Genomic DNA, 57,671 nt, shown 5'->3' with positions numbered 1-57,671 from the left:
ATGGACGAAGAAGAAGTCCCCGCAAGTAAAGGACGAGGGCAATTGCTGGAGGAAAGCCAAGTGCTCGGGCGGCAGCGCGCGCTGCAATCCTTCGATCAGCTCGACCTGCTGCTCCGCGGACGGATTCATGGTCGGCGTGATGCCGTAGGAGACCAGCGTCAGCAGGCCGCCATAGTGGCGCCACTCCTGCAGGCGGGCGGGGTCCTTGAGGACCTCGAGCAGGAAGATCTCGTGGTTGCCCTTGAGGCAAACCGTCTCGTGTGTTTTCGAGCGTTCGATCAACAGATCAAGCACGCCGCGCGAGTCCGGGCCGCGGTCGACATAGTCGCCGAGAAAGACCTGGATGGCCCGTTCGGGGGCCGAGCGGGCCAGATCGACGTCGATGACGGTTAACAGCGATTGAAGCAGATCGGCGCGGCCGTGCACGTCGCCGATGGCATAGACGCGAACGCCGTCGGGAAGCCGAGGCTTGGTCTTCTTTCGAAAGCGTGAGGAAAGGCCCATCAGGTCGGTCGAATCGCTTCCAGCGTCGCGAGCGGAACGTCGCGATGGCTCTTAGCAGAACAAGTCACACATCGGTATTCTTAATTGTTTCCGACCAGGGCCCCCGCATTTTGATTAAAGGATCGCGCGGCCTTTGAGCCGTATTTCAAGACATCTCGCGTAGCGTCTCCCCAACAAAAACGGGGAGCGCGACATGCGCAAAGTTGTAAAGTTCCTGACGGCCGTGGCCGCCATCGTCGTTGCTGCAGGGGTGCAGCAGCGCGCTGAAGCCGCATTCGTCGGTGCGCCCTTGGGGCTGCGCGGGGCCATCCAGTACATCAAGTTCGACCAGCCGACGCTGGCGCCAATGGCATTCACGCTGTTTTGCCTGAAGTACAAGGACGAGTGCAAGCCGCGGCCCCAGCACATCGTGTTCAGGGGCGGGCGCCTGAAGCTTACCGCGGAGCGGCTGGCGCAGATGCAAGAGGTCAACCAGCAGGTCAATACCGCCATCCGTCCCGAGGCCAATCTGGAAGGGCTGCGCGGCGAGAAGTGGCTGCTGCATCCGACCAGCGGCGACTGCAACGATTACGCTGTGACAAAACGCCACGAACTGATCGCCAAGGGCTTTCCGGCGCGCTCGGTGCTGCTCAGCGAGGTCGTGACCACCTGGGGCGAGCATCATCTCGTGGTTGTGGTGCGCACCTTCGCCGGCGATCTCGTGCTGGACAATCTCTCCGGCCACATTCTGCCGTGGTCGAAGAAGCCCTATCGCTGGGTCCGCATTCAGTCGCCCAAGAACCCGAACTACTGGGCCTCCCTCGGCGATCGCGCGGTCTGATCACCGGCGCTCTATCGTGATCCAGATTGGCTGATGCTCTGCGACAGCCCCAGTCCCACGATCACCGAAAGGCACAGGATGGCCGCCGGGCGCAGCAGCCCGGGCCCGGCCAAGCTCTGAATCAGCGCAAACAAAACACAGGCCGCGGCGGCCGCAGGGAAGAACGAGTCGCGTCCGCGCTGCAAGGCGCCGAAGAACAGGCGTACCAGAACGATCGAACTCACCGCCAGCGCGGCCGCCAGGCCAATCCATCCCATGCCCGCAAAGACCGCCGTCGCGGTCGACGGCGCCGTCAAAGCGGCTCCGACATCGCTCTGATAGATCCGGCCCACCGCAGCAAAGGTCCCGGCGCCCGCGCCGAACCAGCGCGTGTCGGTCAACATCCGCTCCAGCGCGGCCCGCGTTTCAGCCCCCATATCCGGGACGAGCCGCAAGAGGACCGGTCCGGTGCCTTTTTCGAACAGGAAGGACAGCACGATCGCCGCGCCGATCAAGGCGGCGGCCGACAAGGCGCCCGCTGCCAATGGCGATAGATCGAGCCTGCGAATGACGAGGATCAGCAGGATCAGCACAATGCCAAAGGCCGCGGCGATCGCGCTGTTCGTGCCCGACAGGCCGAACACCGCAAGCGCGCTTGCCAGCGCGCCCATGAGTCCGCAAAGACCGATCGCCACCGAGCGAAGCATCGAATGATGCGTCTCGGCCCGTTCGGCCGCGAACTGCATCACCGCCAGATTGAGCATGAGACCGAGGCCGGCCAAAGTCGTCGTGAAATCTGAGGGCGCGGCTCCAGCAAGCGCCGGCGACAGCCGATGCAGGTCCAGCATCAAGGCGGAGACCGCGGTTACGCCGCTCAGCACAAAGAGAACCAGCTCGGCCCGGCTGCGATTGCGGACCACCAGGATGGTGACGCCGAGCAACGAGATCGCCGCAAGCGCCAGCAGCAGCGCGCTGACGGTCAAGCCGATATCGGCCGTGATCGGTCCGAACGGCAGGCCACCTATGGCATCGCGCGTGCTGGCCCAGATCGGATGGGCAGCGCTTAGCGGAAGCGGGACGAGCTGAGCCGCGATGAACAGCGGAAGGGCGATCGGGATCCAGCGGCCCCAGGAGGTCGCGCGAACATAGTGGTCGTAATCGGCTTTTCGCGCGCTCGCGGTGGCCGCCAGCAGGCTAAGCGCGGCGGCCATCATCCCGAGCTGCGCACCGAACTTGGCGCCGGCGATTTCGAGAGTGGAAGCGGAGACGATGGAAACGATGAGGGCAAAATAAGCGAGGGACAAACGGCGCGCTCGAAGGGAATCCTGAAACGGTCAGGTCACCATACAAGCGGGCGGGTGGTTTTCAAACAGAGGCCTGCCTCGGTCCAACGTTTAAACCTCGGGCCGTTTGCGCGCGGGCTCGTCGCAGCGTTGATCGGCGCGCGATCAGCGGGTGGCCTTGATCGGACGGCCGAAGACGCGGGCGGCACGTGCGGCGGCAAGGCCAAATCGCGCGGCCGAGCCGAACAGATAGCCGCCCTGGAGGGCGATGGCCGCGAGTGCCACGCCTTTCAGGCTCTCGAGCACGGTGAGATCGAGCACCAAGCCGACCGGGATGGCGGCGAGCACCATGACGAAGGTCAACGGCAGCAGGACCAGGACGCGAAAGCGTTGGCCCAGCACGGCACCTACCAAAAAGCTGAAAATCAAAAACGCGGTCATCCGAAACACTCTCCGTGCTTCGGACCCTAGGTTCCCCACCCTAAAAAGACCCTTAATCTGTATGGCTAAATTTGGCCTATTGGCTGCAATTTGCCAGCAGCGAATGATAGGCCTCACGCAAGCCGTTCAGGGCCACCACGCCCTTGATCTCGCTGTCGCTTTCCCTGACCACCACCGACAGCGAGGCCGTTGACTGCCACTTGCCGGCGGCAAAGGCCGAGACCTCGTCGGGCAGCAGCACCGCGGCGCCTGCGGCCGCCATGCTGGCGTCAAAGGTCAGGGTGCCACCGCCGCTCGCGGCGATGGTGACCTTGGGGTGGCTCCGCGGCGGAAAGGGCCTGATCAGGGCCACCAGCACGTCAACCTTGCCCTTCGGCGCGCAGCGAACGATGAGGCCGGCAAAGTCCGGGTCGGATTGGGTGGTATCCGCGGTCTTCGTGATGGCCGCGAAGCTTTCGCCGTCCTTACCCCCTTGCGTGCGGCTGAACTTCCAGACGGAGGAGGGGGCGGGGTTGGCGGCTTCAACGATAGGCCTCCCGCGACACGTTGTGTTGTCCGGGCAGGGGCTCGTCCATTGCGAGGGGAGATCCACGCCGCCAAGGAGCGAACCTGCCAGCAGCGTGATCAAAAGGAGGCCAGACACGGGGAATCCTATCTTAATGGTTCCAGCCTTAGCAGAGGGCGGCGAGGTCAAGAAGCCTCACGCTCGACACACTGAGTCCTCGGCTTGGGCGGTTTGCGCGCCAACGGAGCACACGAAATACAACAAATAGTCACAAAGGGTTAAACCAAGCCCCAAAGAGTGGCCCGGGCGCCACAGTAGCCGACCGATCGCACCGTTAACCACCGGGAACACTTGTCGCACCACCCCCTAGGCCGTACCAATTTACGTCACTTGGGGAGCCTCGGGCGCGATTCATGTCATCTATTGCCAAGACCTATATGTTGAAGCCAGCGTTGCTGGCCGCCGCTTTGGCGCTCGGAGCGTGCTCGACCAATCCCGGCTCGGGACCGCTGACGGACGACGTCAACAACAAGATTCAGACTGAAAACGCTCCGGCCTACGAGCTGGTGCCACTCAATCCCGCGACGGTGAAGATCCTGCACACCCATGAGCCCAAAGGGCTCGCCGGCGTGTTCACTGATCGGCGGCCGCCGGCCAGCATCGTATTCGGCATCGGCGACGTCGTCAGCGTCACCATCTTCGAAGCCGCGGCAGGCGGTCTGTTCATCCCGGCGGAAGCCGGCGTCCGTCCGGGTAACTATGTGACGATCCCCGATCAGTCGGTCGACAATGACGGCTTCATCACCGTGCCCTATGCCGGCCAGATCAAGGCTGCGGGGCTTACGGCGGTCCAAATTCAGCGCGCGATCGTCGACAAGATCGGCAACCGCGCGATCGAGCCGCAGGCGGTCGTGGCGATGTCCTCGCAACGCACCCAGCTCATCAGCGTGCTCGGCGAGGTCAATTCGCCGGCGCGTTATCCCGCCAGCGCGGCGGGCGCCAAGGATCGCGTGCTCGATGCGATCACCCGCGCGGGCGGCATCAAGGGCCAGGGCTTCGAGACCTGGGTCATGCTGGAGCGTGGCGGACGGCGGGCCACCGTGCCGTTCGAAAATCTCGTGATGGCGCCCGAGAACAACGTCTATGTTCGCCCCGACGACAGCATCTACGTCTATCGCGAGCAGCAGAAGTTCCTGGCGTTCGGCGCCAGCGGCCAGAGCGGCGAGTTCAACTTCGATGCCTGGCGCATCAACCTCGGCGAAGCCATGGGCAAGGCCGGTGGTCTTCTCGATGGCCAAGCCGATCCGGCCGCCGTGTACATGTATCGCCGCGAGCCGCGCGAGGTTGCGGCCCAGCTCGGTATCGACGTGAGCAAGTACACTTCCGAGACCGTTCCGGTCATCTTCAACGTGAACCTCCGCGATCCCGGTGGCTTCTTCCTTACCACCAAGGTCATGATGAAGAACGGCGACGTGATCTACGTCTCGAACTCCCGCAACGTCGAAGTTACGAAATTCCTGCAGTTCCTGCGCGTGATCATGGCCACCGGCAGCGATGCCGTGAACCTCTCCAACGACGCCCTGATCTTCCGCAACAACGTCAAGCTGGCGCCGTAAGACACCAACTTGATCCAGCGAAACCGATGGCACCGGGGCTTTGTCCCGGTGCCATCTTCGTTTAGATCGAAGCGGTTCTGCTGCGGCTACGAGTTCGGGAAAGATCAAGGCGCCACTGGGCAGCGCGCCGGTCATCGGGCACCCCGCACTGTTGCAAGGGGCTTCATGCGCTTACGGACACTTTGCCGTCTTTTGGCTCTCGTCCCCGTCGGCTTCGGGCTTGCACCGCTCGGGCAGGCTCTCGGCGCTGCTGCAGAGCTAGGCGTTCGCCACCGCATCGACGTGATGGTCTCCGCGGAGCCCGACGCTCCTGTCTTGTCACGCCTCAAGGGCGCCAAGGGCGAGCTGTCGTTCACAGTCCGGCTTTCGGCGAACTCCAAGGAGAGCAAGTTCTTCGGAATGCTGCGCCCGTCCTTCCCGGATATCGTTGTCCCCGATGGTGCGGGAAAGCCGCTGGTCCAGCAGACCAAGCTATGGGAGGAGGAGGTCTGTCATCAGCGCCGCGGCCTGCCCAAAGTCACGGTGACGCAACTCGGCGGGCATTTCGGCGAGGGGGAGGGGCGGATCGAGATTTCGGCCATCAACCGGCACATCGGCGTTCTGGTCCCGCCCGATGAATTAACCCCTGGAATAAAACTCGATCCGGGCAGTGATAGCTTTGGAGTATTCTTGGCATTCCGGGCGCAAACCCGGAACAGCCGCCTCAACGTGGATCTGAAGATCTATCCGATCGATTGCTTCCTCTAAGCCTAAAGCAAAGCCTGCCTTAAGAAAGCACGATGCGCCTTTGGCCTCCCAATATCAGCTGGTTCAGGATTCGTTGGTCATGGAGCTTGCCCGCGACCTTCATCCTGTTCTTCGTGATGGCCGGCGCGCCGTTCCCGTTCGGCTCGACCAATGATCTGTCGATTGCGTTCTGGTGCCTGTGTCTCGGGGTAGCGGTGATCTTCGCGCCGACGCGCGATCTGCGGGCACCGCATCTGTGGCTGCTCGCCGGCATCGGCGTGATCGTCGCCGCTTACGCCTTCGTGCTGCATGAGCAGCTCTCCGACCATCCCTGGGTCGCGCCGTTCCAGCCGATCTGGAAGCAGGCCTCGGAGCTGCTGGGCGTGCCGATCGCTCCGTCTGCTTCCATCGTCAAGAACGAAGCGTTCTTCGCGCTCGGCGCGCCGCTCGCCAACATCCTCGCTATTATTCTCGGCATCAGCGTCGGCGCCGATCGCGAGCGGGCGCGGCGCATGCTGTGGGTGATCGCGATCTCGGGCGCGGCCTACGCGCTCTACGGCGTGCTTTCGTTCCTGATCGAGCCCACCATGATCCTGTGGCGGGACAAGACCGCCTATCTCGGCAGCGTCACCGGCACCTTCATCAACCGCAACACGGCGGCGGCCTATTTCGGCTCCTGCGCGGTGATCTGGATGCTGCTGATCCTGGAGGACGTCCGCCGCCGGCTTCCTGAGCGGCACATCGAGTGGCGACGCCTGTCGCTCGACGTGCGCACGATTCCGCCAAAAGAGATCCTGCCGCAGCTTGGCTGCCTGCTGATCTGCCTGATGGCGATGTTCATGACGACCTCGCGCGCCGGCGTCGGGCTGTCGCTGATCGCGATGATCGTCGCGTTCACGCTCTTTCTCAGGAAAGACCTGCCGCCGCGCACCGGCATCTGGATTTCGCTCGGCTCGGGCCTTGCTGTCGCGCTCGGCCTCTTGCAGCTGCTCGGCGGCCGCGTCTCCAGCCGCTTCGACAGTCAGGGCCTGGTCGACGAGGGCCGTATCGAGGCCTGGAAATCGACGCTGCGGATCATCTCCGATAATCCCTGGTTCGGCACCGGCATGGGCACCTTCCAATGGGCCTTCCCGCCGTATCGAAGTCCTAACATTTCGATTCGCGGAATCTGGGACGCCGCGCATTCGACGCCACTGGAGCTTGCCTCCGAGGTGGGCATTCCCATGGCGCTGCTGGTGGCGCTCGCCTGGGCCATCATGCTGCTCGTTTTGGCCAGGGGCGTGTTCACCCGCCGGCGCGATGCCATCATCCCGCTGGCGGCGGTGGCGACCGCGACGCTGTCGCTGCTGCATTCGTGCCTCGACTTCACGCTGCAGGTGCCAGGCTACAGCATTCCATTCTTTGCGCTTTTCGGCGCCGGCCTGGCGCAATCCTTCCGCACCAAGGAGGCTCGGCGGGAGGCGGAGACGGGCGCTACCAGGCGGCGAGCCGAGGGCGTCCGACAACTGCTGACGCGGCCCCGGACCGGGTGCCGCAGCTTCACAAAAGTATCTAGATTTGAAGCAGTTGCGCCGTTTACGAAGTCTTTAGAATAAATGGACAGCCCTTTTCACTTCGGATAGGTTCCTGCACTGCACAGCCATTTGCCCGGGCCGAGGAAGCACATCGGGGCAGCTGATTTTTTGGAGGTTGATTTATGAACGTTATCAGGATTGCGCTTCGCTTGGCTGCCGCCGCGGCCCTCGCCGCGACGATCTCGTCGGTTGCCAGCGCCGCCATTTACCCGCCGCAGCGCCAGCTGCCGGCCACCGTCATTTCCGAGTTCAAGGCGGCGCCCAACAGTCTGCTGCAGCAATACCCGACCGGCGGCCCGCAGCTGATCTCGCGCGTGCGCGATCTCGGCGCCTCCGACCCGACCACGCTTCCCGGCCTGATCGCGCTTCTAAAGGATCCCGCGACCACGAAGGACCAGATGCGCGCCATCGTCGCCGGCCTCGCCCAAGTCGCTCGCATGGCCGCGCAGCAGGATCAGGCCTATGGCAATGAGATCCAGAGCGCGATCGCCGGCACCGGCAATCCCGATGTGATCGTCGCCTATCAGGCCGCCACCGGCGACGTCGCAATCGCCGCGACCGGCGGCGGCGCGGGTGGCGGCGGCACCGGCGCAGGCGGGCCGACGAGTAATAGCGGCTTTGCCAACGGCGGCGGTGGCGGGGGGGTCGTCAGGTTCGGCAACAACACCACGAACAACAACGCGCCCAACGGCGGCAACGCCGGCGTCGGCAGCGCCGGCAACAGCGTCAGCGCGCGCTGACCGAAATCGGCCCTTCGGCCGGGCCCATGAGGCCTCACGGCAGCGGCGCCACCGGGCGCCGCTTTGCGTTTGCGCCGTTAAGCTTTCTGCAAAAAGTCGCGCAAGGCGCGCTGTGCACGGCATTCACTGCGTTCAATTGCAGGCGGGTTTGTGTTAGTTTTCAGGGCAGCGCGGGTTTTGGCATCGGGTTTGCTCCGGATGCCATTAGGCTTTTGGCCAGCATTGATCCCAAGAACACACATTCGATCCATTTTCAGGAATCTATAGATGTTACAGGTGAACAAGCCGGCCGCGGAGATCAATCGCGAATTCGTTGAGATGCAAGGTTCACAGTCCGAATCGCTCGCCTCGTATCTCAGCATTATCCGCCGGCAGTTCCCGACGATAATCGCAATCCTGTCGGCCTGCGTGATCGTTGCGCTGTTGTATCTCTTTACTGCTGCCCCGCAATACACCTCGACCGCGTCGATGGTGATCGACACGCGGAAGGTGCAGCTGTTCCAGCAGCAGTCGGTGCTTGGGGACGTCGCAGTCGATTCCGCGACCGTGGAAACGCAGGTCGAAATCCTGAAATCCGAAAACATCAGCCTTGCGGTCATCCGCGACCTTCACCTGATCGACGATCCCGAATTCACCGGTACTGGTGGCGCCCTGCTTGGCGCCCTTGCTAGGCTGGTTTCCTCGAGCAGCCCAGCTTCCGAATTCGAATTGACCCGAAAGGCACTGGAGGAGTTCGCTAGGAATCGAGTCATCAAGCGTCTTGGCACCACCTACGTGATGGAGATTGGCTTCACCTCGCGCGATCCAGCGAAAGCGGCGAGGATCGCCAATGCTATCGCGGACGCCTATATCGTGGACCAGCTCGAGGCGAAGTACCAGGCGACCCGCCGCGCCAGTGTCTGGCTGCAGGATCGCATAAAGGAGCTGCGTGCCCAGGCGACCGGTGCGCAGAAGGCGGTGGTCGATTTCAAGATTGCGAACCACATCGTCAATACCGGCGGACGACTGATGAACGAGCAGCAACTCGCCGAAGTGAACAGCCAGCTCGTGCTGGCGCATGCGGCGACCGCAGAAACTAAGGCGCGGCTTGACCGCATGACCAGCATCCTCAAGCAGGAGATCCCGGATGCCTCTGTTGCCGATGCGCTGAAGAACGAGACGATCGTAAAGTTGCGCGCTCAATATGTCGACATGGCCTCCAAAGAGGCCATTTGGGCGTCGAAGTATGGCTACGACCATCTCGCCGCTGTAAACCTTCGGCGGCAGATGGACGAGATCAGAAAGAACATCACCGACGAGCTCAAGCGCATCCAGGAATCGTACAAGAGCGACTATGATATCGCAGCCACCCGTGAGGAGAGCATCAAGACGAGCCTGAATGCGGCTGTCTCTGAATCACAGCTCACCAACCAGGCGCAGATCCAGTTGCGCGAGCTCGAGAGCACCGCCCAATCCTACCAAGCGATGTACGACAATTTTCTGCAGCGCTATATGGAAAGCGTGCAGCAGCAGTCCTTCCCGATCACTGAAGCGCGTGTTATCAGCGCGGCGACGATGCCGTTGAAGAAGAGTTATCCGAAGCCTCTGGTCGTTTTGGCGGTAGGACTCTTCAGTGGCCTCATGCTGAGCTTTGGCGTCGCCATGGCTCGCGAGCTCACCGACCGCGTCTTCCGTACGACCCAGCAAGTCGAAGAAATCCTGGGCACAAGCTGCCTCGCGATCCTCCCCACGGTGGGCAGCTCCGCCGCACGGCCGCTGTCGCTGCTTCCTGGCTCGCTTGCGGACAGGTTTACCGACAAGTCAGGCAGCCCCGATCCGGACCTCTTGCGCTATGTCGTCGAAAATCCTCTGTCCCGCTACTCCGAGGCCGTGCGAACCCTCAAGGTAGCCATGGATCTCAACTCAATGTTGCGAGAGAATCGGGTGCTGGCAGTCACCTCAACTCTTCCGAACGAGGGAAAGAGCACGCTTTCCGCGAACCTCGCCCAGCTCATGGCACACGGTGGCGCCCGAGTGATTCTGATCGATGCTGACCTGCGCAACCCCTCACTGTCGCGCGCGCTGGTGCCGGACGCGCGCGTCGGCTTGGTCGATGTTGTCGCGCAGAGTGCGCGGCTGGAGGATACGTTAGTAATCGATCCTGAGACCAAGCTCTCGATACTGCCGGCGGCTACGCCCTCGAAGCTCCTACACACAAACGAGATCCTCGCGTCTAAAGCGATGCACAATCTTGTCACGTTGTTGCGCTCGAAATTCGAGTACGTTGTGCTGGACATGCCGCCAATGGCGCCTGTGGTCGACGCGCGTGTCACCTCGACCTTCGTCGATTCTTACTTATATGTGGTAGAGTGGGGAAAGACGAATACAGACGTGGCGCGCCACAATCTGCGCGCGGCGCCGGAAATCCACGGCAAGCTGTTGGGAGCCGTCCTGAACAAGGCCGAGACAAGGCTACTTGCGCGCTACGAAGCCTATTATGGTCGCCAATACTACCAGAAATACTACGCAAGGTATGGGTACGTGGACTAACTGTCGCGCAGTGCCGAAGGCATTCGTGCGTGTGATGCTGCTGTTTGTGGCGCTTTTCGGTACGCTCTGGCCGATGGCAGCCGTTCCTTCCTTCTGGTTGACGGCACCTATCCGCGAGGCGTCGCTACAGATCATGGCCGACGGCCGGTTCAGGCCTGGTGTTTTGGCGGACATGCTGATCCGCTTGAATGCGAATTCCCGACCGGTTGTAGTGCAACCTGAGCTTCGATCTGCACTCGCACTGGTAACGCTGCGAACCGCCGAAGAAGCGATGCACCGAAAGAAAACTGACGAGGGCGATCGCGCAATGGAAGCGAGCGAGGGCGAATTGCGGTCGGCGCTACAGGTCACCCCAACTGACTCATTTCTTTGGCTGATGCTCTATTCGGTTGTGACGAGGCGCAGTGGATTCGACTTTGACAACATCAGGTATCTGGAACGGTCCTATGCGTCGGGACCGAACGAAGGCTGGGTCGTGCTCCGGCGCAATCAGTTGGCGCTTGCGGTCTTCTCGGTGCTAAGCAAATCTCGTCAACAAGAGGTCGTCGCTGAATTTGCAGCTCTCATCAATAGCGGTTTCATTGAGGAAGCCGCCATCAATTTGACCGGCGTAGGTTGGGTTGAACGCGAGCGCTTGTTGGAGAACCTGAAGAAATTGGATGTTGCGTCACGCGAAATCTTCGCCAAGAGATTGGCGCGCGACGGAGTGAGGGTGAGTATACCTGGGATTGAGCAGGACGAGAGATACTTGCGCTAAGGATCAGTACGTTGCGACATTCAGTCACGCGCACTTGCCGAATGGTCTGGTCCAGTGCGCCAGCATTAATGATTAAACGAATGCACCTAGGTCGACCTATGGACAACTACCGGCGAGGCGGGATAGGCAACGCGGCGAATACTGGAAGGTCAATTGATATCACATGCTTCGTGATCAGAGGGAAGTTCGGGTATTCTCGTCACCCTGAGCGCGTGCTCAACCGTCGGGTAGTGCTTGTAAAATCGTAATTGGCCAGCAGATAATTTGCCTAGCGGGCCCTCACGCCTACAGTTTACCGATTTTAACGGGGTCATATGAATAAGCTCCATCCTGAACTCGTTCGGCAAGATCGAAGAGACATCCCCGACGATAGAAGTGAAATCCGCCTCTTCGCGGTGCTGCGCGATGAAATGTTACGCCTGCCCTACTTTCTAAACTATTATCGCCAACTCGGGGTATCCCGATTCTTTGTAATCGACAATGGATCCAACGATGGGTCGGGGCAGTTTTTGCTCGATCAATCAGATTGTCACGTGTTTTTCACGGAAGGGTCGTACGGAAAGAGTCGCGCAGGTGTTAATTGGCTGAACTCGTTGCTGGATGCTTATGGCACATCACACTGGATTCTTCTCGCTGACGCCGACGAATTGTTTGTCTTTCCCGCTTGTGAAAATGTAGAACTGCCGAAATTTTGCAACTGGCTGGATCAGCTCGGTTATGAGGCGGTGTACGCACTTCTCCTCGACATGTACAGCTCGCTCCCTATCCGAGAGGTCAACTATCGGCAAGGCGAAGACTTTAGAGCGACATGCCCTTACCATGACAGCAGCTATGTTGTCGTGCGCCGATACGGCTTCCCGTCTGCTTTCCCGCCCTTCGAGCACATTGGTGGGCCGCGTCTGCGCCTTTGTTTTGGAGATCAGAATACGCCTGCGATCTGGCCTCGTCTGAAGCCAAAATTGGCGAGGCGAGCCTTAGCGATCGCGCACAAGGCTGGATTTTTCCGTCAAAAACGAGCTCAGGTCGTCGCAACGCAGGCATATAAGGTTCCGTTGGTCAAATGGCGAAGCGGAAACGCGTTTGTTAATAGCCATCGGCTTAACGCCGTTAAGCTTTCGCCCGTTACAGGCGCTCTGCTGCACTTCAAGTATTTTCAGGACTTCGGCAAACGCATCGAAGATTCTCTTGCACACGGAGAACACTACGGCGGCGCAATAGAATACCGCCGGTACGGTGAACTCCTGGCAGCAAATCCTAATTTGTCGCTCCTAGGCCCGGAAAGTGTTCGTTACACCTCAAGTCGCGAGTTGGTTGACAGCGGCTTGATCCGAACAGACAGTCGTTGGATGTCGATCGTTTGAGGTTGTCAGCATTCGTCGCTAGCCGAGCATCCGATAATGGTCGAAACTCCTCACAAAAGCCGCTTCGCCCCGCGCAAGAGGTTGTTGCGCAGAAGCAGATGGCTGCTGCAGCTTTTTCTGCTGCTCTTTCAGTTAGTGGCGTCGAATCGGGGTGTGATGGCCAATGGCCTTCCCTCAGGCTTGGGTGTTCACGTGCAGGTATGGCAGATTGACACTGCCGACTTGGAACGAATCCGAAATTTTGGTTTCAGCTTTGTACGATGGGGTATGTCGTGGGAAGCAATCGAGAAAGATCCAGGAGAGTTCGACTGGGCAACGACAGACGCATTTTTCAAGAAGGTCAGACACTCGGGTCTTTCCTCCATTGTGATTCTAGCGACTGGAAACCATTTTTATAGCCGCTGGCTAGAACTGCCGGCAGATCCGGGCGTGCGAGAGAGGAAAGTTGCGGCACCACCAGAGAGTGAGGCTGCGATGGCGGCCTTCAGCCGCTTCGCTGCCGCTGCCGCGAAGCGGTACGCTGACGAGTCGGTTACGTGGGAGGTCTGGAATGAGCCGGACTTGCCCATATTCTGGCCGCCCAAACCAAAGCCAGATGCCTACGCGGAACTCGCCGCAATGACTTGCAGCGCAATCAAGATGGCTGCTCCAAAGGCAATGGTGCTTGCGCCGGCAACTGCCAGCCTGCCGATCCGGGCGCCCGCACTCTATGGGACTCTGGCGAAGACCGAGGCGGCAGGGTGTCTCGATGGCTTGAGTATGCATAGTTATCGCATAAGCGGCGGGCGACGGCCGGATCCGGAGAGCGTGGAAGCTGAGAACCTGGCCAGTCGCGCACTACTTGAGCGCCTGTCCGGTCGATGGCGTGACGTGCCCATGCTGTGCACTGAATGGGGTTATCCCACTTCGGCCGTTGGCCGTGCAACCCAGCGAGCATATTTGGCTCGCGCCTATCTTGCGAACGTCGCCAGTGGCGTTCAGGCAACCGTATGGTACGAATGGAAGGACTCAAGGGACGAGCCTGCCAATCCCGAGTCTCATTTTGGACTTCAGACGGCGCAGGGTATTTTCAAGGTTGAGCTGGATGACGGATTAGTTCGGCGATTAACGAGTATGAGGTTCGTTCGCCGACTGCAAGCCGTGGACCCTCAGGTGCAGCTCCTTTTGTTCGAGGAAGGGAAAACAAGTCAGATCGTTGCCTGGCTAAGGTCCGACTCTGCTCGAACCGCCGTTGCCAAAATAGCCGGAAAGGCGGTCGTCCTAAGCAACTACCCTGTGATCGTCCCTGGCGACCGGGCCGAAGATGACGGACATGGTCATGCGCGTTAAACTGGCTGACTCGATATTCGCGTTGGCCGTGATCGCGATTCCCTTCGACGCGATCGCAGGATTTAAATCCTTCGGAGAACTCGGCAACGAGAGTTCTTTCTATTTCTTTGCGTTGGCCATGGGGCTGTATGGGATCAACGCTGCCGGCGCTAGCGTAGCTGGTGAGCTTGTCGAGCGGCTAGGCGGGCCCCTTTTCTGGCGAACCGGTGCCGCCATCGTAATCGTAATAGCGATTTCGGCCCTCTGGAATGCGACTGAAATCAGCGCGGCGAGGTTTCATGGTCGCGATGGGCTTGCGAAATTGGTCACCTCCGCGACCGTGGTAATCTACGGCTTAGCCCTCGCATTGTTGACTCGTGCAGTGGTTTTGGGGCGATGGTATGTGCGCCTGATACTGCCCATTTGTATCAGCGCGGCACTATGCGTCGGCTTCGGCTTGCTCGAGGCTCTCGATCGAGTTGGGATGAGTCTTCCACTCTATCAAACTGTGAACTCCTTGCTCCACGCGGGCTCGGATCATACTGTTCAATCGTGGGACGGCACCTTGAATTTGAGGCTTATCGAGGGATGGGATAAACGCCTTCGTACCGTTTCGTTCGAGCCTCCATCATTCGGGAACTTTTCCGGACTTGCATGGCCTTGGCTTTTCGCTGCAATATTCATAACTCGGGGCATTAGGAAGGCCCTCCATATTTTCTTGCTCTTGGCTTTCACAGCCTTGATTGTTGGTTCTCAGGCCCGGACGGGATGGTTGCTCTTGGCAACCAACGTTGTCGCTTTCGGTCTCCTGAAATTTCTGTTCCTGCCCCCGGATGGACGCGTACCGAAGTCGGCGACCTTCATTGGGGCACTACTGCTGTTTGCAGTGGTTGCAGTGATCATATTTTACGCGGCGAGCTTCGACGAGGTGATTCGCGAGGCCGTTGTGGGGACTTCTGTTTCCGATCTGTCGCGTTTGGCCTATCAAGTTACGTCGATTAGAATGTTTTCTGAGTACCCGATATTGGGGGTTGGGTTGGGTCAGTTCGCCTTCAAGGCTAGCTCGTATATGCCGGACTGGGGGTTCCTAAGTTCCGAGGTCAAGGCGTCCCTCCGATTTACCGACGCGCCCTGGCCTAACACGTACTCGCTTTACGCCAGGCTTGCCGCTGAACTCGGCTTGATCGGCCTTTTCGGATGGATCTCAATCTGGATCGCGCTTATCGTTTCGGTGCGCGGGGCGGGGTTGATCTACGCGAATTTGGGTCGGAATGTGCCGGTGGTTGCATACCCGATCATCATGAGCTGTGCCGATGTTATCGTAACCGGGCTCACCACTGATACCTTTCGAACCCCGATGATCTGGATCACCCTGGGCGCAGGCGCAGCCTTTAGTGCACGGGTGGGGCAACTTGCTGGCGCCCCCCTCCGACCATCCACACGTCCAATTCCGAGCCAGACCTATCTCACGTCCTCGCGCAGCTGATCGGGAAAATGGGATGGCACTAGCCTATCACAGTAACCGATTCCGTAGAGGATCTGAGACTCATTGGCTGACGCATGGTCTGAACCTGATGCGGGTAAGCTGGCTCAGGGCAGTAGTCGGATTATGCCTTGTATTCGGTTGCAACTCCCGTGAATGAGCGCGCGGAAGTTTGGAGCAGATTGCGATCGCATCCATTGTTTGGCGCCGCGGCTGGGTTGGCAGCGCGGGTCATTCAAATGGGATCCACGCTGGCTCTCGTGCCGATCCTGCTGAGTCACCTGGGCTCCGAGCAATTCGCCGTGTGGCTCGCCGCGAGTTCCTTGATGGGCGCTTTTTCCTTTATCGATTTGGGAATTGGATCGGGTCTAGTCAATCACATCGCAGTCTCGAAGGGAGCCTACAATACCGCGCGAACATACCTTTCAAATGCGCTTGTGGCTCTTACGTTGTTCTCAGTCGTCAGTACGACGGTGGTATGTCTGACGTTCTTTTCGAATCGGACGGGTAGTAGCTTCGTTCATGTTCAAGGTACTGGAGCTTGGGAAGCATTCTTTATGACGTGTCTGACACTTTGTATCGTGTCGCCGCTGAGCCTTGTTTGGAAAACCAGACTTGGTCTAGGTGAAACCGCAATTCAAAGCATTTGGGACGCATTTGCCTCCCTTGCCACGTTTTGCGCGATCGTTGTCAGCCTCCAGTTCAATGCAGGTATCGTCGCCGTAGTGGCTTCTTTCTGCGCGGTGCCTCTAGTCGTTCATTGCCTTAACGGCACTCTATTGCTTCGGCGGCGCCCCGACCTGAAGCCGCGTCTTTCGCTGGCAAGTGCGGGGAAGCTGGCAACAGTGCTGAAATCCGGCGCTCCGTTCCTGCTCGTAAACGCGATCAACGCCATCAGCTTTTCCTTCGATTCTGTCTTGGCACTACATCTCTTGGATGCCGAACAGGCGGCGCGATTCGGGGTTGCGCAGAAAATGGCGATCGCGGTCCAGACGTTGCTTTCGATTGGCCTGACTCCGTTTTGGCCTCAGTTCCGAGCTGCAACCGCGGAGCAAAATGCGCGCGGCGCGTGTGGACTTTTGGTCTCCGCTTTTTCATTGGCCTTGCTTATAGCGGGTTCTGTCTCGACGGTGACCCTCCTGTTTGGAGATGATGTCACGCGTTTTTGGACGCGTGGCAGGATATCGCTTCCAAATGACCTGATCATTGGTGTTGCGATCTGGATTCCGGTTTTCGCCGTTAACGCGGTGCTCACGTCACTCATGAGCGTGCCATCGCTGCTGCCTATGCAACTGAAACTGGCGAGTTTGTCTGGGATAAGCTGTTTTGTAGCTAAGGTCGCTTTGGCAAAAACGTTGGGGGGAGTTGGGCTGTTCTGGGGAAATAGCTTCGGCCTGTGTGCCTTCTTTATAGTTCCTGCTTCTTTTGTTATCGCGCGCGACCTTCTCAGGATGCAACGGCGTAAAGGCGGTTAAAGTGTCAAAATCAGACAATCTTAACTTGAAGGTCGCGCACTTCACCGAAGCGCCGTTGGGAGGGGTTCTTGCGCATTTGCAGGAATTGATTGCGGAGCAAATCAGAGATTCTGCAATTTCTCAAATTGTGGTCTTCGGTCCCGATATAAATGACGAGGCTCTATCAAAGCTGGCTCATCCAAAGCTTGTCATCAAGTCGTATCCATACGTTGGGCGATCGATACGGTCTCTGATCAGAGTCCCCTTTGCCGCCGGGGCGCTGATCCAACGCTTTAAGCCCGATGTCGTTCATGTCCACTCTACGTTTGCTGGACTTCTTGTGCGTCCAGTTGCTTTCCTGCCGAAGCGCCGTCCAATCATTGTGTATTGTCCTCATGGTTGGGCGTTCCTGCGGGACACAAAGGCGAACCGGCTATATGCGTGGCTTGAGGCGGCATTGTCGCGCTTGTGCGACGGTGTCGTATGCGTATCTTCCTCCGAGCGCGAAGCGGCTGCTTCAGCCGGCATTCCTGTTTCAAAATGTGTTGTGATTCTAAATGGCATCGCGGACGAGGCGATGCCGTCAGCGAACTCGGCGTCAGGCCTTGAGAGGCCGGTCAAAATTCTTTTCGTGGGTCGTTTCGATCGACAAAAGGGATTTGACGTGTTTCTCGACGTCATGTCCGAGCTTGGCAACTTGGCTCAGGGCTTTGCGATCGGTGACTTTGTTACCGATGCCACTACCGCTCTAGAAATTCCCGAGAATGTCGAACTCCTCGGTTGGAGAACTCGGTCACAGGTCGAGGAGAGTTTGGCAACGGCTGACCTGCTCCTGATGCCTTCTCGCTGGGAGGGATTGCCCATGATCGCGATCGAAGCGATGCGAGCGGGCCTTCCGATATTCTCCTCCTCAGTAGGAGGACTTCCGGAGCTTGTTGAGGATGGAGCGACCGGACGGCTCCTGAAGAGCTTGCGACCGCTGGATATCGCGAATGCGATACGTGCCACTAGCGCTGAGGAATTGCGAAGCTTCGCTCAAAACGCTCATCATCGGTTTAGAATGCACTACACGGCCAGATCAATGGCTGACCGGACAAAGCAACTCTATTTGGATCTCCTGGGAACTCGTGATTTTTACTCGCAAGAAGCCGTGACTACATCTCGAAGTAAGGCAGAAGGCTCGGGAAGCATCCTGCATCGCTCCCTCGATGGGACGGACCGCAGCCCGTAGAAAGCTCAAGCTCGCGCGCGCCCACGCCGCGCTACTCGTCCGACGCAGACCGAACCTCAAACTGGATTAAGCCCAGAGCAAGGTTAACGAAAAAACTCCGGGCCCTTGCGAGCGCGCAATGCCTTCTGATTTCATTAAGGAGCGAGCCGGCGCGCGCGAGCAGAGCAAATCGAGAAGCCGCGGGCGAATGATTGCGAAACGTCCATTAAGCACATCAGTTAAAGAGCGCTCGGTTTCCTTAAACTAAAATGCGCTTCGGCCATCTACGGTGGGCGCGTCCAGTTTGAGGAGCGCCAGAGATGTCCAGTTCAGCTTCCACTGCGGATTATGCAGTCAATTCCGCAACGAGCGTGACAAGCTTTATCGATTCGATCGGCATCGCCACTCACCTTGCGTCGTACGATCCGACTCACATCCTGAGCGAGTTATCCTATCTTGGCATTTCGAATGTCCGTGACGGCATCCCGCCCGCCACCGCGCTTTCGACGTATATCGCGCTGGCCGAGACCGGAGTCCGTTTTGTTCTTCTCGAGTCAAATTCCTTCTACGCGGATCAGGCGAGCCAGGTGAATGCGGCAGCCGACCTTGTACGCGCAGATGCTCTCGAAATGGCCGTGCCCGGCAGCATCATTGCGCTGGAAGGGTCGAATGAATACACGACCAACACTTACTATCTCAACGGAATTTCCTCTCACGGGAATCTGAGCTGGGGCGCGGCCGACGACGCCGCGTTGCAGGCGGCGATGCGAGCAGATCCGCTGATGGCCGGCGTCAGCGTGATCGCCGCCTCCGAGTGCAGCACACTCGCGATCCCTTCCTTTGGGACATTTGCAGACGCCTCCAACGTCCATGTCTATGGAGGCATCGGCCAGCAGTTGCAGGACGGTATCAATGCCTGGGTCGCAGCCGCTCAGGCGTCCAATCCCGGCAAACCCGTCTACATCACTGAAACCGGCGTCTCCAGTTCGGGCTTCAACACATCGACCTGGGGCGGAGGCGTGGCTGATGCCTACACCCAGGGCATCATCGACACCAACGCGCTGCTGGACGGTTACAAGGCGGGAGCCGCCATCACCTTCCTGTATGAGCTAATGGATGAGCCTAACGCGTCGAGTGACCAAGAGCAGCACTTCGGCCTCTTCAACGCTGACGGGACTCCGAAACCCGCCGCCGTAGACATTAGCAACCTGACGCATATTCTCGAAGACAAAGGTCCGCCGCTCACATCGCCTGGAACTCTTGCCTATAACATCTACGGTCTGCCGAGCACTGCGTCGTCGATGCTGTTGGAAAAGTCGAGCGGTGCTTTCGACATCGTTCTCTGGAATGGCAATGCCACACTTTACAACGGCACCAGCGTCGTGACGCCGCCAACATCGGAAGTAACGATCAGCTTGCCTAGCGCGGTCTCAAGCATCAAGATTTTCGACCCCATTAAAGGGACTACCGCCATTCAGACCGTTTCCAACGTGAGCAGCATAACCGTTGGCTTATCGGCCGATCCGATCATCATCGAGATCGAGCAATCTACCACGGTACCGCCCGCTCCGCCGGCTGCGCCCGAGGCTCTGAGTGATGCCAGCATCGTGAACGGATACGTCAATGCGGTGCACAACACGGCGCAACAGGCTATTACCGGGATCGCCCAAGCTGGCGCCGTGGTGACAGTTTACGACAATTCGCTCGCCTTGGGTTCTATCGCTGCGGATGCCAATGGTGCCTGGAGCTTTGTCTTGGGCGCATTGCCGGACGGTTCTCACCAAATGACGGCCGTCGCCTCGAATGGATCCGGCCAAATGAGCGCGGCCAGCGCCGCTCTCAACTTCATAGTTGACACCATTGCACCGGTCCCGGGTATCGTCAACGTTGTGCCGACCGGGTCGAACTCGGTCACGATCAGCGGCATCAGCACAACCGACTCGACCATTTCGCTGTACGACAACGGGAAGCTGATAGGGACGACCTTCTCCTCGAATGGCTCGTGGAGCTTGACAAGCCAGCTGTCCAAGTCGGCTGTACACAGCTTGACAGAGACCGCGACAGACGCAGCCGGAAACACAGGGAGCGCTCCTGGCGTTACTCTTTACTCTAACCAGGCCAACCAGACTCTAACTGGCGGAGCGGGCGCCGACGTGCTAATCGGCCGTGGCGGGGACAAACTGACCGGCGGCGCCGGGGCAGACACTTTCGTCTTCAACCCGGGTTTTGGTAAGCAGGTTATCAACGACTTCACTCCAAGCACCGCCACAATGCAGGGTGACCACATCGACATCAGCCGCGCGATGGTTCCGGATTTCGCCCACTTGCTAGCCGACGCCCAACAGGTGGGAAGCAGCGTGGTCATTACCATCGACAAGTCGGACGTCCTGACCTTGAATCACGTCGCGCTGTCGAACCTTCATACGTCCGACTTCAGCTTCATCTGACGCTTTGGGTGATCGGCGGTGCGCCAACGGCTAGATCCGGTGGGGCGAACGGAGGCCAAGCCAAGGCCATCTACTCTTCAGAGCTAACGTTTTTGGCTGAGGGACTGCTAGGTTCGTTCAAAGGCGTTTGTTGCTTGGATAAAGGGGCGATCGCCTGATCGGTGCAAGAACCGCAAGTAGAAGCGAAGCAATCGGGCCCGGAAAGCTGCGGGCTATCGATCCTTCGATCCACTCAGATACAACTGTGTTATTCTTGCTTGTGAGGGCCAAGGGCAACTGGTCGAGTCGAAGGCGAGGAGCGATTTCCGAAAACTCACGATGAAACTGGCTGGGTGCGTGGGGGAACGAGCCCATCGCCTCAGCTTCTTTCCGAGTCGGGTGACTAATGAAGGCACGAAGAACGAGAAAGGAGGCTTCTGTCAGGTCTGAGCCCAATTCCAAGATGTTCTGACCCGCTATGCCCAAATTAGCCAATACTTCGTCTGTGAATGCCTTAATGATATCGTGCTGTAGCCCAACTCCCCAGACGCTCGCCGGATCATTCTCCGCGTACGGAGCACGGACTGGCCGGGCGGTGCCATTTGCTTCTCTCTCATGGGAAATGGTCGTCCCGTGCTGCGCGGCGCAGATCGCTTCGAACAGTGAGGCGCGTATAAAGGGAGCCAGCGATGCTGCGCGCCCCTCGTTGACATAGGACTCAAGAGTGCCCACGCCGGCGGGGCGGCTGAGCAGCCGGTAATAAAACCCGTGAACGCGGTTGACGAAAGTTGGATCATGCGACTGTACTGCAGCGTATAGAGACCGCTGTAGACCGCCTTTCCAGCCCAAATCGACGATGCCGATCTTTTCCTCGGTGAAGAATCCTTCCTGCCTTAGATAATCGACGAGCACCGCTCGTTGACGTGTTGCGTTCCTGATCACATGTTCCAGATGGCCGGATCGCAATGTGGATGCAAGATCGGAGATTTGTTGAGCCGTTAGCTTGGCCAAGGGGGATTTGAAGCCAGCATCGGCCAGCAGCTTCAGAGCAGAAGGATCACCGCTCAGACCAAGCCTCGATAAAATTTCGCCGACGGTTTGATCGGTGTGAAACCCCAGTGACTTGATGTCGTCCTCGGAAAGGTCCTGGATTCCGGGAAGGTGCAAGCTTTGACGAGAAACAAACAAATATCTTGCGTCTAGGTCCAATCCAGAGTGTCTTATGATCTTACGAGCCATCTTCAGTAAGATCTGGCCGTCACGCGCAAGAAAATACAGTCTTTTGACGCCGCTCGCTTGTGCACGCGCTAATATCCAAACCACGTATGCGAGAAGCATCACGGCGCTAACACCCGCGGATACTTCGGCAATAGTACGTTGTTGCGAAGTGACGGGGTCGCTCCTTGCTCTGGCTGCGCGCGCACTCTCGGCCAAGGCAGATCGCACGATCTTCGGTTTGATAGAATCTGCCTGGGCAAGCAGACGTTCGAAACGAGTGAGATGCTCGTCGTGGCAACAAACAGATGAGCAGTCCCACCCGCCGGCCTGGACAACGTCCGCAAAAAAACTGTCGTCGATTTGCAAATGATTACCCGAGTTTTTTGTTCTACAGCAGCCGGAGGAGGCCATCGCTGCGGCTCGCCTCAAACAAGTTGGACCGTGATGAATTCGCTCGTCTGAACAAAGCTCGTTACTCATGCTTCGTTACTCATGCTTCGTTACTCATGCGAGAAGAGAGGATGCGGTAACCTTCGGTCGATATCAGAGGCGCAACTCACCGTATAATCGGGTTTCGCAGGCTAAGTGTCTTTGCTCTTTGTGTTGCGATGTTCCAAGCGTGTGAAGTGGCAGGGTGAATGTTTTTGTCATCGTGAAGCATGGCCTTCGGCCTATGGATAAGTGAATTCCGGGTCGACCGACCGCAATTCATCCATGAATAGCTTGCTCCCGCGCCGCTTTCAAAGAGCCGCTGCGCGTAACGACGAGAGTGCGTCAGCAACGCTCAAACACCTGCCTCTGTCAAATTACTAGTCGCAAACGTAAACACCGAACGCGCTAAACACAAAAGATGCGCCCCCCATCAACCGACCTCTCGATCATCAAAAGCTTGACCGCGCTGTTCACCTGTCCGAACAATTCACACAGACCCATGTCGCGGCACTAGGTGAAGCATCCAGACGAATCGTTTCGCCAACGCAAGAGGGCTGATTGGAGTTGCCCGAGTGGCGCTTGACCCTTGGATTGCAGCCAACCAGGAACGACATTGGTAGACTTGACGAGCTTCATCACGCGATCAGGATGAATGCCAACGCCGACCGCCGAGAACGGCTTGAGAATCGCCGCCGCAGCTTTCACCGCAGCTTCGGGAAGCAGAAGCTCTCGCGCATTCGGAAAGTGAGTAGTCCGGAATGCTGTAACGATGTCCTCAATCGTATAGCGATCTGGGTAACACGCATTGAACAAGACGAAACGCTCCGGGCACGAACGAGCAAATTCGATGGCATTGATCAGGTCTTCGACATAGAAGCAGCCCTTGATCGTGTCGCGCCGGCCCGGATAAACAAAAAAGCCCTTCTGCAGTAGAGTAGCGAGCCGAGTAAAATTCCCGTTTTCTCCTACTCCGAAAACGACTGCTGGTCGAGTGATGACTAGCTTTCGATCATCGCGTTCTGTCATCCATCCTCGAAACACCTGTTCAGCTAGGAATTTCGACCTGCCGTAACTGGAGCTCGGCGCAGGGGGAGTGTCTTCCAGCTTGGTATCTTCACCAGGGCCGTACACGGAGATCGAACTTGTGAAGACGATCTGCGGCACGTGATTGCGTCTGGCCAGTGCAGCGATCTCTACAGCTCCGCCGACGTTTGTCTCATAATATTCGTGGTCGGGGTGCCCAGGCGTACGGTGTATTGCGGCAAGGTTGTAGATGGTTGTTATCTCGCCGGACGTGTCAAAGTTGCTGAGGTTGCGTACATCGCCGATCTTGTACTCGACGCCAGAGACAGGCGCAGCAGGCGCTCGCAAGTCGACGCTCACAATTGTGGCTGTGGAGGTCCGTCGTAACCGACGCAGCAGATGGGTTCCGACGAAACCGGAGCCGCCAAAGATCAAAATGCTTTTTTCCATTAGTCCCTCAGCCTCGAAATCTCTTGTTTTCAATATGCATTCGGATCGCGCAAACTTGTGGCTACAGTCAGAAGTAGGATCTTAAGATCAAGTCTGACGGTCCAGTTATTGATATACCAGATGTCGAGCTCGACTCGCTTCTGCATAAGCTCGATCGCGCGGATTTCTCCGCGGTAACCATTAACTTGCGCCCAACCGGTGATGCCGGGCTTGACGTGGTGGCGGAAGGCGTAGTTGCCGATGATCTGCTCATATTCGGTGTTGTGGGCGGCCGCGTGCGGGCGGGGGCCGACCAGCGACATGTCGCCCTTGAGCACGTTGAAGAGCTGCGGCAGCTCATCGATCGAGGTCTTACGTAGCCATTTGCCAATCAGCGTGACACGAGGGTCGTTCTTCTGCGCCTGCGTGATGGTCGGGCCGTCCTCGAGCACGCGCATGGTGCGGAATTTGAATATCCTGAACGCGCGCCCGCCGAAGCCGTGGCGGGTCTGGCGGAAGAACACGGAGCCCTTCGAGGTCAGCTTGATCAAGATCGCGGTCACCAGCATCACCGGCGCGAACACCAGCAACCCAAGGCTCGCGCCGATGACGTCGAGCGTGCGCTTGAGCGCGCGCTCGCTAGGGGCCAGCGGGGCGCGACGCAGTTCAGCGGTGAAGATGTTGCCGGTGCCGAAGAGCGGATAGCGCAAAAAGCGCGCCGTGGTCGCGTCCGGCACCAGATGCACCGGGAGCGGCAGGATCTTCAGTGCGTCCAGAATGCTGTCGATCGCATGCTGCCGGCTCCAGTTCATCAGCAGGAAGATGTGCTCGATCCGGTTCTCACGCGCATAGGCGATGAGCTCTTCGAAGCGCGGTGCGAGCGAGGAGAGCAATAGCGGTGACGCCAGCTGCCTTGCAGGAATCTCCATGATTCGCATCAAGCGATAGCCGTGCTGGCCGAGGTCGTCGATCGCGTTGGACGAGGTGGCAAGGCCGAACTCGGCGATCATAATCGCCCTCCCGTTGGCGAAGGCGCCGGTGCGCAAGGAATTCGCAGTCCACCGCGCCGCCACGGTCTTCCAGGCGACCAGGGCGGCAAGGCCGACCAGGTAGAACGAGATCGTGCTTCCTCGGGAGAACTCCTCGCTGACCTTCATTGTGAAGGCGATCGCTAGCAGCGCACCGAACAGAGCGGTCCACGTCGCGGTTGTCATTCGCAATGTGCGTGGCAGGTCCGTGATGGTTCGGAGTCGATAGCCCTGCTGCACTACGTTCAGAAGAACAAAATTGACTGCAACCAAGACACTAGCCGCCGCATACACGTCTGCTTTGCCGACGAGGCCCGCGGTCGACAACAGATAGCCGACCGCGCAGCCAATCCCACTGACCACGATCAACGCTGCATCAACTACGGCCATTGAGCGTTCAACAACCTCAGGGCGCAGCCAGCTTGGCGAAAAGCTTGTAGATGTTGAAGCAGTTTGCTCGGCCACGGGAATTCCCGTCGCAGAATCAGGAACGGGCAGTGGTCGAGTAGTAATAATTGTCATCCTGCGAAATCCATTGACGCGAAATTTATTACCCGAATAAGCCGTGCTATCGGTCAAAAGCGCTGTTAAAACAAGGTGAAGGAAAAATTAACCTTACCCCCAAGGCGGATTGTAGCTCATCTCGCCTCAAGTGATATGTCAAATTTATAGACCGTTAGGAGTTCTTGTTGCCAACCCAGGACCGGAAGCGGACCCGACGGAGAGGGAGGCGGTACCTTGCTACTGGTCTTGCGGCCATCGCTTTGGTGGGTATCCTGCTTCTCCTTCTTCGTCCTGAAGCGACCCCCATACGAACGCCGACAGCTTCTAAAGCTGTGCCAGTCAAGCTCCTCCTTGACGGGCGATATAGTGCTCGGTTTGCCGGCGAACTCGCTGCATCGAGGGGGGGCTATTTTTCCTCCCGCGTTGAGGTCTTGGCTCAGCCCGAAGACCCTGACTTCGTCCAAACCATTGCACGCCAAAGTGCCATCGGCGTGACGAGCGGTCAGAACTTCCTACTGGCAAGCTGGCGCGGCGTGCCCGTAACTGCCTTCGCTGCAAGCTTGCTTGATACCTCGGCCGCGATCTTCACGCTCGAAAGCTCAGGCTTGCGGCAGCCGGGGGATCTGATCGGAAAAAGAATTGGATACCGTAGAGCGAGTGAGGGGGGCGTCGTTTTCGACGCCATGCTGGCGCAGCTCGGGCTTCCCCGAAGCCATATAACCGAGGTCCGAGACCGCGATAGCTTCGAAGCACTGCGGGCCGGGGAGGTGGACGCGATCGTTGCTGCTATTGACGAGCAGCCCGATCCCTCCAGCTCGACCTTCGTGAAGCTGAACGTCATCAAACCGCAGGACTACGGCATCCATGTCCCCGGCCAAGTCTATTTTGCGAGCAATGATCTCATCCTCGACCAGCCGTCCGTGATTGCCGATGTCCTCCAGGGCCTCATTCGAGGTTGGCAATTCGTTTATGCCGACTATGCAAAGAGCGTGCCCGTTCTCGCTGGCACCGGCCCGGCCGGCCTGAACTCCGAGCGGCTGAGATACGACCTACAGCTGCAGCGCGAGCTAGTGTTGCCGACGGGCGGCCGCATTGGCGATTACGACGAAAGTCGCTGGCGGACGCTGCGGGATATCCTCATTTTTGCGAAGCTCGGCGAGGAAGATGTGCCTATGGCTCAGACGGTCAACTACCGGTTCTTGCGGGATGCGTACCGCCGTTCACCTGACCTAGCCGCCCCCGGCGTCTTGGGCGTTGAGAAATAGGACCGAGAAGCCACACTTCTGCGCCATATTGACTAAGAATGGGCTTCCCCCCCGGGCATCGGTTGCTTTTCGGCCCGTGGCCTTGGTACATCTGGTTCACTCTTTCGGCCAGTCGCGGCGTGGCTCCGTGACGTTGGGGCTGTGGGATTTGGCGACGGCTGAAATCTGCCGGGGCGAGGAGCTTTTGGGATGCTTAAGACATCGATGCGAGCTGGACTATTGGCCGCGACCGTTTCCCTATGCGCAGCGAGCGGAGCAAGCGCTGCGATGCAAATGCCAGCGCCGGCCGCCCTGCTCACGGGCCAGAGCCAAGTGACGCCTGTTACGTTCTGGGCGCAGCCGTATCCCTACCGGTATGTGCCGTGGCGCCGCTGCCCGTTGGTGCGGGTCGAGACGCCCTATGGCTGGTACATGGACCGGGTTTGCGCGCCTGTCGGCCCGGTCCTGCGCCGCGCGTACTGAGCTGCCGTCGATAGTCGTTTCTTCGAAACTTCCTGGGACGGTCGTGCGGTTTATGCGACTGCTCTATAAGTGCAAACGTACTCAATATATCCTCGCTGAGGAGGGTTCGCATCGCGTTGCTGGAGGCTGCTGCTTTCGTAGGCTTCTCGCCCATCAGGCTTATCTTTGGCCAGGAGCGGCCTGTATTTTTCACGTCTCATGCGCCTGCTAAGTAACTCTTATAGGCTAATCTCATTCCATCGCTGAGTGGCGTTGCCGCGCGCCAGCCCAGTCGAGCAAGTCGGCTGACGTCGAGCAGCTTGCGGGGCGTTCCATCCGGACGGGAAGTGTCGAAAGTGATTCTTCCAACGTATCCGACGATGTCGGCCACAAGCTGTGCAAATTCGGCAATAGTGATGTCCTCGCCGGTTCCGATGTTGATCAGTTCCGAACTTGAATATGTCCTCATCAGATGCACGCAAGCATCCGCCATGTCGTCGACATAAAGGAATTCGCGCCGCGGTGCGCCGGTGCCCCAAACCGCCACGCTCGTTGCGCCTGTGATCTTCGCCTCGTGGAAGCGGCGGATTAGGGCGGCAACCACATGACTGTGCTCGGGATGATAGTTGTCGCCCGGGCCGTAGAGATTGGTCGGCATCACGCTGATGAAGTCGCATCCGTGCTGGCTGCGATAGGCCTCCGCCATCTTGATGCCCGCGATCTTGGCGATCGCGTACGGCTCATTGGTGGGTTCCAGCGGACCAGATAACACTGCATCCTCGCGGAGCGGCTGAGGCGCCAGCTTCGGATAGATGCAGGAGGAGCCTAGAAACATCAGTTTCTCTGCGCCGCTTAGGTGCGCAGCATGGATCACATTACTGGCTATCGCGATGTTGTCGTAGATGAACTCAGCGCGCAACGTGTTGTTCGCGACGATGCCGCCGACTTTTGCAGCGGCGAGAAATACGACTTGCGGTCGTGTTCTGGAGAACCAGTCGAATACGGCGGCCTGGTTGCAGAGATCGACCTGATTCCGCTCCACCGTGACGATCTTCACGTCCTCACGCGCCAAGCGGCGTATGATCGCGCTGCCAACCATGCCATGATGGCCAGCGACATAAACGCTCTTACCTTTGAGTTCAAACGGTATGCTTGCCACTTCCGGCGTCCCGCATTGCTTCAGCTAGATCGCTCGCTACCATTTCTTCTACGAGCTGGGCAAAGGTTCGCTTTGGCCTCCAGCCTAGCACCTGCCGTGCCTTGCTGGCGTCGCCGATGAGCAAATCGACCTCGGTTGGCCGAAAATAGGTGGGGTCGATCCGCACCAGAGTCTTGCCGTTTTTGCTATCAACGCCCGTTTCGTCGACTCCTTGGCCGCGCCATTCGATGCGTCTCCCAACTTGCGCGAAGGCGAGTTCGACCATCTCTCGGACCGAGCGGGTCTCGCCGGTGGCGAGCACGAAATCGCCAGGCTTGTCCGCCTGGAGGATCATGTGCATACCCTCAACGTAGTCCCGGGCGTGCCCCCAGTCGCGTTTCGCCGAAAGATTGCCGAGATAGAGCGTATCCTCAAGCCCGACCTCGATGCGAGCGACGCCACGGGTGATCTTGCGAGTTACAAAGGTCTCGCCGCGGATCGGACTCTCATGGTTGAAAAGGATGCCGTTGCTCGCGAACATGCCATAGGCTTCGCGATAGTTTACCGTGATCCAATAGCCGTAGAGCTTGGCGACGCCGTAGGGCGAGCGAGGGTAGAACGGCGTGGTCTCCTTTTGCGGGATCTCCTGCACCAGTCCGTAGAGCTCGGATGTCGAGGCTTGGTAGAACCGCGTCTCCTTCTCCATGCCGAGAACTCGGATTGCTTCCAGGAGGCGCAGCACGCCGATCGCGTCGGCGTTGGCGGTGTATTCCGGGCTCTCGAAGCTGACCGCGACATGGCTTTGGGCGGCGAGATTATAGATCTCCGTCGGTCGGATCTGCTGCACTAGGCGGATCAGGTTGGTCGAATCCGTCATGTCGCCATAGTGCATCAGGAACGGCACGTTCCCGAGATGCGGGTCCTGGTACAGATGATCGACACGCGCGGTGTTGAACGAGGACGAGCGCCGCTTGATCCCGTGAACGATGTAGCCAAGCGAAAGCAAATGCTCGGCCAGATAAGCTCCGTCCTGGCCCGTTACGCCCGTTATCAGGGCGATCCGCTGCTTAAGTCGATGGCTTGTCAATTTGGCCTCAGAATGGGAATAAAAAGTCCTTCGCCGTTCCTGGACTTGCCGGTCTGGCGCCTCAAGTTGAGCGGTATAGAGAATTAACAATAGCGCGGCAATCGAGCTTTAACTAGCTGATTTTGTTGAATTTCGTGTCCGCAGGCGCCGCATCACACCCGCGGGTATCTTTACCCAATCAACTGCCGATGAGCATGCACTCAGAGCTAAAAGGCGGTGACTTCCCGCGTCCACCGCTGCGGATCCGTGCCTGACTCCGCCCGCACGATTCTGAATCGATCCAAGGCATCGACAAGCGCTGCCACCACCGGGCTCAGATTGTCGAGCACGAGAACCGCCCTGCCCTCCCGCACAAGCAGCACAAGGTGGTGTTCTCCGGTTGCTCGGATGATGACTTCTGCAAGAAGGAGGGCCGAGCTGGGCCAGCCGGACCGTAGCAGCAGATGGCGCTTGGTGACGGCGTAGTCGCCGCAATTGCCTTCGTAAGGGAATATCTGCCACTCCGTGTCACGCCGGCTTGCGACCGGATCTTTCGGCGCTATGCCGAAATTGACCATTGAATTGATATGAGCAAGTTCTCGCCAACGTTGAATTGAGGAGCGGAAATCTCGGATCCTGCGATCATCGTGATGCTGGCAATCCTCAGGATACTGAATGCAGAACTGTGAAAATGACAGCGGTGGCGTCACCGCTTGGGATTCGTAGTTCGAATAGGCGGGCTGGCCGCAAACGCAATACAACATGGCCAGCATGCGGGCCGCATGCCTGATCATCGAAAGTTCGCCTGAAATTTCTTGATTGTTAAGCGAAGTATATTGCGATGCAATGGAAGTGCCATGATGATTGTGAGGCAATCGATGCACAATCGTGGAGCAGGGATACGTTCGATCTCGATGGGCCGCTTGAGTCTCCGTGGCCTTTAGTTTTTGCGAGATCTATTCCCCAAGACTGTTCGCGGAAAGATGACTGTCGCTTGGCCGATTTGTGCGCCCAGCAATATTGCCAGCTCCCGTCCTGTTTGAATCGCTCCTGAACGGCAAGGCGTTTAGATTTCGACGACATCCTGAAAGTCCACAAAGCTCGATAGAAAGTCCGGCTCCCAGTATTGCAATCGCGCGTTGCTCCTCTGCGTCGAGATCAGCCCAGGAGGTGCCTTCCATCACGCGACCTCAGAAGTTTGTCAAAGGGGGCTAGAACAAATGGGTGCATGATTTGCCACAGCATATCCGCGGGGGCCTCAATGTACCGATCGTTGGTTAAATACCGATCCAGTTGCGCTGTGCTACTCAAAGTGTCGATTGATCAAACTCGCCCGCAAGGGAGCTGGTGTATCGAGGATCGCAGCCGAAAGTTCGTCAGACGAACGTCGCGGACCGTCGGGATACTGCTGAAGAAGTAGCTGCCGCGGAGTATGCGCCAGCCCCATGAACGTAGGGCGCCGTTCTACAGCCCAAATCCGCGGCCAATCTCTCGAGCAAGCCTGAACGCCGCGTCGGTATTGCGGCCATAGAAAAACGCTCGATCGAGCTGCGAAAAGATGCCCATTCCAAATAGCGCGACGGCAAGGCCTCGAGGCATGGCTGTGGACCGGGTTGAACGATACAGCGAAAGGTTCAAAACGGCCGCAGTCGCACGTTGGGAGAACAGCCGGGGCCGACATTCCCATTCCATGTGCCGTAATCAGCGGTAATCGGCACGCTGCCGTTAGCCAAGCTAATGAATTCTTTCGCTCATTGCTGTTCAAGCCCCGAGCCGTTGGCCTCATCTAAGGCGCCGCCATGGATCGCTCCCACCATCCCAGGCAGCTCCTCCATCGAAAGAGCATGGTGCGACGCGGACGGGAGTTAGATCGCCATGAAATTTGCTAATCGGCCCATTGCGGGAACAAACGTCCGCTAGTGCGGCTTACTCGGCCTTGCTGTTTGCGGAAGCGCAGCAATCGACCGTAGACCGCCAAGCGAGTGCGTCCCAGTTCCTGGCCAACCTCGCTTGCGGTCATGCCACTTTCGATGAGCTTCAGAAGCTGCGCTTCTTCCTCGGGTGACCACGGGCGTGTTTCAAGTCTATTGTTGGACATCGTCGATCCCATGCCGGGGATAGCACCGTGAAAACCATTCTTGATTAGTTTGTCGTCAAGACTATTCGAACGATACCTAATGCGATTGTCATTCGCCCAAATTAGTCGGCAACTATATACGGCGCGATCTTTTTCGAGCATTAATTTGAATGTGGGATTCACGAAACGCTTCCATGGAAGCTCGATTGCCGCCCCTTGTTGACCACGCGGCAGCGTGAACTGGCGCCGTCGCCAAGCATGTAGGCGACCTCGTCAACATCAATGCGCTCAAGCTTCCGACGTTCTGTCGTTTATGTCGCACGCCAATGAAGCTCATTCGCCCGATGTGCATCTTTTGTCTAGCAACTGAAATTGTCGAGCGATCTGCGTTGCCAAGGCTGATCGCTCTCTGGCCAGGAGTCTTCTTTGCTCATTCATGTCGTGTCCATCACGTTCAAGCACCTCAATCAAGATCGCTTGGTTTTCAACGCTTAGTTGCTTCGCCGCAATTTCGCGTGAAATAACTGCTAGTTCATGGTTACAATCTGAGGTCACAGTAATCCCAGGGCCTGATGATCTGTCGGTAAAGTAAAACTACATCCTACCTGACCGACCCTGCCAAAATATTACGAAGAGGCGCACCCACTGGCTTTATCCTGGATGCATCCTGTTACCTTTGTCTCGAACCAGCGACCGCGCCGTCCGTGTTCATAGCCAGAGATTCAGCGATGTAGGCGCGTGAGAACTGGCAAGTGGCCGAATGCCTGGGGTCATCGAGGTTCGGGAGTAGCATTTCATTCGAACCGAAACGGCGCCTGATAGAATACGATTGTCGATCTTCGCCCGTTAGCCGGGCGTCTAACGCGCAGCTTACGAGATTGATTTCCCGACTACGAAGACTGAGGTACGCGCCGAAGTTTTTCTGGAGCGTACACTTTAGTTGAGGTGTGGCAGGGTCCACACAGAGTTACGCCTCTGGTGCGCGAGAAGTCAGACTGAACTTTACGACAACGTCTCAAGCTGACCCAAAAGCGATCCCAATCCGTCTGTTGGAGCGCCACACCGCTCGGCACGGCCGCTGCAATTCCGCCGTCGGAATGCTCAGCATGAACTCGTGCGGAATTCCAATCTGGCTCGGCACCTCCAAATGTGCCCCGCTCTCCGACAGATCACGTACGACGCAGCTGAACGCGCCGCCGGGAAATTCGATCATAGCGGCTTTGAAGACGCGCCGCCGGCGTACTTTGCGCTTTTCCATGACCGCGAGACTGCGCGACACGTATGAGAAGTTGTTGAAAGTTGGCGCGGAAAGTCCCACTCGAATCCTAGGGCGCAATTAAGGATGCGCTAATCGCCGGGTTTGGCCCTCCGACCTCCCGTTTGTTGGAAGTGGAAGGGGAAGTGACAGAGTGCCGGTCCGCGGCGAACGTTCGTCAAGTCATGCTGCTTCGTCGGCAGTCCCTTGAAGTTCAAAGGCTCGGTCCTTTATTGCCCGTGCCCGGCCTTAGCGCAGAGCGCCACGAAGTCTGCTTCATGTAGGTGACTCGAACAGGGCAGTTCGAGCGGTCCGAGGCAGTCCCTAAGCAGATTCCGGCTGAGCGCCGTTTGCGGGCCGCCGTGGCCTTCGTAGTCGATCGCGACGACGGTAGACACGGCTGACCCGGCGGGGACGCCCGCGTTTTACAGTGAACGTCGCAGTTTGGAGGGCTGCTCTGGGCCAAGTTGATTTTTAAAGTGACAGAGCTCAGATATTTGCCTAACTCTTACTCATAAACACCTCGGGGGGGCACGATGGAGTTGTTTAGAGCCGAAAAGATTGGCGAGATCGAAAGCCGGCCAAATAGAAAGTGTAGATTTTGCGGAAGAACGCTCCGCCTACTGAAGGTAGTGCATTTCCCAGATCGGGAAAAAACCGTACGCTCATTCGAATGCGAATGCGGCGACCGTATTTGGGACGATTAAAATCCCGCTGGTTGGCAAGAGCGTTACATTTCGTTTGAACGTTTCGAGCTGGGTCCTCATTAATTCGACGGTCAACTTCGGTATCGTCCCCAAAAGTCCGCCCGCAAGTCAACGAGACCTGCAATGGGAGATATTTCCTTACCACGGCAACTGCGGCGATTATGCTGTTACCAAACACCATCTGTTGCTCCGGGCCGGTTGGCCCAGCTCAGCTTTGCTTCTGGCGGAAGTCGTCATCCGATCGACTGCAGAGCACCACCTTGTACTCCTGGTGCGCGAGGCAAGAGCTACCTGAGCCCAGTCGTCATGTCACTGACGGACGCCTTAGACTGATATCCTGTCCTGCGTGCGCAGTCTGGAGCAGATTTGCGTCGTTGGCGGACTTTCAATAAGGCGTGCCGCCACGAACGAAACGAGTTCAGCAAAACTTCGGATGACATCAAGCCGGACGGCCGACCATTGCACAGCTGCGATCCTCGGGATGTGCTGGCGGGACTACGGGGGTACATCGGATCGCAGCCAGCACGGAGTTTTGGTGCTGATCACCCGTTGATTTAACCATCCATTAACCAATTTCCATCAAGTTCCCTTAGCGGAACCGGGTGCCTTGTGCCGCTTGCATTGGGACCCCGAATGTCTCGACGATTTCTCATGACAGCCATAAGTGCCGCCTGTTTGCTCACAGGCTGCGCAACTGCGCCATTAGCGCCGAGCTCTGCGATTGCCTGGGATGGATTGGGCCGCAATCCCAATCTACCTCACACGACGAGGCGCGTGACCAGTTCGCCGATTGCATACGAACACAGCAAGGAACGAGAGAGAGTATTACTTGCCCTTCGTCCATATTCAGAGGCGTGGTGGGCCGTACACGACGAGATTGAAGGGGAAAACGATCGGCAGCTCAGCAGGAAGTTGGTGATCTGTCATGGCTGTCTTACTCATCCGCCATCCGATTCAACTGGATCTATTTCCAAACAACAATCGACCAAGTGAGGCGGCACGCTGCCAATTCGGCCTGCTCGAGCGATCCCACTCAGGGGCCGACAAACCGAAGAACGACATTTCGACAAAAGCCCTGACAACTGACGCGCCTAGTCGTCGAGCGTGCGCCCTTGCCGCTAACCTTCAGGCATCTTCCTCGTTAAGCCCAATTGAGGTCAAAGCCATGCAACAAATGAATAATCCAGGCATGTGTCACACTCTCGATCGCTTATCGACTCCGCCGGCATAGTGGACGGACCAATCGTCTGCCTTAATCGTCAGATACGCGCTTGCGCCATAACCCTTGAAAAGCAACTTGGCGTGCTCAGCTGTTGAAGTTGGATACACATGGGGAAGTCAGCGATCGTATCGTGTCTGCTTCCCTTGCCACAGACGAAGGTGTCGTTTCCTCCGCCTCCAAACAACCAATCGTCGCCTCCTTCCCCATGATAGCGGTACTTGCAGCACCGACGACATAGCTGTCGTCCCCGGCCGCCGCCGACAAGTGTGTTACCCGTCCCGCCCGCCTTGAGATTGTCGTTCATGGCGACGTACTGATCAGCGGCGGTGCCACTCCAATATCTGAGAGCGGTGCTGCTGGTCGGGCAGAGCTCCTGGAAGGTGGAAATTATCACTCACGAAATCGGAGATCGCTGTCCCGAAGACCAGTATCTTACAAGACGTCAACTTCGACGTCGGATCCGACCTGCCATTGCTGCCGTGATTTCGCCAAACGAAGTGAAGCTAAAGCCATCCAGCTTGACTTCGTCATGATCAATGGCACTTCCTGGATGGAAATCGGTGATGATATCAGTATAGCAGCCTGTCTCAGCGATTGGACGGTTTCCACTTGTCAACGTCCTTCGCAGATCTCCTGCGATGTTCACGCGCCTGCCAACGCCTCTCCTGGAGAGCAGACGAGTCTTACCTTCCCCAAAGAGCGGCCGCGACGATGGAGCAAGGATCATCTTCCTTTTATACGCAGCCAAGTCTGTCTGGTTTGTCAGAAGACACCTGCTGATGCGCATCACCTGAAGTTTGCTCAACCACGCACCTTGGGTCGCAAAGTCAGCGACGAGTGCACGGAGCCGCTCTGCCGAGCGCATCATCAATCCCTGCACCGACACGGAGACGAAAGAGCCTGGTGGACCAACCTGCAAATTTCGCCGAGGCCAATCGCAAAGCAGCGTTGGGATGGCAGCCCCGTCGATCTGGCGAACGGAGCAACAGTTGCTGCACCGCCTTCGCGCCCGCAAGGTCAATGAATGGACCTGTCAACCTTCCTCAACCACAGTCGGTCAGCGTCTTGCCGCCTCGGTTCGAGGCGTTGTGTCCTCCGCCGCAACTTCTTCCCGGAGAGAACATCGACAACTATCAGACTCTTCAGGCTGTCATCTTCCGCGACCCCGATCCCCAGTCTGCCATCGAATGGCTGCTCGCTATAGACGTTGTAGAACTCTCCTGGGAGATGCAACGCCACCGGGTTCTGCGGCATAGGCCCCTGAGCACCTATCGCAAAAAGGCCCGGCGAGATGACACTTCGCCGCGTCGATCTTGCTGGCATTGCCCCGATCCGATCGCTCTCTTGAAGTTAAAGTGGCTCGGCCTGATGATGGGATCTCATCTGACGGCTGCTGCTTCCGGAGGCGCGTTATTCTAGAGGAGCAGATCAGCGATGCGTATTCGCCTGAGTCTTCTCAGTCTTCCGAAGCTGCGAAGATAATAGCCCTGCCTCTGAACGGCCTTCTTGATTTCGTCGCTGACCTTGTGAACTCTGCTTCTGCTCCTCCGCCATTTTTTGGAAGAGTAGGGCTGGGGCATTGGGGAGCCATTGCTTATGACGAGAAAGTCCCGCTTGCCGTTGCAATAGACATCAAACATGTCTCACCCGCAGTTCATATTGATCAGAGCAAAAATTGTTTTGTGATAGCCGCTCTAGTTTAGTGGCTGAAATCCTAATCGGGTGGTAGCTTTGTAATGTTGGGCGATTTTTTCTCCCGCCGGCGTTGCGGACACAAGATCGGCTGGGAACCTGCCTGACTTGTTGATATCGGGAAACGTCAGTGCTGCTAAGCGGCAAACGCGTTCTGTTTTTATGCTGTCCGTATGCCACGCCAATGACGACATAGCCGCTGTCGAACACCTGCCAGGCGGATGCCGACCGACGGCGGGCCCCTTAGGCTGATGAATCGTTCAGCGCAGCCGGCGCATCGGTCCACTTAAGAAGCGCTGATTCCTGATCTCACGAAGCAGCAACATTCGTTTGGTCTGAGCAGCATTGAGCAGGCCCTCGAACAGAGCCAAGACCTCACGCGCCTGAACGTAGACTTCGGTAGTGATCGCGTCTTGATCGAAGCCATAAGCAGCAAGGCGGGCGTCGATCTCGGTCGCGGCGACCGGATCAATGCGCCAACTCAAGGCATTTTGCTGGGTGTAGTATTCGGCTTGATCTTCGAAGTTGGGATCGATCCCGATTATATCGATGCGCCGCAGCGCCGCCTCAACCGCCTTTTGGCGATAGCTCTCGAGCAATTTATGCCGCAACATGCGGTAGCGCTGGATGTCCCAGGACAGCTCGGCGACATCGATCGCAAGCAGCCACTCGATGGCGGACCGTGGCGCAAGATCTGTGAAGATCGCCTGCCGGAGCGCCTCGTAGTGTTCGAGTTGTTCGCCCGGCAGCAGCAGGGGCGGGGGCGCCAAGGACTCAAACTCGACCGGGAGCGCCGTGACGGTGAGCTCGCGCGCGGTTTGGAATAGACCGTTCATCCGGCGGCCTCCGAATCCAGGTTTGCCGCAAGCGACGCGGCGCCGACGGCGACGTTGGCGGGATCGTGGACGGGGCTCGCCGCCCACAGCTCCTGCGCCACCGGCAGCGGCGAGATCTGCAGGTTGGCCCACCACGCCCGTTCATTGCCGTGCTGATGCAGCTCCTGGTGATGCGCGCGGCACAGGGGGACAGTGAACTCATCGCTGACCTTGCGGCCGAGCGCCCGGGTTTGAGCGAATTTCAGATGATGGGCATCGCACGGGATTTGCTGGCACACCAGACAGGGCTGCTCCCTAACAAACAACAGGTGCGCCTTGCTGCGTTTGCGGGACGGCTCCTTGGGATAGGCGAGCCCGGCCTCGGGTAGCGTTGGCTGCAGCGCAGCCTCGGCGTCAGCAGCAGGCGCTGCTGGCAGGCTTGGCGTGCCATTCAAGTCGGCCGTCGGCTCGGCCTGAGCACGGCCAGCGTCCTCAAGCTTGGCCTGATAAGCTGCCTCGACGTGCCGGGCATCCGGCTCCTGCAGGCTGTTCTTGAGCGGGAGGCTCGCCATGGCCCAGCTGAGCAGATCGGTGCTGGCAGGCAGCGCTTCGAGCTGGCGCAACAGCTGCTCCCGGAGTGCGGCGGACTCCCCCGGCCGCAGCACCGGGGCCCGGTTGAGAGCGCCCTTGCCGGGCGAGGCCTTGAGGTTAGGTGGTGCGGGAGAACCGGCGGCCGTATCCGGGGCGTCCAGATCGTCCTCGCCGGCAATCCCGACCAGCGCGAACAGGGCGTAGCGTCGGGCGTAGGTGAGCGCCGCACCCATGCGATGCGGCGCCTCGATGTCCCGTGCGGCGCAGACCGGCCAGTCCGAGGAGATCCACTCGCCGGAGGAATGGGCGAGCAGGGTGGTGAGGTGGATGTGGCCGGTGGTCTCCTCGACCCGGGTGGTCTGGATGGTGGCGATCTCCTGCTGGCTGAGCGTCTTGCGCACGATGTCGAGGCCGCTCGCCAGCGAGGCGTAGCGAAAGGTGCGGTCGTCATCGCGCAGGAACGGGGAGCGGATCTGAGCGGTCAGAGTCTTTTCCGGATTGGTCAGTTCGGCTTGCGCGCGGGCCAAGGCTGCTGCGATCGCGCCGATATGCTCACTGGCCTGGTGCATGGACGGCCTCCATCTCAACCGGATCAAAGCTGACGGCGCCGGCCTTTGAGCGCTTGGCGCGAACGCCGTGGCCAAACGCTTCCTTGGCATCCTCCGGCAGCAGCTTCTTGAGCTCGGTCTTGGCCAGCTCATGCTCGCCATGGGCCTCGCGGGTGCGCAGATAGGTCGCCGCGCATTCGGCCCACAGATTGGAGGCGGTCATGTCGACGACCTTGACGGCGGCAAGCCGCGGCCGTGGGGTTTCGATGGCGAACAGCAGCGGCGGCTCGCCGCACTGCACGCAGCGCCAGAACTTCTTTTCCGCGGTCAGCAGCAGGTGCTGATAGAGCGGGTCGGCATGCACGGTGATCTCGACCCATTTGCCGCCGCCGGTGATGATCGAGAGCACGGCCGAGCGCGCCGCGACCACCCACATGTTGTGCTGCAGCTGCGCCATGTGCTTCTCGGCCGCTGCCTCTTCGGTAAAGGCCCAGGGCAGCATGAACTTGGCCTCGAACACCGCGCCGGTCGGCGCAACGATGCCGTCCAGGGTGGCCGCCATCCAGGCGTGGACGGGGTGCCGAACCCGCTTCTGGATGTCGGTGATCGCTTGCCCGGTGGCGCTCTGGTACCAACTGCGGTTGAGGTCTTCGGTGGCACTCCCAAGCTGAACGATCAGGTTGCGAGACAAATCTTGCGGCGCGATCTCGCCGCGTTTTTCCCGCCACAGGCGCAGGAGCTCTTCCTGGTCCTGGCCCATGATGATGCGGGCGTCCGAGCCGCCGATGAAGGCGCGGCGGTCGTGGCGGTTGAAGGTGATGACGGAGGGGGGCGCCGTGGCGCCGTCGGATGCAAATGTGGTCACCGGTCTCTCCTGGGTTGACGCGGCTTGCCGCCGCACCACCAAAAGCCCCGCCACTGCGAGGGGAGAGACCGGGGCCAAGGGCCCGCCGGCCGGTTTAATGATTAACGCTCCTTTTGCGCGGGAATGCCAGTCCTTTCTGCAGCAAAATCGCTGTTCTATGGGGCTGAAAACCCTTGATCTCTCAATGCGTTGGAGCGAGCTTCCGGCCGCCACGATCAGCATCGGCCGAGGGCCTCGGACATGGCGTCAATTCGACAAATCGAAGCCAATCGCAGCAACGCCAAGCGCAGCACGGGGCCGAAAACGGCGGCTGGAAAGACAAGGTCCAGCCGCAACGCCCTGCGCCATGGGCTGGCGCGGAGCGATATCAGTGATCCTGCCGAGGCGGAAAATCTTGCCGTCGCGATCGCTTCGGGGCTCGGGCATCTGGTCACGCCCGATGCGGCGATGGCGCTGGCGCGCTCCAAGCTGGCGCTGCTGCGGATCCGCAGCCTGCGGCAGGCGATGTTAGGCGCACTTTTGACCGGCCCGCTGGCGGTGGATCTGAAAGGCCTTCAAGGCCTGGAGCGCTACGACCGGGCTGCTTTGGTGCAGCAGAGGCGGGCGCTTCGCTTGCTCAGCCTCGAACGAGGTTGAGCCTGGTCACTTGGCTTCGTTCTGCACTTTCGGTCGAATGGCCCTGTGGTGCTGCGGCAAAGCTCCTCCACTGCGTACCGAAGGTGATGGGCTTAGCGCCTGGGATGCTTCGGCGCCGAACCACGAGCCGACAGAAAGTCGCGAAACAACTTTAACGGATCAACGCCCAGCGCCTGGGCGATGGCGACAAATTCCACGACGTCGATCCGCCGTTCGCCGCCTTCGTATTTGGCGATGAACGATTGCGGCCGGCCGAGCTTCTTGGCCAATGCATGCTGGCGGATGCCGGCCTGCTGTCGCGCTGCGACAAGAAGTTCGATCAGGCGGGCATGTTGCGCGGATCTTAGGGACTTCTGCATGACCGCCGGGCCAGGGAATCGGCGGCGGTCAATTTGATCCCGAAGATGGATTATCCCAAAACTGGATAAATTTGGCGGCCCGAGCTATCAGTGGCGGCAGCTACGGGGCACCTGATGAAGGTTTCAGCGACAACGGTTCGGTACATCAAGCTCGGCGCCGGCGGCCGCTGGGAGAACAGCCTGGACCGCGCTGAGCTGCACTTCGGCTATGGTTCGGTCAGCCATGAACTTGCCGTTGACGGCAACCGGGCGAAGATCATCGCGCATCTGATTGCGCTGGGCCGATCGCCACAAGCGGCGGGGCGCGACGCGCAGGAAGTCGCCGACTTCTACGAATTGGACGAAAGGTGTCTTTGGATCACAATCGCGCGCGATCATTTGTGGTGGACGTTTGCGGAGCGAGAGGTCACCTGGGTCAAACCTGAACCAACGCGTGCAGGCGAACGCTTCAGGAAGGCCATCGCCGGGTGGCGCAACACCGACATCAATGGGACCCCGCTCAAAATAAATTCGCTGAGCACCAAGCTAACCAAGGTCGCAAGCTATCGTCGGACGATCTGCGCCGTCAAAGCGCAGGACTACCTGCTACGGCGGATCAATGGCATCGAGGAGCCGATCGTCGCAAAGGCGAGCCAAGCCCGAACCGCGCTGCTCGAGGTGACGATCGAGGCCCTGCAGCTGCTGCACTGGGCCGATTTCGAAACCCTTGTTGACATCATCTTTGCGCGCAGTGGCTGGAACCGCGTCTCCGTGCTCGGCGGCACCAAGAAGCTGGTCGATCTCGAGCTGGAGCATGCGGTGATCAACGAGCGGGCAGCAGTTCAGGTCAAGTCGGCCGCCAGCCAAAAGACCTTGGATGCCTATATCCGCCGGATGGACGCCACCGAGCAGTTCGACCGGTTCTTCTTCATTTGTCATTCGCCAAAGGGGGCGCTGAGCGCCCCTGACGACCGCTCTGACATTCACGTCTGGACCGGTCGCGAGTTAGGTTCGACCATCATGCGGCTCGGGCTGCACGATTGGGTGATGGAGAGGCTCACCTAGCCACCCGCGATCGATCAGAGACGACTCAGCGCGAGGCTGCACGCTGGCCCGGACAGCGATCCACTGAATCTTCTCCGGACTACGGAAAAGAATCGTCAATCCCCTTGGCGCGGGTGAGGTCGGCCAGCGTTGTTTCCCGCATCCGATTGAAGTCGGCCCTTATCTCCTCTATCGACCTCGCGTCATAATCGCGTTCGATTCTTGCACTTTCGATTTCGCGAATTTGCTCGATCAGTTTCATTGTCATCCTCAAGACTTTCTCGTTGCCCTTGACCGCGAGATCGACTACTCGCTTCACCAATACTTCGTCTGTCTGGATGCGCAATCGCTGTCCATCTTCGACAATGGTTCGCTCCCGCTTCAACTCCCGCGCAAAAAGTTCAATCAAAGAGAGACATTTTTTCGGCCTGCCGCGTGGATTGCCGGACTGGCCCGGCTTGAAGCGTCGCTCTTTCGGAGGTTTTCCGTAGCCAACTGAGTAGTTTTCGGAGTTGCGCTTGGTCATTCCGCGCACTCCCGTTGCTTGTCTGCGGCGATCTCGTCGAACAGGCGCCCGGTTGGGACATGGACAGCGCTTTGCCCGGTGTGGCGTTGCCAGCGCCTTATCGCGACGTCAACGTAACGCGGCTCTAGCTCCGTCGCATAGAGGCGCCGGCCGACCCTTTCGGCTGCCAGCAACGTCGAGCCGCTGCCCAGGAAGTTGTCCAAAACAATGTCATTGCGTTCCGTGCAGTCGAGGATTGCATCGGCAAGCAACTGGACCGGCTTCACTGTTGGGTGCAAGGCAAGCAGGTTACCTTCTTCGCCCCTCCGTTCGAAGCTGTTGCATCCTGGATATTGCCATACATTGGTTCTGAAGCGACCATGTCGGCCGAGCTCGACGTTGTTGCGATGGGGCACCTTGCCGTGCTTAAAGACAAAGACGAATTCGTGCTGGCTGCGATAAAGTGATCCCATGCCAGCGTTTGATTTGACCCACGCGCATATGTTCTTGAGCTCGAGTCCAATTTGCGTAGCGGCAGCAAGAATCTCGGCGGAATGACGCCAATCCATGAAGATGTAGAGGAGGGATCCCTGGGAGAGGTGCTCGGTCGAGCGGCGAAGATAGCCGTTCAGGAATGCGGTAAACTCCTCGTTGGACATTTCGCCGGACGCCATCGCAAACTCGGGGTGGCGAATGCGTCCTTTGCCCGAGACGTGCCCTTGAATGGGGACATTGAACGGCGGATCGGTGATCACGGCGCGGGCGCGCGCGCCGGCCATGAGGGTGGAGAATGAATCGGACTGCAGCGCGCTTTGGCACATTATCCGATGTGGTCCGGCTTGCCAGAGATCGTTGAGAGCCGAGACCGTGGTCGGGAGAGCCGCAGGAACGATGTCGGCTGGGTCAGGAGACGGCTCAACCTGCAGAGATTCGAGGTTCTCGATGCGAAAATCGATCTCTCCCTGGGAGAAGCCCGCGACCTCGAGACTGAACCCGAGGTCGAGCTCAGAGAGCTCCTTGAAGGTTTCTGCAACGGCGCGATCGTCCCAAGGCGCTAGCTCGCCGAGCCGCTGCTCAGCAATCCGATAGAGTTCGAGTTTTTCGGGAGTGAGATGCGTGACCCGGATGACCGAGAGGTAGCGTAAGCCAAGCTGCAGCGCGCCAAGATACCAGATCAAACCGGCCACGATCACGCCCGCAGAATCGATGATAACAGGGCTGATCAAGCCCAGTGCCTCGATGCATTTCGCGTATTGTTTATTGTGGCGATCGGTGTGTTTGCGGACCAATCGCCGCGGCAGCGAAATTGCATCGATGGCAAGCCGCTCGACCGGTCCCACTTCTGTGAAGACCTCGTTGTGCTTCGATGATGTCGTCATGATTTACTCCTTTGGGTTGACCTTGGCGCCGCAGCGCGGATGTTGGGTCGCGTGCGAGCTTGTTAGAAACATCGATATAGGTTTCAATTGAACGTGCGTGCATCGTACTTTTCCCTTCGGCTCATTCAGTCCGCTCGCCCGTATGCGCGCGTCCGTGGCCGCGGTGGCTTCGCGAGCCCACCAGTCGCGCCAACCTGGTTTGAAGCGTTGATATGGGGTTCAATTAAAGGTGAGTGCATGGTCCTTCTCCTTCTATGCGGAGGTTCAGCTGCGTCCTCGCTTGCGCGGTCGCGTTTTGGCTAGCTGTTCTGACAATGCGTGTGCTGATCGCGTGAGTTCGAGCCAGGTCATGGAACGGCCCGGCTTTTCAATCCCACGCTTGAACGCCGCGCTCGGGTCCTCGAAAATCTCAACGTTCGGGGCGGGGTCTTCCGCTGTCCGTTGATCCGACCAAATTAGTAAAATTACCGGTGAGTTCGTGGCCAAAGCTAGGCTCCCAGGTTTGGCTTGCAGCCGGATCTGATCCGGATCGAACAACTTGGCGCGATCGAGCCTCATGATCTTTTTGTGCTGGCGTTCCAGCGCCGGCCTGATGCGCCGCAACGATTCGACGACAAACTTCTGTGGCCATCTGTGATTGAGCATTTGCAAGCCGATCAGCAAGGCAAAGCTCTCATATTCCGAAAACTGGATCTCACCGCCCTTGCCCGGAGCATCGCCAGTAACAAAAGCGTAGTTAGCCAGTTCGGGCCGGTTCGATTGCGGACGCACCTCCAACGCACGGTCGGTGTCCAACAGGCGTTTTAGGCGCGTCACCAGGTTCGCCTCTGACTTGGCGTCATTGGCGCCGAGCCCCGCCACAATGGCGTCCTTGACCTGGTTGCGCTTGTAGGCAGTCATTGGAGCATGATATCAGGTTACAAACGAGGCTGTCCAGAGGGTCTGGAAATCATGGTAGCTCCGCTCGCGCTACTGTTCGGGGAGGCGTAAGCCCGCTTGAGGTGCTCGCGGCGGCGTTCGACGTTCAGGCGTTGCACGTGGCGCAACGTCGTTCGCTGACGAAATTCCGATCGATAAGTCGATGCCCGGTCGTGAAATGCTGGGGGCGCGTGTCCATCAGTTGCAGCGATCAGCACCTCCAAGACCAGTGCCTTTTCGCTGCTGAGGCGTAAGCGCCCATTTCTGACACGTGATGTCAGTTGACGGCGGTCCGTGGTCGCCAGTTCCAGGGTGGGAGCTCATGGGGCGGCTAATGGGATCCCCATCAGACATGCGCTCGAGCACGTCCTGGAGATAGGCGAAGGGCTCGACATGTTTAGCCTACCGGTGGCGATGAGGGAGCAGACGGATGCCCAGCGGCCGGCGCCGCCCTCGGACTCGTCAAACAAGGTTTTTGCGGCCGAGCGTGATCGGCCGCGCTCAACGGTGTTGGTATGGAGTTCGATGCGCGCCACCGAAGCACAGATCGAGCGGGCGCGCCGTTGTTTGTCGAACGAATCGGTCAAAACAGAGCGCCGCCGCTCCTACAACGAATGAGCCTGATGCGATCCTCCGTAAGATGCCGCATCTCAGCCCCCCGCATCGGTCGAACGCGGACAGGCGTTTTTTCTTGCAAGAGATCGATGAAATTCGTCCGATCGTCATTTTTTCAGAAGTAACCCCATTTCTCGCGCCATCCGCTTGACTGAGCCGACATGCCGGCGAAGGGCCGCGGCAATCTCCGCCGCGCCGTACCGCCGGCGGCTCATTGCCGAAAGCTTCCTGCGTTCGAGGTCGCTCCATTCCTTCGGCTTCGATGCTTTCATGTTGTCATCTTGCCGCCGGCCCGAGGCAGGCAACATTGGGAAATTTACGGGTGCCATCTAGAGTTTGCCCGACAGGCCGAAGCGTGGATCGTCGAGGAGCGCCTGCCAGTATTCCAGCGGCAAATTGGTGAGGTGGAATAGCGGACAAGCTTCGCCATCCATCAGGATCTCGCTGGCGGGCGGATGGAGTCTGACAGACGTGCTTCCCCAACACAAATCCGCACGCTCCTATTGACTCGCATCACGAATGGGCAAATCCCAACAATGGCAATTGCCATCGCCAACTTCAGCATTACGAACTTCGGCGCCCTAACTTTTATCAGCGCCATCTGACCATTTTTTCTGGACAGAAACGGAGGGGCCGATGCGCGCGCTCGCCTTGAGAACCGTCTACCTTGGGCTCGGTCTCCGGCACGCCTGCCGCCCGCGCAGAAGATGGGACTGACGAGCAGTTTGGCAAGGTTCACTTCCAGACCTCCTGCAACGAGGTGGCACAACGGCGCTTTGACCGCGGGGCTTTTTTGTTATGTGCTGGTGAGCAAGCTCCCCAGGGGAGCCAGCAATTCCGCGTCGGGGCCTCAGCGACACGCGTGAGCGGGAAAACGAGCGATAGGATGGGGGACGGCGGAAGGCCCTGACGATGTCAGTTTTTAGCCCGAAGCTGCCCCGGTTGAGCACGGAGCAAGGATCCGCTTCAACGGGAGAACGGGCAGTTGCCGGTCTAGCTTCGTTCGTCCACCTCTGACTCTGAGCAGACCTCAGCTCCTTATAATCTCGCTCCCATTTGCGATGCAGTATTTCTCGGCGCGCGACAATGCATCGCGCGCGACGCACAGCTGACCTATACTCACTTAATCCAGGGCGGGCATACTGTTTGTAACTTCGATATCGGCTTTGCGCTGATTAGGGACCGCGCGCCTCGACTGAGGTTTACGCCAGGAGGCGCACCTAGCTTCAACGGAACTGGAACAATGTCCGGGCGATCTGATTGGAAATTGTTGCGGCTGATGAGAGAGACAAGGAAGTATTCCTGGACGGGTGTCTTTATCGGTAAGGAGCAGCAAATGGATGACGAACGAAAATCATCAAAGGCGGGGGAACGGGCCGCTGAAGGCTTGCGCGAGGCAACTGCCAAGGAAGAAGCGAAAAACGAGAGCAAGACGGGGCACGATCTAGGCAAGGGCGCTGATCGCTTCGAGGAACGCTCTAAAAGCTCCGATGGAAAAAGCGCAGAAGAAAAACAAAAGGGGTAAATGAAAGAGCAGAGCCGGCGCGGCGTTTCCGCGCGGGTCTGCCGCAATGACGCTGGAGGCCTTTACTCACGAGGGCTACATGCGCCCCCTCGCGAACTTCTCGTTCTCTTATTTGGGCTTGAGAATGAGGCGATCCGCGCGAGAAGCGCATAAACACTCCCCGAAGATCGGCTGCCGCGGAGACCTCTCCCGTACCTTTTGATGGGGCCGAAGCTGAGGTCGGGCGCCTCGACCTCGATGTTCGCTCCCGGCGAAGTGAACGTGGGCAGGACAGGTTGGGATTCCTTTCTGGCCCTTAGCCGAACCGGGCCGAGGCATTCGCAATGTCGGTTTTGGGAGGCAGAGCGGACGCGGGCTAGGGCTTCCTGACCGCCGCGTGTGACCCTCAGCGGAAGTCGCCACTGGGCACATGCGTAGTGCGGCGTCGCTGCTGTTGATCTAAGTCAATTATCACCCATCCTTTGGCTTCAAACTATTAAGGTCGTCCTCTCCCTCCCGATCCTGCAGAAGGCCTGCTGAAGGTTCGCCGCCAAAGTGAGAGATTGCTCATGATAACAATCCCAGAACTGACGTCCCAGGCTCTTGGTGCGTTCCTGATCTCGGAGACAAGCGGTCGCTTCGGCTCGTCCCACGCCAGCTTGCCAGAATTGCTGCCCTATGCAGCAAAGCTGGCCCTGGAATGTATTGGTAACAGCGATGCACTCTACCACAACGTCGAGCACACCTTGTTGGTCACGCTGGTGGGGCATGACATCCTGATCGGGCGCTCCCTTCTTAGGCCAACGACGGCTAGCGACTATGCTCACTTCATCCTGGCGTGCCTGCTTCACGATATTGGCTACGTTCGGGGAATAGTTCACGGAGACCAGGACGGTGCCTATGTGGTTGATGGTACCGGCCGAACGGTTGAGTTACCGATCGGCTCTTCCGATGCAGCGCTTGCGCCCTATCATGTCGACCGTTCAAAATTATTCGCCATGGAGCGTCTCGACGCAGTTGACGAAATTGACGCTGCTCGCGTTACCCAAGCCATCGAATACACTCGTTTTCCTTATGCAGACGGATCAGCGAACGAACTCAACGATGACCTTGATGAAGAGGAAGGTTTGTTGCTTCGCGCCTGATCGGTCAGCTCGGCGACCCGAATTACATGAAGAAATCAAATGCGCTGTTCTACGAGTTCGAGGAGATAGGACTCAACAAGTCGCTCGGATACACCACACCCGCGGACGTGGTGTACAAATATCCTCAGTTCTACTGGACCAAGGTCGCACCGCACGTCCAAACTGCCATCCGCTATTTGAATGTAACCTCGAGCGGAAGACAATGGATCGGCAGTCTCTATGGCAACATCCTTCGCGCTGAGCGAGAGGTGGGACTTTCTGGTCCGGAGCTATAGGCGTTCCAATACTGTGATTTCGGGTTGATTCCGATCAATCCTCCGACGCTCAGAACTGACGATAGCTGACATAGCCGGCGGCTCTAGGCGCGTGCTGACGGCCGTTGTCGTTTGGCCGAAAGTCCGCAGTAACCAATATTGTTGAATTAGTAGTCCCCGAGCGATCTCGAGCGGAGCGCGGCTGACCTACAGCCCAAAGCCTCGGCCAATCTCCCGCGCAAGCTTGAGCGCGGCGTCGGTATTGCGACCATAGAAGAACGCTCGATCAAGCTGCGAAAAGATGCCCATTCCAAATAGCGCGATGGCAATGCCTCTAAACATGGTTGTGGACCGGGTTGAACGATGCAGCGAAAGTTCAAAACGGCCCCAGCCGCAGGTTGGGAGAAACAGCCGGGGCCGACATTCCCATTCCGTGTGCCGTAATCAGCGGTAATCGGCACGCTCCCAGCAAGCCACAAGAAAGCTAACGAACTCTTTCTCCCGCCGCCGTCCGGGCGCGCGCCCCACGCGTTGAGGTTGGATCAATGTGAAGCGCAGCGTGGGCAATCCCCATCTGCTGCTTTGCTGAGCTGCCGTGCGATCTCTTGCCTGAGGTCTTGCGTTTCCCAATTCGCGGCATCGCTCCTAACCATCGGGATGGCAGGCTCTCACCTTGATGCTGCAAGTCCCCTCGGGCCGGCCTTGGCCCCTTGGGGGCTGGAGGGGACAGTGCGGGACCAAGGCGGTCCGACGGATGGCGCTGAGGAGCGCCACGCAATTGAGGCTAGTCCCAGTCGGCGAGATCGCTGGGTTCACTTGTGACCGGGACAGCTATTTGTAATGTTCCAACAAAGGAACATGGCGGCTGGCTATGCGACATGCAGGCCCAGTCTGAGAAGCTTCGCCGAGGCGCCGCTGAGTGCGCCCTTATTCGCGAGTTGGCGACTGATCCCAAGAAGCGCGAGCTGTTTGCCAGATTGGCTGAACACCTTGACGTGCTCGCATCGGCAGTGGAGCAAGTTATTGCCGACAGCGGTGGTACCGACATCGCTATGACACATCAAAAGCAGCCATGCGGGATCGTCACGACGCGCTGCCCGGATGGGCTGGCACCGTGAAGTGGAAAGTCGCGCCATGCGGCGCATTGGAGGTCACCCACAGGCGCCCGGCATGCGCTTCGATGATCGAGCGGCAGATCGACAGTCCCATCCCCAGACCGCCAGGCTTTGTCGTGTAGAAGGGGTCGAAGATGCGCTTGAGAGCGTCCGGGGCCAATCCTGGTCCCGAATCCTTCACCGCGACGATAATGCCGTCAGATTCGGCCCGAGCGGTCGTGATGAGCACGCTTCGCGATCCCCTCGCGACCGTGCCCATGGCTTGGATGGCATTGACCATCAGGTTGAGGATCACTTGCTGCAATTGGACGCGATCACCTTCGACGAGTGGCAAACCGTCTCCGAGTTCCGTCTGCATCGCGACGTCGTTCTTCACCGCTTCGCTGCGGGCGAGCTCGATCACGTCCCGGATCGCCTCGTTGATATCCAAGCGATCCTTCAGTGGCGGTGCTTTCTTGATGAGATCACGTATGCGCCCGATGATGTCGCGGGCTCGATCAGTGTCGTTCACAACATAACCGAGCGTATCCTTGGCTCTCCCGACATCCGGCGGGTTTCTGTCCAAGAAATGCAGGGCGGCATCGGCATTCATCGATGCGCCAGCGATCGGCTGGCTTACTTCATGGGCGATCGAGGCCGTGAGCTCACCCATGGTGGCGAGGCGGCTCGCATGCGCCAATTCCCTTTGCACCTCCCGCAAGGTCTCTTCGGCCCGCTTGCGCTCGGTGATGTTCCGTCCGACGCCGCGGTAACCGATGAAGCGCCCTGCATTGTCTAGGACCGGCAGTCCCGAGATGGACACGTAGCGTTTACCGCCGTCAGGCGTAGGCCTCGCCAGCTCGAAATCACGGAACGGCAGGTGGGCATCGAGAGTCTCCCGGTGCTTGCGCCAGGCCTCCGCGTCAGGCTCCAAATAGGGCACTTCCCACCGCGTCTTCCCAATTTCAGAGCCAGGCGCCGGCGCGTCGGCAAGACCCTCGCCGAACTCCTGGCGGGTGAAGCGATGCTGCGCATCGGATTCCCAGTAAACGTCGAAGGAGAATTGTACAAGGGTGCGAAAGCGCTCCTCGCTCTGCCGCAGAGCCTCTTCCGACCGCTTGCGCTCTGTCAGGTCGACGACAAAAGAGACGCCGTAATCTCGTCGCTCGTCGAATGCAGCCATGCCGATCAACACGGGCACGCGGCTGCCGTCCTTGCGGAAATATTCCTTCTCGAACGGCTGCACGCTCCCCATCATCTTTAGCTCCGGGATCCACAATCGCATGTGGCGGTCGAGCCACTCCGGCGGTGTAAGGTCAGTCCAGCGTAGGGGGCCCGAAATGAGATCCTCGCGATCGTATCCCACGATGCGGAGAAACGCATCATTCGCCTCCAGAATCCGACCTCCAAGCTCCCAGATGATAATCCCGATGATGTTGGCCTCGACCAGGCGCCGAATCCTAGCCTCGCGTTCTGCGAGATCCTGGTACAAGTGAGCGTTCTCCAGCGCGATTGCCGCCTGCGAGGCGAGCAGCTTTAGCACCGCGATCCGACCGGGCGCGAAGACGTGCGCAGCCAGATTGTTTTCCAGGTACAGCACGCCGATGAAATTGGCATGAGCGATCACCGGCAGGCCGAGCACGGAGCGCGCTTGGCGCTGCACGATGTAGGGATCCGCTGAAAACGGTTTCTGGGCTGCGGCATCATCGAGAATGATGCTCTCCCGCGTACGCAAGATGTAGTTGAGGATCGCCTCCGGCAGGAGCGCTGCAGTCACGGGCTCGTCGCGCAGCTGCACGACGACCGTGTCGCCGTCGGTGGTCGCTTCGGCGGCAATTCGCAACTCGGTCCCGTGCGACAGAACCAACAGGCCGCGCTCGGCGCCCGCGTGCTCGATAGCGGTGCGCATGACGGTGATGAGCAGCTTCTCCCGGACGATTGCGCCCGAGACCGCTTGCGACAACTTGATGACGGTGGCGAGGTCGAGCTGCTCCAGGGGGGTCTCGATCGTGCTCGTCGGACCGGGCGCCGCTGTTTCCTCTGCCAGGTGGGCATAGACGCGGTCGAGTTGCCGCACCTTGCCATCAGCCCCCCACCGCAAATAGGCACGCCGAGCGTCGGCCAAGTACGCTCGAGCGATTCTCTCAAACCCGCGCGCCGCGTAGAAGCGTGCGGCGAGTTCGTTGGCAAGCGCGTCGTTTTGAACAAAGCCATTGGCGCGGGCCGAGCGGATAGCGCGTTCATAGAGGCGCTCGGCATCGAGTTCGCGGCCCTCCAAGCGGGCGACCTCCGCCTCGATAAGCGCAGCGCGATTCTCGAAATTTTCCGGACAATTCTTTGCCCAGATTTGGATCTGTCGCCGGTGCACCGCCAGTGCCGCGAGGTACTCCCGGTGCTGGGCAGGCGCGGCGGAGGCGCAGGCCATCGCGAGGGACAATGCACCATAGAATTCGTATTCGGCAGTTTCGAGTTGCGATATAGACGTCCACAGCAGCCGCTGCGCCCTTTGCGACGCCTCAATCGCAGTCGCGTAGTCGCCTGCAAAAAAGCGCGCCTGCTGCTTTCGGATCCAATACCAGCAGTCCGCTCGCATGAGGTTGGCATTCTCGGCGAACCGGCGCTCCGTCTGAAGCTCATCAAAGTGCTCATCGTCGAAGGAGCCGAATTTCGACGTCAGCCCCCGCAGGGTTCGGATGAGCTGCAGTTGGCTGACGACAACGTCAACGACCAGCCCGAACTGTGCCGTTTTCGCAAATGCGAGGCCACTCTCGACTTCGCGTTGCACCTCGGCGAGCGGGTCACCAGCCGCGAGCAGATTCGAATTGAGATTGACGCGGGCGTACGCGGCGAAAGTGAGATCACCCGTTTTGTTTGCGACGTCGAAAGCCCGAAGCAGCGAATCACGCGCACTCCGGACATGTTGCGTCCATGGCGCGAGGTGCGCTCCGAAGAGCATGTAGGTCTGCGCATGAAGTCGCGTCAATCCGCGCCGTTCGACCAATTCATATCCGAGCAGACCAAATCGAAATCCCGCCTCGTAGTCGCCGAAGCGAGCACCGGCAATCATCCCAAGCCTCATATAAGCAACGCACGAGGCATCGCAGTTTCCGTGTTCAAGGCTGAGATTAACCGCTCGACAAACGGTCAAGGAAAAGAGGTTCAAATCCGTGAATAGTGCAGGCGGCAGCAGCCTGGTCAGCACGCCCAGAGTCGCGAGAGACACCGAATCACTCATTAAGGGCAGATCGATCAAAGCTTCGATACGGCGCCCGCCAAGTTGGGAGCGGACGCGGTCGTATTCACCTCGCGCCTCCTCCTCCGTCGGATGGGGCGGCCAGTCGATGGTCAGGTGGCGGAGGTAATCGAGAGCAACAGCAATTGCATCGCTACTCCGATCGAGCCTCGTGTACAGGTCAATGCGCAGGCATGAGACCGTGGCTAACTCGACAGGCCCGGCCGCACGGGCTGAGAGAGCCATCAGGCGTCGCTCCGCTTCCGCCAGCGCGCCGGTCAGAAACTCGCATTCTGCCCGGTTGATCTCCAGGGAGAAGGCCAGTTCATGCCTGCTCTCCCAGCAATCCTCCAGCAACAGGGCCGCGCCGGCTTTGAGATAAGTCAGTGCCGAGTCATAGGCGGTGGACGCTTTGGCGCGCTTGGCTGCGAGCAGGTTGAGCTCGGTCAGCTTCGCTCGTTCGTCTCGTGAGGTGATCAACGCAACGCCGCGGTTGAGCTGATTGACAATGTCGAAGATCACGTCCCCGTGCTGTTCTGTGGGAGTATTCGCCACGAGGAGCCGGCCGATGGCGAGATGGGCTTCCGCACGCTCGGCTTCCGGTTTGCTTGAATAGGCGGCTTCCTGCACCCGGTCGTGGGTGAATCTGTAATAGCCTTGCCGTCGCTCGACCAGCTCCTCGTGCGCGGCTTCCCACAGCGCTGCGTCGACTTCAGCCGCCGATTTTCCCAGAACAAGGGCCAACAGCGTGATCGTGGCGCTGTTACCGAGACAGGCGAGCTGCTGCAACGCTGCCTGCGTGTTGGCCGGAAGGCGCGCGAGTTTGCCGACCATGAGGTCCACCACATTGTCGGTATAGCCCTTGGCGCGAATGAGATCGAGATCCCACGTCCAGCACGAGGACGTATGATTGAACGCAAGCAAACGCTCCTCGACGAGCTCGTGAAGAAACTGGATGGCGAAGAACGGATTGCCACCCGCTTTCTCCTGCACTATCTGCACCAGGGACGCGGCATAACTCGGCTCGCAACGCAACGAGTCGGCGATCAGCTGCCCGACATGCTCGGTGGCAAGCGGCGCTAGCGCGATCTCCTCAACGATGCCGCTGCAATTTTTGATGGCGGCGATCCTGCGCCGCAGAGGATGCGCGGCGTCGACCTCGTTATCGCGGTAAGCGCCGATCATCAGCAGATGGCTCACATCCGCCTGAGTCAGCAGATCCTCGAGCAGGTCCAGCGTCGCCGAGTCTAGCCATTGCAGGTCGTCGAGGAATAATGCCAGTGGATGCTCCGGTCGCGCGAATACGCCGATGAACTGCCGCACCACTTGGTGGAAGCGCCTTTGCGCATCCTGCAGAGCCAGGTCTGGTACCCGCGGCGGCTCGCCGATGATGAGCCTCAGCTCGGGGACCAGGTCCACCAACAGCCCGCCGTTCGGGCCCAACGCCTTGTGCAGGGCATCGCGCCAGGGCGCCAGCTCGACCTCACTCTTCGCCAGAAGGCCGCGGAGCAGGCTGCGGAACGCCTGCGCCAGTGTGGCATAGGGAATGTCGCGCTTGTATTGGTCGAACTTGCCGTCGGCGAACAGGCCGCGCGAGGGCACCAGCACCTTGTGCAGCTCGTTGACGACAGCTGACTTGCCGATGCCGGCGTATCCCGAGACCAACACCAGCTCAGGCGTGCCGCTCTGGACCATGCGGTCGAAGGCCGCGAGCAAGACTTGGATGTCTCGCGCGCGCCCATAGAGCGTCTCGGGGATGAGCAGCCGGTCCGGGATGTCGCGCTCGCCCAGGGGGAAGTCGTCGATCCCCTGCCGAGCCTCCCAGGCGGCGAGGCAGCGCCGGAGATCGCTCTCCAGACCGGCCGCGGTCTGATAGCGCTCCTCGGCGGTCTTGGCGAGCAGCTTCATGATGATGGCCGAAAGGAAATTGGGCACTTGCTTCCGACGCTCGGCGGGCGGCACAGGCCTCCTGGCGATATGGCAGTGCACCCATTCCATCGGATCGGCTGCGGTAAACGGGGGCACGCCGGCGAGCATCTGATAGAAGGTGACGCCCAACGCGTATAGATCACTGCGCGCGTCGATCGAGCGGTTCATTCGTCCGGTCTGCTCGGGTGCCATATAGGCGAGGGTGCCGGCGATGGTTTCAGGCGGTTCGGGTGATTGGCGCTCGCGCGGGAGTCGCGAGGCAATGCCGAAACCCGTGAGTCTGACTTCGCCGGTCGCGCGATTCACGATGATGTTGTGCGGCTTGATGTCTTTGTGCACGAGCCCACGCTGATGGACCTTGCCAAGAGCCGCCGTGATGTGGACGGCGAGATGCAAGAACGTTCCCACCTGCATAGGCGCTTGGAGCTGGCGCTCCAGCGGCTCGCCGCCGGGATCCTCGAGCAGCAGCACGGGCCGGCCGCCCTCACTGACAAGTTCGAGCGGCCGCAAGGCCCACGCGCTGTCGAGCTCGTCCTTTAGTGCATATTCGTGAGCCAGGCGATCCCGGCTCGTTGATGGGGCATGCTCGGCAGGAAGCACGGCCAGCACAGTTTTGCGGCCACCATCGGAGCCCTGGCGCGATGCCCGGCAAAAGATGCGGTCGTCGTCCTCCCATAACGCCTGGAAGTCGCTATCCATGCGCGCCGAACCGAAAGACTGGGTTCAACTGCTGGCCTCTACGGAACCCGATGTCGGGTGGCGAGATACCTGTTGAGCTCGTTGAATAAAATCGAGCTTGCCACAGATGGAGCGGCGTGGCCAGCCGAGCTAAGCTCGACTACCAACGGAGCGGTCCTGAATTCTGGTTACCGATCAGGTGCGGCATCGGTCGAACGCGGACAGGCGTTCTGTCTTGCAATAGATCGATGAAATTCGTCCGATCGTCATTTTTTCAGAAGTAGCCCCATTTCTCGCGCCATCCGCTTGACTGAGCCGACATGCCGGCGAAGGGCCGCGGCAATCTCCGCCGCGCCGTACCGCCGGCGGCTCATTGTCGAAAGCTTCCTGCGTTCGAGGTCGCTCCATTCCTTCGGCTTCGATGCTTTCATGTTGTCATCTTGCCGCCGGCCCGAGGCAGGCAACATTGGGAAATTTACGGGTGCCATCTAGAGTTTGCCCGACAGGCCGAAGCGTGGATCGTCGAGGAGCGCCTGCCAGTATTCCAGCGGCAAATTGGTGAGGGGTGGAGCGGACTAACCGCCTTCGGTCTCTCTCACCCTCGCTTGTCCGATCAGCCGCTGACCGGTTGAGAAAGCGTCCGGAGCCCCACTTCAATGGCCGCGATGTCTTGCTCGATTTGGACGATAGATGATCGGCAATCGAAACCAGTTGTGGCCTTCAGATCAGCGGCCAACCGCCAGCGATGCATCCGGAGAGCTTCGAGCGACTGCTGGTCTTTTAGCCGAGTGAAGCCGCCAACGATCAACTCAATCGCACTCGACATAACGCTGCCCCACAATCAAAATTTCGCATAGCAATATATCACTAGGATAAAGCGAGTTTGGATTTTAGTAAATTCAAAAATCCGGCGTGTGGAGCATAAGCAATTCACCGCGAGGCTGAGTCTTGATCTGCTTCGATTGTTCTGCCATTTTAAATCTGTTATTTATATTTTGGTTTTTTTTGACGCGGCTTTTCAGAGCTATTTTGCAATATTGCGCCGCTACCTATTGGATAGAACATGAGCGACAAAACGATTGTCCGTTTGCAGACCCATAGGAAGAATGTTGAGCGGTATTTGCGCCTGCTGGAAACTGCGTTGACCGACGTTGAGCAGCAGTACGTTGAGAAGCGCCTGGCTGAAGAAGGATCGGCCATGGACCAGCTATCGCTTCAGAGGGCCGGGGCGGCGAACGCTTTCCATAAGACGTGCAATCACCCGCCCAGCGGCAAACGGTAAAAACCGCAAGCGGCGGTCAACCCGCGGTCTGTCGCAATTGTCCACTGGCCGAGATGTGGCAGGATACGCTCGCGAGTGAACGCACCGCGCAATCGCGGATAATAAGGGAGCGGGGCGCGGGACTTTGGTCAACTAATTCTTAGATGTATCTCGCAGCACAACTTGAATGGCTTCGCGGATTCGCCGGCCTCCTTTGGGGTCGATCGCATCCAAGTGATAAATTCGACATAGCAGACCATTGATGCGCCTCACAATGCTCCTGTTATTGGAGTGCCGATTGCGCGTGCGCACCAGCTGACGGCGCACTTCCAACAGGTCCAGGCGATGAAGCCCTCTTAATTGCACCATGCGGATGGACCCAGCGTTTGTCGTTTTGGATTGTCAGCCACGGACGCTCGGTCCAGCGTGATTGTCACGGGCCAAACCACCGCAGGCTTTCAGCGTTCCAGCCAGATCAAATAACTCTTTTAATTAAATCTCCAGGATGTTATTAGCATTTAATTATTTAATTTGCAAATTTATGGGCGGGGGCTGGTTTGAATACCCCATTGAACCAAAAGTTCGATGTTGCCGGATCTGATATGGCTGGGGCGTCCTTTAGTTTCCCTAAGCCTGTCCCAGCTCACGCACTCATCATTTCGGACGCGCATCTCTTGTTCTCAGGGGACTATGCACGTTCAGGTCATGATCTCATCATTTCCGATTCTGACCATCGGATCACGATCCCCAATTACTTTCTCGGCGAGAAGCGTTTGCCGCTCAGCTCGTCGGACGGCGCGCTGCTCGATGCGAGAGTGGTCGAAGCCCTCACCGGTTATCAAACCTTTGCGCAAGCCGGAGGTAATGCCGCTGCTGGAAAGGTGATTGGCCGTGTCGCGACCGTAACGGGAAGCGCCAGCATCGTTCGCAACGGCGTCACGATCGAGGCGAATAATGGGGATGTCGTTTATCAGAACGATGTCGTGCAAACTGGAAGCGGCTCTACCATTGGTCTCGTCCTTATCGACGGCAGCACGTTCAACCTGAGCGCCAACGCTCGGTTCATGTTGAACGAATTGGGGTATGAGGGGCAGAGTAGTGCGAGTGGCACCTTAGTCAGCCTGACGAGTGGCACGGACCATTCGATGTTCACTCTCATCCAGGGTGCCGCCAGTTTCGTCGCTGGCCAGGTCGCGAAAACCGGCGACATGCAGGTCGCGACGCCGACTGCCGTGATCGGAATTCGCGGTACTGCCGTCCTTCTCAGCGTCGATGCTGTGGATGGGAAAGTCTCGGTCTCTGTCGCTGATCAGCAAGACGGCCGAGTTCATTCCGTACAAGTCTTCAAATGCGTTCCAGCGACGAACTTGCTTCAAGGCGTTTGTACTGCGGGGGATCCGATCGGGATAGTTACCAGCGACGGTCCATCGCTAACCATCACGCCAACCGCGAATTTCGACGTGATCACTCAAACCGTCAGCAAGACCCCAGGGCAAGTTGCGCAGGAGTTCAACGCTTTTCAACAGGTGTTGACGACCTATGATATCGGGAAACAGATTGCTCCAGACACTCCGGCTCCTAGCGATGGCAAGCGAGGAGACGTCGACACAAAGTCGCTGCAGAAGTTCGCAGGGAGCCCCCCACCATCACCCACTGAATCTCCAACCACCATTATAGGGGACGACATAAAAGGCCAAGCTGGTGGGGGATCGATCGCTCCAGTTGTTGTGACGCTCGCTTCCATCGCGGGGACTTCTGCCTCCGCCTCGAAGCCGCTCGTCCCCACTTTGGACCCACCGCAAGCTGTTGTTGTGGCTTCATTCGGACCTGTCCTTATCAGCAGCGCAGGTGGTCCAACCAACCAAGGAAATCAAACAATCAGCGGAACAGTTGATCCGTCCTTCGTTGGAAGCACGGTGACGCTGTACGACACATACAATGGTGTTACGACGCAGATCGGAACGGTTACCGTTGGCTCCGGCGGCGTTTGGAGCCTGGCGGTCACCCTGGCAGGTGATGGCGACCACAGCATCGTGGCTTTGGACCCTAGCGCCAACGTCACAACGAGCGTGCCCGTTGTTTTCACGCTCGACACGACGGCGCCGAC

At 58.8% G+C, this 57,671-nt stretch carries 47 protein-coding genes and 1 pseudogene (1 of these 48 running past the window's edge); 24 read left to right on the top strand and 24 right to left on the bottom strand.

What is annotated here, in order from left to right; all coding sequences use genetic code 11:
- Positions 1 to 504 carry the 5' portion of a metallophosphoesterase family protein gene (locus tag BM190_RS32260; protein WP_018317067.1) on the bottom strand. Its footprint begins 234 nt before the window's first position, so the window shows 504 of its 738 coding nt (coding positions 1-504); its start codon is at positions 502 to 504; its stop codon lies off the left edge, out of view.
- 193 nt (positions 505 to 697) lie between these two features.
- On the opposite strand from BM190_RS32260, the gene BM190_RS32255 reads away from it, so the two are divergent.
- The gene (locus BM190_RS32255) at positions 698 to 1,324 is read left to right on the top strand and encodes a transglutaminase-like cysteine peptidase (protein ID WP_018317068.1); all 627 of its coding nucleotides are present in this window, start codon (positions 698 to 700) and stop codon (positions 1,322 to 1,324) included.
- 11 nt (positions 1,325 to 1,335) lie between these two features.
- Here the strand turns inward: BM190_RS32255 and BM190_RS32250 are convergent, their stop codons facing one another.
- The 3 genes from BM190_RS32250 to BM190_RS32240 all read right to left on the bottom strand — a co-directional run bounded on the left by BM190_RS32250 (position 1,336) and on the right by BM190_RS32240 (position 3,655).
- Positions 1,336 to 2,517 carry a hypothetical protein gene (locus tag BM190_RS32250; protein ID WP_244550788.1) on the bottom strand — a complete coding sequence of 394 codons (1,182 nt, stop codon included), beginning with the start codon at positions 2,515 to 2,517 and terminating at the stop codon, positions 1,336 to 1,338.
- Between the two features lie 234 nt (positions 2,518 to 2,751).
- Positions 2,752 to 3,027 carry a hypothetical protein gene (locus BM190_RS32245; protein ID WP_018317070.1) on the bottom strand — a complete coding sequence of 92 codons (276 nt, stop codon included), beginning with the start codon at positions 3,025 to 3,027 and terminating at the stop codon, positions 2,752 to 2,754.
- A gap of 76 nt (positions 3,028 to 3,103) precedes the next feature.
- On the bottom strand, positions 3,104 to 3,655 hold the full coding sequence (locus BM190_RS32240) for a hypothetical protein (protein ID WP_018317071.1): 552 nt from the start codon (positions 3,653 to 3,655) through the stop codon (positions 3,104 to 3,106).
- A gap of 290 nt (positions 3,656 to 3,945) precedes the next feature.
- On the opposite strand from BM190_RS32240, the gene BM190_RS32235 reads away from it, so the two are divergent.
- From BM190_RS32235 to BM190_RS32180, 12 genes are all read left to right on the top strand, one after another.
- Positions 3,946 to 5,148: a polysaccharide biosynthesis/export family protein gene (locus tag BM190_RS32235; RefSeq protein WP_092261666.1), complete on the top strand. Its 1,203-nt coding sequence runs from the start codon at positions 3,946 to 3,948 to the stop codon at positions 5,146 to 5,148.
- 9 nt (positions 5,149 to 5,157) lie between these two features.
- Positions 5,158 to 5,895: a hypothetical protein gene (locus BM190_RS32230; protein ID WP_244550787.1), complete on the top strand. Its 738-nt coding sequence runs from the start codon at positions 5,158 to 5,160 to the stop codon at positions 5,893 to 5,895.
- An 86-nt stretch (positions 5,896 to 5,981) separates the two neighbouring features.
- A complete protein-coding gene (locus BM190_RS32225; RefSeq protein WP_244550786.1) occupies positions 5,982 to 7,469 on the top strand; it encodes an O-antigen ligase family protein in 1,488 nt (495 codons plus the stop codon).
- A 101-nt stretch (positions 7,470 to 7,570) separates the two neighbouring features.
- Positions 7,571 to 8,188, top strand: coding sequence for a hypothetical protein (locus BM190_RS32220; protein ID WP_092261664.1), 618 nt, complete (start codon positions 7,571 to 7,573; stop codon positions 8,186 to 8,188).
- Positions 8,189 to 8,455: 267 nt separating this feature from the next.
- Positions 8,456 to 10,717 carry a polysaccharide biosynthesis tyrosine autokinase gene (locus tag BM190_RS32215; RefSeq protein WP_092261663.1) on the top strand — a complete coding sequence of 754 codons (2,262 nt, stop codon included), beginning with the start codon at positions 8,456 to 8,458 and terminating at the stop codon, positions 10,715 to 10,717.
- A gap of 25 nt (positions 10,718 to 10,742) precedes the next feature.
- Positions 10,743 to 11,474, top strand: a complete 732-nt coding sequence (locus tag BM190_RS32210) for a hypothetical protein (RefSeq protein WP_143109120.1) — start codon at positions 10,743 to 10,745, stop codon at positions 11,472 to 11,474.
- Positions 11,475 to 11,788: 314 nt separating this feature from the next.
- Complete coding sequence (locus BM190_RS32205) at positions 11,789 to 12,835, top strand: glycosyltransferase family 2 protein (protein WP_092261661.1); 1,047 nt, start codon at positions 11,789 to 11,791, stop codon at positions 12,833 to 12,835.
- Between the two features lie 36 nt (positions 12,836 to 12,871).
- Positions 12,872 to 14,164: a cellulase family glycosylhydrolase gene (locus tag BM190_RS32200; protein WP_092261660.1), complete on the top strand. Its 1,293-nt coding sequence runs from the start codon at positions 12,872 to 12,874 to the stop codon at positions 14,162 to 14,164.
- Positions 14,154 to 15,629, top strand: coding sequence for an O-antigen ligase family protein (locus tag BM190_RS32195; protein WP_177237421.1), 1,476 nt, complete (start codon positions 14,154 to 14,156; stop codon positions 15,627 to 15,629). The genes BM190_RS32200 and BM190_RS32195 overlap by 11 nt, the downstream gene beginning before the upstream one ends.
- A gap of 128 nt (positions 15,630 to 15,757) precedes the next feature.
- Complete coding sequence (locus tag BM190_RS32190; RefSeq protein ID WP_143109119.1) at positions 15,758 to 17,101, top strand: lipopolysaccharide biosynthesis protein; 1,344 nt, start codon at positions 15,758 to 15,760, stop codon at positions 17,099 to 17,101.
- A 1-nt stretch (position 17,102) separates the two neighbouring features.
- Positions 17,103 to 18,311: a glycosyltransferase gene (locus BM190_RS32185; protein ID WP_143109118.1), complete on the top strand. Its 1,209-nt coding sequence runs from the start codon at positions 17,103 to 17,105 to the stop codon at positions 18,309 to 18,311.
- A gap of 299 nt (positions 18,312 to 18,610) precedes the next feature.
- Positions 18,611 to 20,737 (top strand): Ig-like domain-containing protein, encoded by a 2,127-nt coding sequence (locus tag BM190_RS32180; protein WP_143109117.1) that lies wholly within the window; start codon positions 18,611 to 18,613, stop codon positions 20,735 to 20,737.
- A 117-nt stretch (positions 20,738 to 20,854) separates the two neighbouring features.
- On the opposite strand, the gene BM190_RS32175 is transcribed toward BM190_RS32180, so the two are convergent.
- The 3 genes from BM190_RS32175 to BM190_RS32165 form a co-directional block, all read right to left on the bottom strand.
- A complete protein-coding gene (locus BM190_RS32175; protein ID WP_143109116.1) occupies positions 20,855 to 22,414 on the bottom strand; it encodes a hypothetical protein in 1,560 nt (519 codons plus the stop codon).
- Positions 22,415 to 22,876: 462 nt separating this feature from the next.
- Positions 22,877 to 23,839, bottom strand: coding sequence for an NAD-dependent epimerase/dehydratase family protein (locus BM190_RS32170; RefSeq protein ID WP_092261654.1), 963 nt, complete (start codon positions 23,837 to 23,839; stop codon positions 22,877 to 22,879).
- Between the two features lie 29 nt (positions 23,840 to 23,868).
- Entirely contained in the window at positions 23,869 to 25,311 is a 1,443-nt protein-coding gene (locus BM190_RS32165) for an undecaprenyl-phosphate glucose phosphotransferase (protein ID WP_244550785.1), read from the bottom strand.
- Between the two features lie 302 nt (positions 25,312 to 25,613).
- Between BM190_RS32165 and BM190_RS32160 the strand changes: the two genes are divergently transcribed.
- Positions 25,614 to 26,615, top strand: coding sequence for an ABC transporter substrate-binding protein (locus BM190_RS32160; protein WP_256375078.1), 1,002 nt, complete (start codon positions 25,614 to 25,616; stop codon positions 26,613 to 26,615).
- Positions 26,616 to 27,273: 658 nt separating this feature from the next.
- On the opposite strand, the gene fcl is transcribed toward BM190_RS32160, so the two are convergent.
- From fcl to BM190_RS32125, 5 genes are all read right to left on the bottom strand, one after another.
- A complete protein-coding gene (fcl, locus tag BM190_RS32150) occupies positions 27,274 to 28,215 on the bottom strand; it encodes a GDP-L-fucose synthase (protein WP_018317090.1) in 942 nt (313 codons plus the stop codon).
- Positions 28,196 to 29,281 (bottom strand): GDP-mannose 4,6-dehydratase, encoded by a 1,086-nt coding sequence (gene gmd, locus BM190_RS32145; RefSeq protein ID WP_018317091.1) that lies wholly within the window; start codon positions 29,279 to 29,281, stop codon positions 28,196 to 28,198. Before gmd ends, fcl begins: the two co-directional genes overlap by 20 nt.
- Positions 29,282 to 29,487: 206 nt before the next feature.
- The gene (locus tag BM190_RS32140; RefSeq protein ID WP_092261651.1) at positions 29,488 to 30,054 is read right to left on the bottom strand and encodes a transglutaminase-like cysteine peptidase; all 567 of its coding nucleotides are present in this window, start codon (positions 30,052 to 30,054) and stop codon (positions 29,488 to 29,490) included.
- Between the two features lie 1,091 nt (positions 30,055 to 31,145).
- A complete protein-coding gene (locus BM190_RS41330) occupies positions 31,146 to 31,520 on the bottom strand; it encodes a hypothetical protein (RefSeq protein ID WP_244550784.1) in 375 nt (124 codons plus the stop codon).
- An 832-nt stretch (positions 31,521 to 32,352) separates the two neighbouring features.
- A complete protein-coding gene (locus BM190_RS32125; protein WP_049814819.1) occupies positions 32,353 to 32,595 on the bottom strand; it encodes a PilZ domain-containing protein in 243 nt (80 codons plus the stop codon).
- Positions 32,596 to 33,333: 738 nt separating this feature from the next.
- On the opposite strand from BM190_RS32125, the gene BM190_RS41325 reads away from it, so the two are divergent.
- Positions 33,334 to 33,594, top strand: coding sequence for a transglutaminase-like cysteine peptidase (locus BM190_RS41325; protein ID WP_349516883.1), 261 nt, complete (start codon positions 33,334 to 33,336; stop codon positions 33,592 to 33,594).
- Positions 33,595 to 34,558: 964 nt separating this feature from the next.
- Here the strand turns inward: BM190_RS41325 and BM190_RS41965 are convergent.
- The gene (locus BM190_RS41965; protein WP_177237420.1) at positions 34,559 to 34,825 is read right to left on the bottom strand and encodes a calcium-binding protein; all 267 of its coding nucleotides are present in this window, start codon (positions 34,823 to 34,825) and stop codon (positions 34,559 to 34,561) included.
- 225 nt (positions 34,826 to 35,050) lie between these two features.
- Here BM190_RS41965 and BM190_RS41960 point away from each other — a divergent pair, with 225 nt between their 5' ends.
- Together BM190_RS41960 and BM190_RS41955 are read left to right on the top strand one after the other, a co-directional pair.
- Positions 35,051 to 35,545: a DUF968 domain-containing protein gene (locus tag BM190_RS41960; RefSeq protein WP_092261648.1), complete on the top strand. Its 495-nt coding sequence runs from the start codon at positions 35,051 to 35,053 to the stop codon at positions 35,543 to 35,545.
- 289 nt (positions 35,546 to 35,834) lie between these two features.
- Entirely contained in the window at positions 35,835 to 36,224 is a 390-nt protein-coding gene (locus BM190_RS41955; protein WP_177237419.1) for a hypothetical protein, read from the top strand.
- Positions 36,225 to 36,473: 249 nt separating this feature from the next.
- Here BM190_RS41955 and BM190_RS32095 read toward each other — a convergent pair whose 3' ends face one another.
- From BM190_RS32095 to BM190_RS32085, 3 genes are read right to left on the bottom strand one after another with little or no spacing between them, the layout of a single operon-like run.
- A complete protein-coding gene (locus BM190_RS32095) occupies positions 36,474 to 37,049 on the bottom strand; it encodes a hypothetical protein (protein ID WP_092261646.1) in 576 nt (191 codons plus the stop codon).
- A complete protein-coding gene (locus BM190_RS32090) occupies positions 37,046 to 38,188 on the bottom strand; it encodes an ERF family protein (RefSeq protein ID WP_092261645.1) in 1,143 nt (380 codons plus the stop codon). Before BM190_RS32090 ends, BM190_RS32095 begins: the two co-directional genes overlap by 4 nt.
- Positions 38,172 to 39,032, bottom strand: coding sequence for a YqaJ viral recombinase family protein (locus BM190_RS32085; RefSeq protein ID WP_092261750.1), 861 nt, complete (start codon positions 39,030 to 39,032; stop codon positions 38,172 to 38,174). Before BM190_RS32085 ends, BM190_RS32090 begins: the two co-directional genes overlap by 17 nt.
- Before the next feature lie 189 nt (positions 39,033 to 39,221).
- Here BM190_RS32085 and BM190_RS32080 point away from each other — a divergent pair, with 189 nt between their 5' ends.
- Positions 39,222 to 39,668: a PIN domain-containing protein gene (locus BM190_RS32080; RefSeq protein ID WP_244550783.1), complete on the top strand. Its 447-nt coding sequence runs from the start codon at positions 39,222 to 39,224 to the stop codon at positions 39,666 to 39,668.
- 92 nt (positions 39,669 to 39,760) lie between these two features.
- Here the strand turns inward: BM190_RS32080 and BM190_RS32075 are convergent, their stop codons facing one another.
- Positions 39,761 to 40,027: a helix-turn-helix domain-containing protein gene (locus BM190_RS32075; RefSeq protein ID WP_092261643.1), complete on the bottom strand. Its 267-nt coding sequence runs from the start codon at positions 40,025 to 40,027 to the stop codon at positions 39,761 to 39,763.
- Between the two features lie 114 nt (positions 40,028 to 40,141).
- On the opposite strand from BM190_RS32075, the gene BM190_RS32070 reads away from it, so the two are divergent.
- Positions 40,142 to 41,071, top strand: coding sequence for a restriction endonuclease (locus BM190_RS32070; RefSeq protein WP_092261642.1), 930 nt, complete (start codon positions 40,142 to 40,144; stop codon positions 41,069 to 41,071).
- A gap of 79 nt (positions 41,072 to 41,150) precedes the next feature.
- Here BM190_RS32070 and BM190_RS32065 read toward each other — a convergent pair whose 3' ends face one another.
- The 3 genes from BM190_RS32065 to BM190_RS32055 form a co-directional block, all read right to left on the bottom strand.
- Complete coding sequence (locus BM190_RS32065; protein WP_092261641.1) at positions 41,151 to 41,576, bottom strand: DUF5681 domain-containing protein; 426 nt, start codon at positions 41,574 to 41,576, stop codon at positions 41,151 to 41,153.
- Complete coding sequence (locus tag BM190_RS32060) at positions 41,573 to 42,934, bottom strand: DNA modification methylase (protein WP_092261640.1); 1,362 nt, start codon at positions 42,932 to 42,934, stop codon at positions 41,573 to 41,575. The genes BM190_RS32065 and BM190_RS32060 overlap by 4 nt, the downstream gene beginning before the upstream one ends.
- A 264-nt stretch (positions 42,935 to 43,198) precedes the next feature.
- Positions 43,199 to 43,834 carry a hypothetical protein gene (locus tag BM190_RS32055; RefSeq protein WP_092261639.1) on the bottom strand — a complete coding sequence of 212 codons (636 nt, stop codon included), beginning with the start codon at positions 43,832 to 43,834 and terminating at the stop codon, positions 43,199 to 43,201.
- 411 nt (positions 43,835 to 44,245) lie between these two features.
- On the opposite strand from BM190_RS32055, the gene BM190_RS32050 reads away from it, so the two are divergent.
- Positions 44,246 to 44,470 (top strand): hypothetical protein, encoded by a 225-nt coding sequence (locus tag BM190_RS32050; protein WP_143109114.1) that lies wholly within the window; start codon positions 44,246 to 44,248, stop codon positions 44,468 to 44,470.
- A gap of 104 nt (positions 44,471 to 44,574) precedes the next feature.
- On the opposite strand, the gene BM190_RS40755 is transcribed toward BM190_RS32050, so the two are convergent.
- Positions 44,575 to 44,739, bottom strand: coding sequence for a hypothetical protein (locus tag BM190_RS40755; protein WP_161500021.1), 165 nt, complete (start codon positions 44,737 to 44,739; stop codon positions 44,575 to 44,577).
- 1,064 nt (positions 44,740 to 45,803) lie between these two features.
- Here BM190_RS40755 and BM190_RS32035 point away from each other — a divergent pair.
- Complete coding sequence (locus BM190_RS32035; RefSeq protein ID WP_092261749.1) at positions 45,804 to 45,992, top strand: hypothetical protein; 189 nt, start codon at positions 45,804 to 45,806, stop codon at positions 45,990 to 45,992.
- Between the two features lie 548 nt (positions 45,993 to 46,540).
- Positions 46,541 to 47,391: pseudogene (locus BM190_RS32030) on the top strand (HD domain-containing protein).
- Between the two features lie 1,062 nt (positions 47,392 to 48,453).
- Here the strand turns inward: BM190_RS32030 and BM190_RS32020 are convergent.
- From BM190_RS32020 to BM190_RS32010, 3 genes are all read right to left on the bottom strand, one after another.
- Positions 48,454 to 54,324, bottom strand: coding sequence for an AAA family ATPase (locus BM190_RS32020; RefSeq protein ID WP_092261634.1), 5,871 nt, complete (start codon positions 54,322 to 54,324; stop codon positions 48,454 to 48,456).
- Between the two features lie 245 nt (positions 54,325 to 54,569).
- Positions 54,570 to 54,734, bottom strand: a complete 165-nt coding sequence (locus BM190_RS40750; protein ID WP_177237418.1) for a hypothetical protein — start codon at positions 54,732 to 54,734, stop codon at positions 54,570 to 54,572.
- Between the two features lie 182 nt (positions 54,735 to 54,916).
- Complete coding sequence (locus tag BM190_RS32010; protein ID WP_092261632.1) at positions 54,917 to 55,129, bottom strand: hypothetical protein; 213 nt, start codon at positions 55,127 to 55,129, stop codon at positions 54,917 to 54,919.
- 237 nt (positions 55,130 to 55,366) lie between these two features.
- Here BM190_RS32010 and BM190_RS32005 point away from each other — a divergent pair, with 237 nt between their 5' ends.
- Together BM190_RS32005 and BM190_RS39900 are read left to right on the top strand one after the other, a co-directional pair.
- Positions 55,367 to 55,585: a hypothetical protein gene (locus BM190_RS32005; RefSeq protein WP_092261631.1), complete on the top strand. Its 219-nt coding sequence runs from the start codon at positions 55,367 to 55,369 to the stop codon at positions 55,583 to 55,585.
- A 548-nt stretch (positions 55,586 to 56,133) separates the two neighbouring features.
- A partial coding sequence (locus BM190_RS39900) for a FecR domain-containing protein (protein WP_143109113.1) occupies positions 56,134 to 57,671 on the top strand: 1,538 nt, incomplete at its 3' end.

This window comes from Bradyrhizobium sp. Rc3b (assembly GCF_900114915.1).
Lineage (GTDB): Bacteria > Pseudomonadota > Alphaproteobacteria > Rhizobiales > Xanthobacteraceae > Bradyrhizobium.
The sequence above is the reverse complement of the archived record's forward strand: the minus strand, read 5'-3'. Positions and strand labels throughout refer to the sequence as shown.

Excerpts from the sequence above, each read along its gene's own strand:
- BM190_RS32255 (WP_018317068.1), top strand. The coding sequence starts at position 698 with ATGCGCAAAGTTGTAAAGTTCCTGACGGCCGTGGCCGCCATCGTCGTT.
- BM190_RS32250 (WP_244550788.1), bottom strand. The coding sequence starts at position 2,517 with ATGATGGCCGCCGCGCTTAGCCTGCTGGCGGCCACCGCGAGCGCGCGA.
- BM190_RS32245 (WP_018317070.1), bottom strand. The coding sequence starts at position 3,027 with ATGACCGCGTTTTTGATTTTCAGCTTTTTGGTAGGTGCCGTGCTGGGC.
- BM190_RS32235 (WP_092261666.1), top strand. The coding sequence starts at position 3,946 with ATGTCATCTATTGCCAAGACCTATATGTTGAAGCCAGCGTTGCTGGCC.
- BM190_RS32220 (WP_092261664.1), top strand. The coding sequence starts at position 7,571 with ATGAACGTTATCAGGATTGCGCTTCGCTTGGCTGCCGCCGCGGCCCTC.
- BM190_RS32215 (WP_092261663.1), top strand. The coding sequence starts at position 8,456 with ATGTTACAGGTGAACAAGCCGGCCGCGGAGATCAATCGCGAATTCGTT.
- BM190_RS32205 (WP_092261661.1), top strand. The coding sequence starts at position 11,789 with ATGAATAAGCTCCATCCTGAACTCGTTCGGCAAGATCGAAGAGACATC.
- BM190_RS32200 (WP_092261660.1), top strand. The coding sequence starts at position 12,872 with ATGGTCGAAACTCCTCACAAAAGCCGCTTCGCCCCGCGCAAGAGGTTG.
- BM190_RS32195 (WP_177237421.1), top strand. The coding sequence starts at position 14,154 with ATGCGCGTTAAACTGGCTGACTCGATATTCGCGTTGGCCGTGATCGCG.
- BM190_RS32180 (WP_143109117.1), top strand. The coding sequence starts at position 18,611 with ATGTCCAGTTCAGCTTCCACTGCGGATTATGCAGTCAATTCCGCAACG.
- BM190_RS32175 (WP_143109116.1), bottom strand. The coding sequence starts at position 22,414 with ATGAGTAACGAGCTTTGTTCAGACGAGCGAATTCATCACGGTCCAACT.
- BM190_RS32170 (WP_092261654.1), bottom strand. The coding sequence starts at position 23,839 with ATGGAAAAAAGCATTTTGATCTTTGGCGGCTCCGGTTTCGTCGGAACC.
- BM190_RS32140 (WP_092261651.1), bottom strand. The coding sequence starts at position 30,054 with ATGATCAGGCATGCGGCCCGCATGCTGGCCATGTTGTATTGCGTTTGC.
- BM190_RS32125 (WP_049814819.1), bottom strand. The coding sequence starts at position 32,595 with ATGGAAAAGCGCAAAGTACGCCGGCGGCGCGTCTTCAAAGCCGCTATG.
- BM190_RS41965 (WP_177237420.1), bottom strand. The coding sequence starts at position 34,825 with ATGAACGACAATCTCAAGGCGGGCGGGACGGGTAACACACTTGTCGGC.
- BM190_RS41960 (WP_092261648.1), top strand. The coding sequence starts at position 35,051 with ATGATCAATGGCACTTCCTGGATGGAAATCGGTGATGATATCAGTATA.
- BM190_RS32095 (WP_092261646.1), bottom strand. The coding sequence starts at position 37,049 with ATGAACGGTCTATTCCAAACCGCGCGCGAGCTCACCGTCACGGCGCTC.
- BM190_RS32090 (WP_092261645.1), bottom strand. The coding sequence starts at position 38,188 with ATGCACCAGGCCAGTGAGCATATCGGCGCGATCGCAGCAGCCTTGGCC.
- BM190_RS32075 (WP_092261643.1), bottom strand. The coding sequence starts at position 40,027 with ATGCAGAAGTCCCTAAGATCCGCGCAACATGCCCGCCTGATCGAACTT.
- BM190_RS32070 (WP_092261642.1), top strand. The coding sequence starts at position 40,142 with ATGAAGGTTTCAGCGACAACGGTTCGGTACATCAAGCTCGGCGCCGGC.
- BM190_RS32065 (WP_092261641.1), bottom strand. The coding sequence starts at position 41,576 with ATGACCAAGCGCAACTCCGAAAACTACTCAGTTGGCTACGGAAAACCT.
- BM190_RS32060 (WP_092261640.1), bottom strand. The coding sequence starts at position 42,934 with ATGACGACATCATCGAAGCACAACGAGGTCTTCACAGAAGTGGGACCG.
- BM190_RS32055 (WP_092261639.1), bottom strand. The coding sequence starts at position 43,834 with ATGACTGCCTACAAGCGCAACCAGGTCAAGGACGCCATTGTGGCGGGG.
- BM190_RS32050 (WP_143109114.1), top strand. The coding sequence starts at position 44,246 with ATGTTTAGCCTACCGGTGGCGATGAGGGAGCAGACGGATGCCCAGCGG.
- BM190_RS40755 (WP_161500021.1), bottom strand. The coding sequence starts at position 44,739 with ATGAAAGCATCGAAGCCGAAGGAATGGAGCGACCTCGAACGCAGGAAG.
- BM190_RS32035 (WP_092261749.1), top strand. The coding sequence starts at position 45,804 with ATGGATGACGAACGAAAATCATCAAAGGCGGGGGAACGGGCCGCTGAA.
- BM190_RS32020 (WP_092261634.1), bottom strand. The coding sequence starts at position 54,324 with ATGGATAGCGACTTCCAGGCGTTATGGGAGGACGACGACCGCATCTTT.
- BM190_RS40750 (WP_177237418.1), bottom strand. The coding sequence starts at position 54,734 with ATGAAAGCATCGAAGCCGAAGGAATGGAGCGACCTCGAACGCAGGAAG.
- BM190_RS32010 (WP_092261632.1), bottom strand. The coding sequence starts at position 55,129 with ATGTCGAGTGCGATTGAGTTGATCGTTGGCGGCTTCACTCGGCTAAAA.
- BM190_RS32005 (WP_092261631.1), top strand. The coding sequence starts at position 55,367 with ATGAGCGACAAAACGATTGTCCGTTTGCAGACCCATAGGAAGAATGTT.